The organism is Paenibacillus fonticola DSM 21315 (assembly GCF_000381905.1).
GTDB lineage: Bacteria > Bacillota > Bacilli > Paenibacillales > Paenibacillaceae > Fontibacillus > Fontibacillus fonticola.
In genome coordinates this window covers 1-57,671 of the sequence record NZ_KB907275.1, presented here as the reverse complement: position 1 = coordinate 57,671, position 57,671 = coordinate 1, and the positions used below count along the sequence as shown (strand labels likewise).

Sequence of the window (57,671 nt, the reverse complement as noted above, 5' to 3'; positions counted from 1 at the left end):
CAGGGCATCGTTAAAGAGGAGGATCTCGCGCCGCTGCTCTATTTATACACGCGTATTCACGAAATCGAGGGGAGGATGACTTTCGACCATGTCGTCATCGATGAAGCTCAGGATTTCTCTCCGTTTCAAATCACTGTATTGGACTACTTTGTCAAAGGGCATTCTTTTACGATATTGGGAGACTTATCGCAGGGCATTCATTTTTACAAAGGGGTCCGTGATTGGCACGAAATGCAAGAGCTGTTTCAAGCGGAGGATACGGCTTATTTTGCCCTGACGCGCAGCTACCGCTCAACCATGGAAATAATATCGTTTGGAAACGAAATATTGGCTAAGGGAGTAGGTACGGAGCTGCTGGCCGTTCCTGTGTTTCGGAGCGGGGAGCCAGTCAGGCTGTTATCCGCAGCGGGAGCGGAACGGAGCGGCGCCATCAAAGAGGCGCTGATGGCCGTGCTCAAGGGAAGCTACCGGACGACGGCACTGCTGACGCGGACGCTGAAGGATGCCCGGGAGCTTCATGAATTACTCGTTCAGGATGGGAGCGAAATCCATTTGATCGATGGCAGCACCGATCAGTATACTGGAGGCATATCCGTGCTGCCAGCTTATTTATCCAAAGGGCTTGAATTTGATGCCGTCATCGTTACGGATATCGACCGGGAGCATTACTCGCCGGAGGATGCTAAACTGCTCTACGTCGGCTGTACAAGGGCCCTGCACGAGCTCTGGCTGCTGCATGGAGAGGAGCTGCCCGATTATGTGTTCACGGAGAATTCAGAAATGGTCATGAACGTGGCACGTCCTCTCCTATAAATTCAGTTATAATCATTTTATTCCGGCCGAGAAAGCGGACAGTCCTGTTATCTAATGATGGTTAAAAATGAAATAAAGGAGCTGCTCACTAGGAAATTCTAATGGGCAGCTCCCGTGTCTATATGGACATTTATTAGTTAGCATGAGGGTGATGTTTCCTTCTGGGCGGTGCGCATCTTGGTCAGTATTTTGCGAATGCTCTCGTCTGAGAGAAAGTACATCTCGGCTAAATCTTTAACCGATAGGCCTGAACGATGCTTCCGGAATATTTCTTCATTCCGATTGGCAATCGATGTGCGGGAACCGCTAAGCTCTCCCCAGGAAGCACGGCTTTGCTCCGGTTTAGGGATATAGAGAAGCTCACCTTGAATATGGCGCTGCAATTCCTTCAGCAATCGGGGGGGAAGCACATCCTTCCCATTTTTGTAACTCACGGTCATGTTCCTCCTTGTTTCGATGTGCTCGATCTAGTTCAAGAACGAAATAAGTTTGCATGATCGTAATCCCCCTTTTCGCAATAATTGATTTAATCGTTATCGTCATTTATTAGTAACTGGCTATATCTTAACATATTTTCACAGCAACGAAAATAAGGGGGCTATACAGCCCCCTTTTGCTTGAGGTTTCCGCTTACGCGGAAACCACCTCACTCACTGAAATCACGTTGATCAGCCCCCTTTCCAGTGATTCGTCGGCCCGACATCTATATTAACTCATATTACACTTCTATAAGGAAGCGAAAGAATGATTTTAAATGTTTTGTACCCAATCATGTTTTATGTCCCCATATGGTAAAATGGTAAAATGGACATTAGGTTCATAGAGTAATATCATAGATAAGCTAACCAATGAAGATAAGCTAACAATGAAGATCGAATCATTATGAGTCGTAAGGAAGTGAACTCCATGGATTTGTTCTCTTACCAGCAAAGTTCAAGCCCTGCCGGCAGGCTGCTTGCAGACCGGATGAGGCCGACGACGCTGGATGAATATATCGGGCAGGAAGAGATCGTGGGGCCGGGCAAGCTGCTGCGCAGGGCGATTGAAGCGGACCAGGTCTCTTCGATTTTACTGTACGGCCCTCCCGGCTGCGGTAAGACGACGCTGGCCCATATTATTTCCAATCATACGCAAGGAGAGTTCGTCAGGCTGAATGCGGTGGATGCCTCTGTAAAGGACGTCCGGGAAGTGATCGAGAAGGCGCATAATGATAAATCCTTCTATGGGACCAAGACGATTCTCTTCTTGGATGAGGTGCACAGATTCAACAGCTCGCGGCAGGATGCCCTGCTGCCGGCCGTAGAGAAGGGCACGATTACATTTATCGGGGCAACGACGGAGAACCCGTTCCATTATGTGAACGGGGCCTTGATGAGCCGTTCGACCTTATTCCAGCTCCAGCCCTTGACGAAAGAGCACTCGCTTATGGCGATGAAGCGTGCTTTGACGGATAAGGAGAAAGGGCTGGGCTTTATGCATCTCGAGGTGGACGAAGAGGCGCTGCTCCATATCGCGGCGATGGCGAACGGAGATATCCGCCGGGCGCTGAACGCGCTGGAGCTGGCGGCGATGACGACGCCTCCGCGCCAGGACGGCAGCGTGCATATTACGTTGGATGTGGCGGAGGAATCGATCCGGCGCCCGCTTGTCAAAGCGGATGAATCCACGCAATACGACGTGCTGTCGGCGTTCCACAAAAGCATTCGCGGCTCCAGCGATGCAGCGTTGTTCTGGTTTCTGTACGCGGTGGAAAAGCTGGGGATGGACCCGATGACGTTCATCCGGCGGCTGATTGCCGCGAGCAGCGAGGACATCGGCCTGGCTAATCCCCAGGCGATGGTTCAAGCTGTTAGCGCGCTGGAAGCGTACCGGAACAACGGGTGGCCGGAGGCGAAGCTGAACATCGCCCAGGCGATTCTATTTGCGGTAGAGAGCCCGAAATCCAACGCTGTGACCACAGCGATCTCCAAAGCAATGACCGCCATCGAGGACGTAAAATCGGCGGAGGTGCCTTTGCATTTGCGGGATACCCATTACAAGGGGTCCGAAAAGCTTGGCCATGTCGGCTACAAATATCCCCATGATTATCCGGGGCACTATGTGAAGCAGGATTATTTGCCGCCGAATTTGGCGAAGCGGAAATTTTACGAGGCGACGGAGCAGGGGAACGAGAGCAAAATCCTCCACAACCAGCAAATCCGCCGCTCGAAGGATATGCAGTAGGGAACAATACGATAGAAGTGTACGAATCTTTTACTCAAAGTCGAAGCACCGTTTGGCACCTACCCGCCCAATAAGGCCGGCACTTCCGGCTTCGAAACGATGACTTCAAATAAAAACACGCCGAATATCGTTACCATTAGTACGAATACGATGGGTTCATTAATACGGAATCCTTTTTTCTACAGCAGCAATAAAAGCATCACATCAGGCGTTGATTAAATGTTTTTACTCGTCGCATATATCGTCATAACCAGCATGATTTAGGTTAATGGATTCGATTTGTGAATGAAGAGGAATTGGTGCAGAGAGGTACGATATAGTGAGAGCCGATTTAGAGAGATCTAATACAGGGGAATCCATTATAGAGAGATTTAACACAGAGAGATTCAATAGGGAGATTCAATAGGGAGATTCAATAGGGAGACATTCAAGAAGGAGAAATTCTACACAGGGAGATCCAGTACAAAAAGATTCGAAACATAGAAGTCCTACACAGAGAAATACCTAAACAGGGGAATTCCTAAGCAGAGAAATACCTAAGCAGAGAAATACCTAAACAGGGGTCCTACACAGGTTCAAAATTCCAAAAGGAGTGGAAATGCCATGTTCGTATCCGAAAAATATGCGGGAACTCGTGAAGAACAATATACTGTCGTAAAGTCGCAGCTGCGGACGCTGTTGGAAGGAGAGACTAACCAGGTAGCCAATCTCGCCAATGCGGCGGCGCTGCTGAATCAATTTCTGGAGCAAATCAACTGGGTTGGCTTTTACTTATATGAAGATGGCGAGCTCGTATTGGGCCCGTTTCAAGGATTGCCGGCCTGCATTCGTATTCCCATGGGCAGGGGCGTATGCGGAACAGCCGCGATGCAGCGCAATACTGTGCTCGTGGATGACGTCGAGCAGTTTCCCGGCCATATTGCCTGCGATGCCGCTTCCCGCTCGGAAATTGTTGTACCGTTGATCAAGGACGACGAATTGCTTGGCGTCCTGGATATCGACAGTCCGATCACCAGCCGGTTTGATGAGCTGGACCGCGAACAGCTGGAGCAATTTGTGGAAGAGCTTGTGCGCCATCTGTAATGGCGGCCGCCAGAGAAACGGAAGAAGGGACTGTCTCTAGGAGTGAACCTAGATGACTGAGGGGCTCCCATCTTAAGCACCTCTATACAAACTGTCGGACACGAAGCTAAACAGGGATGTAGACTAAATGGAAATCATGTATTTAATTATGCTCGAAACGAATAATTCGGGGAATTAGATGGATTTGATGCACCAAAAATCAAGAATCCGCCCAGGATGACCTTCTTCCCTCCCACTAACGACATGAAATCCAATTAAATCTACATTCCCTTCTTAGTCGTAGAAAATAACTACTATAAATCCATTAAACTAAGGGGGGCACGTCGAGGGCAATCGCTCATTCCGTAGCTTCTTCTTGCGAGGGCTGGGTTCACACCGAATTTGGGGTTTGTGGCTTTGGCCTACAATCTACTGAAGGTTGCCGGCATCCGCTTCACTACTATCGCTACTATCTGCAAAGCGACAGAGCAAAAAAAGTTGGACGGAAAACTTATGTTTTCTTGTCCAACTTTTTATTTTGGAGACTTATTAGACAGCCCCTTCTCTTTGTGCGCACGCTTCAGTTAGCTTAGGGACGCTCCTAACTCAGGAACGGGCATTTTTTCTGCTACCTCGATCGTGCCGCCGCCCAAGCATTCGTCGCCGTCGTAGAAGACGACTGCCTGGCCCGGGGTAATCGCTTTTTGCGGCTGATTGAAGGCAACGAACATCGTTCCGTCTTCCCTCGGGATCAGGGTAACCCCCTGGTCCTGCTGGCGGTACCGGAACTTGGCCGTGCATTTAAACGGCTTGTCCGGCAGCTCGTCCGCGCCTGCGATCCAGTTTACGCCGGAAGCGACCAAGCCGGTCGAATACAGGCTGGGATGCTTCTCGCCTTGTACTACATAAAGAATGTTCTGCTCCAGGTCCTTGTCGGCCACGAACCAGGGCTCCCCGCTGCCCGACCCGCCAATGCCAAGACCTTGACGCTGGCCCAGCGTGTAGTACATGAGGCCGTCATGCCTGCCTTTGACTTCGCCTGTCGCAATGTCGACCATGTCGCCGGACTGGGCCGGCAGGTACTGGCTTAGAAATTCGCGGAAATTGCGTTCGCCGATGAAACAGACACCTGTGCTGTCTTTTTTCTTCGCTGTATAAAGCCCAGCTTCTTCGGCTATCCGGCGTACCTCCGGCTTCGGCAGATGCCCGATCGGGAACATCGCTTTGGCCAGCTGTGCCTGATTCAATGCGTTCAGAAAATAAGTCTGATCCTTATTGCTGTCCACACCGCGCAGCAGTTTGTACATGCCATCATCGTCCTGCACTACGCGGGCATAGTGTCCTGTGGCTACGTACTCGGCGCCCAAATCCATGGCTTTATGCAGAAATTCACCGAATTTAATTTCACGATTGCACAAGACATCCGGATTTGGGGTGCGTCCCCGCTTATATTCTTCGAGAAAATAGGCAAATACTTTATCATAGTATTCCTTCTCGAAATTGACGGTATAGTAAGGGATACCGATTTGCTCGCATACGCGGCGCACATCCTCCGCGTCATCCTCGGCCGTGCAATGGCCGAATTCATCGGTATCATCCCAGTTTTTCATGAATATGCCGATAACATCATATCCTTGCTGTTTGAGCAACAGCGCCGTTACCGAGGAATCGACGCCTCCGGACATGCCGACGACAATTCTTGTTTCGCTGTTTACACCAGACATCTATATCACTCCTTTGGCGGTTTCCCTGTCAATATTTTATCATAAGCAGCGCGCTTTGGACGATATTGAAGCATTGTTAGAGCAGTGTAAATATTTTGCTCGAAGCACGGCTGTTTTATTTTCCAAAAGACACGGGATATGTTACGATAAACATAGGTTAATGATAGGAATAGGGAGTTATAAGCTGACGCGCCTTTCGAGTGCGGGTTCCCTCCTGTCATATCTTTATTGATCAAGGTTCAATTATATAAATATTACTCGAAAATTGAAAGAGGTGGCTTCTTTGAAGATTTCCACAAAAGGACGCTATGGCTTAACGATCATGATGGAACTCGCTGCGAAGTTTGGTGAAGGACCTACTTCCTTGAAGAGCATCGCTGAAAAAAATCAGTTGTCTGAACACTACTTGGAGCAATTAATCGCCCCGTTGCGAAACGCAGGGCTTGTCAAGAGCGTTCGCGGAGCCTATGGGGGTTACATATTGTCACGCGCCGCTGAAGAGATTACGGCGGGGGATATTATCCGCGTATTGGAAGGGCCGATCTCCCCGGTGGATTTCACGGAAGAGGACGATCCGGCGAAGCGTAATTTATGGCTGCGTATTCGCGACAGCATTGCTGAGGTTTTGGATTCGACAACGCTCGAGAATTTGATTAATTATGAAGAACACGGCGCAGATCAAAATTACATGTTTTACATCTAGTGCATTTTATGCGAGAAGACGAATGGCTTGTCACCATCTTAGAGGGTCTTCGGAGCGCAGAGAAACCCACGTTATTCAAACGTTGGGTTTCTCTTTTGTTTTTATGAGGAAGAGTATGCAATTACTATGGTATCTGAGCTAAATGACGAAACAATTACTTTTATAGACCTCGGGACAATTAGTGGATGACATAGAGAAGGTGTCATTAAATTTTAGCTTAAACTAATTCAGCTTAGACAATTAAATAAAACGCTAGGCGGTTTGAACAATTTTTTCTTTATGAAAGATTAAATCGGAAATGTCTTGTAAAGCTATTGTTGTCTTGTCATCATCATTAAGCTGTATTGATTTACTGGCATTGTTCAAATAAAGTCGGCAGATCCATTTTCGAATGTTGTTATCTAACAGAATATTTAAATAACTAAGGTTGTCACGATAGTTAACGCGATCAGGAGAAATGATATCTTTTAATAAGATCCGCACTGTAATGTAACCCTCAAGTTCTTCTTGCGTTGTAACAATTTCGGGTTTTTCCTCCGTTAACGTTTCAATTGTTGCGGCTACTTCTTTATTCACGATTTGCTCAGAATTTGTGTTGGCAAGTGCTGACTGGAGCTTGTCATTTAATATGTCATTGACAAACTCTTTAAGAGAACGTTTTACAATACCATTAAACTTTTCAATAACTTGTCTTGTTTTCTTACCTGGATAAACATCAGTTAAAATGACGGAAACGAACTCATCTGTAGGATTATCCCATTGTTCCTTTAGATAACGTTTAATCTCATTAGTATACTTTAATTCAGCGGCAGTCGTATTAATACTTTCAACATTAAAATTGTCTTTCTTAAATTTACTTAGCTCAGAAATTTGATGATCTCTTATGTCGAACAAGTTGAATTCAAAAAACGGTGTCGTATCCATCTTGTTTTGTTCTTCTAAGTCAGTATAAAACCTGTAGATTATCCCATTAGTAAGAATAGCAAATTTTGCATTGCTGGTTCCAAAGTATCTAAAGAGCTGAGAGTCGTGCTTAGTTAACTGTTCCTGAATGGATTTGGCTTCGATTAGTATAATTGGTTTTTTATCTTGTATAATTGCGTAGTCTACTTTTTCTCCCTTTTTTATGCCCACATCAGCAATAAATTCAGGCAGAAACTCTTCCGGATTAAATACATCGTAGTTTAGGGCTTGAAAGAAAGGCATGATAACAGAGGTTTTGGTTGCTTCTTCAGTTAAAATACTATCTTTCATTTTTTGCACTCTTTTAGCTAGTGCTCTGATTTGGTCAGTGAATTCCATAACAACATCTCCTAGAGGGTTCCCCATCGGTTGGAGTTTTTGCTTAACTCATCCGGTCCCATTTCAAACCACTCTAAAAAACATATTCCAGCAACTCAATATAGAAAGTACAATTCAATTCAGGTTATACCTTCATACAATATAAGTCATTCTACCTAAAATGCTTATTTCCTTCAAAAAAATAGTATTTCAGCACAGAAGAGTATGAAGGGGATTTTTTACGGAATAAATCGAAAGCGAGAACAAAGCGCAGTCTTGAAGCTGTTGTACATAAACACCACTTGTTCAACTTGTTGAACAGCATTCAAACCCGATAAGTACGATCTCGTTTCGCCTGTGTTTTTTTCTGGCGGGGCTTTTCTATTTTTTCAATAGGTATAATTCGAGTAACATGTGCAATTTCTTCTAATAAAAACCAGAAAGAGCCTTCAACGGTTCTAAGCTGCACTTTTTTGGGGTCTGCTCCCCATTTCGGCAAGCCCTTCATCGTATCTCCAGAATTCAAAATTATGACAACTTCCTGTTCAAGTGTGACTGCCATCTTCAATTCATGCATATTGTTCACGCTCCTTATTATTGTTTTCATCGGTAAATTGGTTGGAAAACTAAAGAGAAATTGAATAATAGCTGTACATTTGCTGGACACCTGCCGGGGGCGGCGTTATGATGGGAATGTTTCGGGGAATAATACCGTAATACGACTGATATTTTAGTGGAACGATACCTCTTTGAAGACAGGTGAAAATGATGAAACAAATATATTTGGACCACGCTGCCTCCACGCCTATCCGTGCAGAAGTTGCGGAAGCGATGATCTCTGTCATGACGGAAAAGTACGGAAATGCTTCAAGCGTGCATTCATTCGGAAGAGAGGCCAAGCGTATGGTCAATGGAGCAAGGGATCGGCTCGCTGCCGCCTTAGGCTGCAGACCGGATGAACTGGTGTTTACGGGAGGCGGCACAGAGAGCGATAATCTAGCGCTGTTCGGTACGATACAGGCTCAAAAATCACGCGGCAAGCACATTATTACGACAGCGATAGAGCACCATGCTGTGCTGCATTCCTGTCAGCAGCTGGAGCGGGAAGGGTTTGAGGTAACGTATCTTCCAGTTGACCGTACCGGGCGTGTTCACCCGGAGCAGGTTGCCGAGGCGTTGCGCCCTGATACCGTGCTTGTCAGTGTAATGTATGGCAACAATGAGGTGGGCACTTTGCAGCCGATTGAGGAAATCGGGCAAATGATCCGCAGCAGGTCCGACGGTACAGTGTTTCATGTCGATGCCGTTCAGGCTCTTGGTGCGGTGCCTATTTCCTGCAATGAACTTCCTGTTGACCTCATCAGTTTTTCCTCGCACAAAATCAATGGACCTCAAGGTGTAGGCGCCCTGTATATTCGTAAAAATTTAATGATTGAGCCGATGCTTTACGGCGGGCTGCAGGAGAAGAAAAGACGGGCCGGTACGGAAAATATGGCTGGAATCGCCGGCTTTGCTAAGGCCGCCGAGCTTGCCGCAGCCGGGCTGGCCGACAGACGGGCGCATGATTTGAATTTGCGTTCAATATTGCTGAGCGGTCTGGAACGTACTGTCGGTTTGGGCAACTTTCATTTAAACGGGAATAAGGATTACCATTTGCCACATATCGTAAATATCAGCTTTCCAGCAATGCAAACAGAGACGATGCTTATGAACCTGGATATGGAAGGAATCGCTGTCGCAAGCGGCTCCGCATGCACCTCCGGGTCGCTCGAACCCTCCCATGTACTCGAAGCCATGAATTTGCCGCAAAATCTTTTGCGCTCGGCGATTCGATTTAGCTTTGGTTTGGGTAATACTAGTGAAGAAATGGAGTATACTGCCGAAAAAGTTGGAACCATCCTGAATCGTCATCGTAAAAAAATATGATGGGCATTGCTTTGAGTTTGTAAAGAAAGGAGGATGCGTTCACTTTTTCATGTGATTTGGAAATGAACAGCAATGAACCCCATCGCAGCGAGGAGGACCTGTGTTCATGAGACTGCAGCAATTGATAGGCTTGGCCGTTTACAATGTGGAGAACGGAAAGCAGGTCGGGAAAGTCCTCGATGTTATATTGAATGAAGATTGGACTATTTCCGGGATTGAACTGGAGGGCAGGCAGATGTTTTCCTCCAGCGTTAAAGCGGTACCCTGGGAAGAGATCGTCGCTTACGGCGAGGATGCCGTCATGATTCGCAATCAACAGGCTGTCCGCAAATGGGAAGCCGAGAATATACAGCTTACCTTCACTTCGGGTAACGGCAAATTGAAGGAGCTTCCTGTTCTTACGAAGGATGGGACGATGATTGGATACGTTGCCGATGTTTATTTTGAACAAGAATTGGGAAATACAATTACTGGTATCGAAGTTAGTGACGGTTTTTTATCGGATCTAATGGAGGGGCGGAAATTGCTGCCGTATATACCGGGAATGATTAAAGGGGAAAATGCGATCATGGTCCCCCCGAACAGTGAGCAACGGCTGGAGAAGACCATGAATTCTGTCAACGGATAGGTGATAAATGAATGATGAAATGTCCAAACTGCAGCTCCAAGGATATTGGGAAGATCGGTTCCCATCAATTTTATTGCTGGGGATGCTTTATCGAACTGACGATAAACGGCGATAAAATGTCGGTGTACCAAGTAGAGGAAGACGGAACGCTCAGCTCTCTCGACGATTTGTTCTTCGGAGAGGAAATGTCCTCGGATTTCTCGCAAATACAGGCATCAACTTAATATTCCCGGCCTGCATTATTGAGGCCGCCAGCCCTTCTTCCTTCGCGGGAGAGGGGCTTTGCTTTAGCATTTCGCCCCGCAAAATGAGCTCTTTTGGCGGGAAAGCTGCACGATTATTTTTTAGCCGCCAGGCATATACTGACCTATAGCCAGTCCACCGCCAAGGAGGGATCGCGCGTGGAGCCGATCATAAAAAGTAAAGTGTTCCGCTATGGAATGTGGCTGCTGCTTGGCCTGGTCATTCTTTATTTTGTATGGCTGCTGCGGCCGATGTTTGCTCTGGTCTTTGGATTTTTAAAAGCCGTGCTTGCCCCTTTTCTCATAGCGGTGATTATTTCTTATATTTTGAACCCGGTGGTACGGATGCTGGGCGGGCGCAAAGTGCCGAGAACGATGGCGGTGCTGCTGATTTATGCGGTATTTCTGACCAGTCTGTCCGTCATATTGATTAACGTCACGCCGATGTTTATTAAACAGCTTGAGGAGTTAGGCGAGCACTTGCCCGAACTGACATTACATACCCAGCAAATGATCAACAGGTGGGACAACAGTCTGCTTCCCGGCAGCGTCCGGCTGGGGATGAACAATTGGTTTTTTCAATTTGAACAGCGGCTGGCCGATACGATTTCTAATTTTCTCAACAATATCGGAACTACGATCGGGGTTATTTTTAATGCGTTTATCGTTCCATTTCTTATTTTTTATATGCTTAAAGACTTTGAAGTGTTTGAACGGATGATCCTGCAGTTTTTGCCGCGAACACATCGCAAATCGCTTGTTTCTCTATTGAAGGAAATTGATGAAGCGCTAGGAAACTATGTACGGGGACAACTGCTCGTATGCGTCATCATCGGCGTACTCGCCTATTTCGGATATATGATCATCGGCATGCCCTTCGCCTTGCTGTTTGCGGGAGTCGTTGCGGTATGCAACATTATTCCTTACCTCGGCCCCTTTCTTGGGGCGGCCCCGGCGCTTGTTCTCGCTACGACCATTTCCTGGCGGATGGTGCTTATGGTGGTGCTGGTCAACACGGTATGCCAGATGATCGAGAGCAATATTATTTCTCCCCAAGTTGTCGGCCGTTCGTTGAATTTACACCCGATGCTCATCATCCTTGCTCTATTGATTGGCGGCGAAATCGCTGGCGTGCCGGGGCTTATTCTCGCGGTTCCCTTTTTTGCGGTACTCAAAGTGGTTATTCATCATTTCTATACGTATTATGTTCGCCGCAAAACAGCCTAGCCGCATTGACAGGCGGAAATTCGCCTTATATACTAATATTGATTTATTTCATGTTGTGTATAAATGTAAATCGTTGACGAAATGAAGTACGTCCCACGTTCATTGTTCAGAGAAGGCGTTCCTTCGCGAAAGATTGGCGGATATGCGATCCGACGGTATAACGCGCTGGCTGAGAGAACCCGATAATGACTGGACGGAAAGCTGATTTCGGAGAGCGAAGAAAATTCGCCGGGTGGTTACCGTTACAAGACCGTTCAAGGCGATCGCTTCATTTTGGCTCATGGGCCCAAGAAGCGATAACCAGGGTGGTACCGCGATTTAATCGTCCCTGAGTTTCAGGGGCGTTTTTTGTATTTTTAAGCCTATTTATGATCTTGTTAGGAGGAACCTGTAATGAAATCTAGTGAAATTCGTTCCAAGTGGCTGGAGTTTTTCGCCAGCAAAGGACATAAAATCGAACCGAGCGCTTCGCTCGTCCCTCATAACGATCCTTCTTTGTTATGGATTAATGCCGGGATGGCACCGCTTAAAGCGTATTTCGACGGCCGGGTAAAACCGGAAAATCCAAGAATCGCCAATTCGCAAAAATGCATCCGCACCAACGACATCGAAAATGTAGGCAAGACGCGGCGTCACCATACTTTTTTTGAGATGCTGGGCAATTTCTCGATCGGGGATTATTTTAAAGAAGAAGCGATTACGTGGGCCTGGGAGTTTTTGACGAAAAAAGAATGGATCGGATTCGATCCCGAGCGTCTGTCCGTTACTGTATATCCGGAGGATGAAGAAGCTTACAAGCTGTGGAATGAGAAAATTGGCATTCCGGCCGAGCGGATTGTAAAGCTGGAGGATAATTTTTGGGATATCGGCGAAGGGCCGTGCGGGCCGTGTACGGAAATTTTCTACGACCGCGGCGAGGCTTATGGCGATTTGTCTGACCCGGACTGCACGCCGGGCGGGGAGAACGAGCGTTTTCTGGAAGTATGGAACTTGGTGTTCTCGCAATTTAACCATAATAAAGACGGCAGCTACACGCCGCTGCCGAATAAAAATATTGATACCGGGGCTGGACTTGAACGATTTGCTTCTATTTTGCAGGAGGTAAACTCCAACTTCGATACGGATCTATTTATGCCGATTATCGGCAAAACCGCTGAAATTTCTGGTGTGAAATACGGTTCAGGCGAAGACAGCGATGTCGCGATGAAAGTTATTGCCGACCATATCCGTACCGTTGCTTTTGCTGTAGCGGACGGCGTACTGCCGTCCAATGAAGGCCGCGGTTACGTCATTCGCCGTTTGCTGCGCAGAGCCGTTCGTTATGGAAAGATGCTAGGGCTGGATAAGCCGTTTATGTATCATCTCGTTGCGACCGTTGGCGATATTATGGGCAGCTACTACAGCGATGTTGTGACGAAGCGTGAGTTTATCGAGAAGGTGATCCGCACCGAGGAAGAACGTTTCCATGAAACGTTGAGCGATGGCCTTGCGATTTTGTCGGAAATTAGTGCGCAGGCCAAGGCCGAGGGCCGTACTGTTATAAGTGGTGCAGATGCCTTTAAGCTGTATGATACGTATGGCTTCCCGCTTGATTTGACCGAGGATTTCGCGCAGGAACAAGGGTTGTCGGTTGACCGTGAGGGCTTCGAGTCGGAGATGGAGGGCCAGCGCGAACGCGCACGGGCGGCGAGTCATAAAGGCGGCAGTATGTCCGTACAGGGTGGGGCTTTGGCTGATTTTACGACTAAAACAGAATTCGTTGGATATAATGAGCTAGATGCCACCACTACCATTTTGGCTATCCTTGAGAACGACACATTTGTCGATGTGTTGTCTGCGGGCGCGAGCGGGCAAATCATTTTGGAGAAGACGCCTTTCTATGCGGAAAGCGGAGGCCAGGTGAGCGATAAAGGCGTTATTTTGAGTGAATCGGGAAGCGCGGACGTAGAAGGCTTGTTCAAAGCGCCGCACGGCCAGCACGTTCATCAAGTAACGGTGAAAACGGGCGAATTGCGCGTCGGGGCGTCGGTGAAGGCCGAAGTGGATCATACATTGCGCGGCGGGATTTTAAAAAATCATACAGCGACTCACCTGCTGCACAAAGCGCTTAAAGAAGTGCTCGGGGAGCATGTCAACCAGGCTGGTTCTTTAGTAGAGCCGCAGCGTCTGCGTTTTGACTTCTCGCATCTGGGCAGCATTTCCGCTGAGGAACTGGCCGAGGTTGAGCGCAAGGTGAACGAGCAGATCTGGAATGCGCTGGACGTCGTCATCGAATACAAGCCGATTGACGAAGCGAAGGCGATGGGCGCCATGGCGCTGTTTGGCGAAAAGTATGGCGATATCGTCCGCGTCGTGCAAGTTGACAACTACAGTTTGGAACTATGCGGAGGCTGCCATGTAAACAATACGGCCGAAATCGGCTTGTTCAAGCTGATCAGCGAGAGTGGCATCGGTTCGGGAGTGCGCCGGATCGAGGCGGTAACTGGCCGCGGGGCGTATTTGTACATGGATGGCCAGCTTGAGCTTTTGAAACAATCCGCAGCACTTCTTAAAGCGAACGTGAATGAGGTTCCGAAGCGTATCGATGCGCTGTATCATCAATTGAAGGAGCTTGGCCGCGAGAACGAGTCGCTGCAGAGCAAGCTAAGTGCAATCGAGGCTAGCGAGCTGACCAGCCGTATCGTCGAGGCAGGAGGAACCAAGCTGCTCGCTGCTCGGGTAGAAGCTGGCAATATGGACATGCTAAGAACTTTAGCTGACGAACTGAAAGTCAAAGTCCCGGATGCCGTCATCGTACTTGGCGCGGCGATGGACGATAAAGTCAACTTTGTCGTCGCCGTACCGCAAGAGCAGGTGAAGCGGGGGATTCACGCAGGCAAGCTGGTCAAAGAGGTTGCAGCCGTATGCGGCGGAGGCGGAGGCGGCCGTCCAGATATGGCTCAGGCCGGGGGCAAGGATGTCTCCAAGCTCGAAGACGCTTTGCAAGTCGCGGAAAAGTGGATTGCTGCCCAAGCATAATGACAGGATCCGATGCCGGATCATCATTCGAATAGCTTCGCGGTTGAAAGGGAACTTTTTGAAGCCGCTCTTTAGCCGAAAATTTCCTTAAAGAACGCACATTATGATATAGTAAGGGTAGACTAAGAAGGAATCAGACTGCGATCAAGAAGGCGTATGTCTTAAGAAGCGAGGTGTCATCATGGACTATATGGATAAAACCGTCAAGTTTAATGTCAAAGGTGATCAGCAGGAGGCGTCTGCGCAGGAAATTCTTCTTACGGTATATGAAGCATTGCAGGACAAAGAATATAATCCGATCAACCAGATTGTCGGCTATTTGCTATCAGGAGATCCGGCATATATACCGCGCCACAACAATGCGAGAAGTCTGGTGCGCAAAAAAGAACGTGACGAGTTGATTGAAGAACTGGTAAGATTCTATATGTCCAGTCACCGTTAGGAGCATGGCATGAAAATTATGGGTCTGGATTACGGGGACCGCAGAATCGGGGTAGCTGTTAGCGATGTTTTCGGATGGACCGCCCAAGGTGTAGAAGTCATAGAACGCCGGCGGGAAGGCGAGGAGTTCGATCGTATTGCGGAGCTGGCCAATCAGCATGAGGTCGAAGAGATCGTAGTCGGTCTGCCGAAAAATATGAATGGCACGGTTGGTCCCCGTGGCGAAATATGCAAGGCCTTTGCGGAGGAGCTTCAGGACAGAATCAAGCTGCCCGTTCATCTTTGGGATGAGAGGCTCTCGACAGTTTCCGCGCAGCGGACGCTCATTGAGGCGGATGTGAGCAGGAGACGACGCAAAGAAGTTGTGGATAAAATGGCCGCAGTTTTGATTCTACAAAATTATTTAGACTCTAAGAGTAAAAAGTGAGGGTGATCGCACATGTCTAAGGATCGTATCGGCAATGAAGAAGAACCGGAAATTATTTACATCCCTGACGATGAGGGCAATGAAGAAGAGTTCGAAGTCATCATGAAGTTTGAGGTTGACGGTTCAGATGCGAAGTATATGATGGTCGTTCCTCTTGATTCCAATGAAGAGGAAGAGGCCGAAGAGGTATACGCGTTCCGTTACGAGGAAGACGGCGATGATCTGAAGCTGTACACGATTGAGAGCGACGAGGAATGGGAAATCGTCGAGGAGACGTTCAATACGTTAATCGATGAGTTTGACGGGGAGGACCACGATTGATGACGGAGTATTCCGCCGCCACTGTAGTTTGGACTTCCCGGGTACAGGATGCGTTTGGTTCTGTCGTCGAGCTTGAGGATGAACAGGGACGAGTGGCTAATTATACAGTCGAGAAGGAATTTGACGTTGCAGGCAGCTCGTATGCCGTTCTCCGCACAGAAAATGGTGGAGCAGATGCCGAACCGGAAATATTCAAAATTATGATCGATCGGGAAGGGGCCTTGGAGCTCGTCACGATTGATGATGACGAAGAATGGGAGAACGTGTCGGAGCTGTATGACGAGCTGACTTTTCCAGAGTAGCCAGGAGGGGCTGGCGGCACGCATTAGAGCTATCAATACATGCTGTTGCATGTCCCTCTTGGAGATGTGGCAATGCGTGCATGTTCAAAAGGGGCAATCGTTGAACGAGATCTCTTATAGATAAGTCTGAGAAGGGCGGATACCGCCCTTTTTGGCTGTTAAGGAGCTGATTGGTTGAAGAAAGTATGGAAGTGGTTCATTTCCTTGCTGCTGCTAATGTTTGCAGGCACAGGCGCACTGGCAGCTTATGGCTATATGGAAATGCAGCCGGTTAAACCATCACAACAGGCTGTCCAAGTGACGATACAACCGGGGACAGGCACGACTGCGATTGCGGAAATACTGGAAAACCAAGGTCTGATCAAAAATTCTTTTCTGTTCAAATCGTATTTGAAGTGGAAGGCTGAAGGCAGCAAATTTCAGGCAGGGATATATGAAATGCAGCCCGGGATCACTTATGACGAAATTATTAGTAAATTGAACAGCGGCGATGTAGTGAAAGCGGAAATGATCCGCTTTACTATTCCTGAAGGCTACACAGTAAAACAGATGGCGGATAAGCTAGCTGAATCAGGCTTTGCCGATAAGGAGACCTTTCTTGGCCTGGCCAAAGAGGCGGCCGGAATCGACGAGGCATTGCTTGCTTTTCTTCCTGCACCATCCGGACTGACTTATCGCCTGGAAGGCTACTTGTTCCCGGAAACCTATGAGCTGGAGAAGGGAAGTACAGAAGCGGACATCATATCCAGAATGCTTCAGGAGACGAACAAACGCATTAAGCAAATTCCTGAATTTGATCAAAAATTGAAGGCCCGGGGGCTTGATTTTAACGAGCTGATGACCGTTGCTTCATTAGTAGAGCGCGAGGTAGTCGCCGATAGCGAGAGAAGCCTCGTTGCCGGAGTAATTTACAACCGCATTGCGCAGGACATGAAGCTGGAAATTGACGCCACTGTACAGTATTTGCTTGATAAGCCGAAGGAACGGCTGCTATATAAAGATCTGCAAAGTGTGGACAGTCCTTATAACACCTACATGTATAAAGGCTTGCCGCCCGGGCCGATCGCGGCGCCCAGCCTGAAGTCGATTGAAGCTGCTCTGGAGCCGAAGTCATCGGAGTATTTGTTCTACGTGACTAAAAAGGACGGCAGCGGCGAGCATTTATTCGCCAAAACCTATGCAGAACATTTACAGAACATTAAAAAAAGTAAGGAAACAGCTAATTAACCGAGGTGGATGAACATGGGAAAAAAACCGGAACTTCTTGTCCCTGCCGGTTCTCTAGCGGAATTGGAGAGCTATTTTGAGGCTGGTGCCGATGCGGCGCTGATCGGGGAAGAGAAATACGGGATGCGGCTGCCGGGCAGCTTCACGATCACTGAAATAGCGGATGCGGTGAAGCTGGCTCATGAGCGGAAGGCAAAAATTTACGTAAGCATGACCAACCTTATAAGCAATGAGCTGCTCGAGGAGCTTCCGCTTTACTTGCAGCAGTTGGAGCAGGCTGGGGTAGATGGCGTGCAATTCGGAGATCCGGCAGTGCTGCAGGCTGTAAGATCGCAAAACCTAACATTGAAATTGCACTGGAACGCCGAGATGACATCGACCAACTATGCAACAGCGAATTTTTGGGGGAGCAGAGGGGCGTCGCGGGTTGTGCTGGCCCGGGAGTTGAATATGGATGAAATTACGGAGATGCAGCCGCATCTCAAGCTGGAGTCAGAGGTGCAAATTCATGGCATGACGAACATTTATCATTCTAAACGGCGCCTTGTAGACAGCTATATTACTCATCAAGGCAAAGTTCTTCAACAGCCGGAGCGTGAATTCGGCAAGAGCCGCGGTCTGTACTTGATTGAGGCAGAGCGGCCTGAGGAGAAGTTTCCTATTTATGAGGACGGTAACGGCACGCATATTATGAGTTCAGATGATATTTGCATATTGGAGGATTTGCATCTTCTGATGGCTGCAGGTCTGGACAGCTTTAAAATTGAGACGCTGTTAAAGGACGTCAGCTACAATACGGTGGTCATTCGTGTATATCGGCGGGCGATCGACAGTTACTTTAACGATCCGGGTGAGTATGAATTTGATGAGAGCTGGCAGGATGAAATTCGGGAAGTACAGGACCCGGACCGTGAGCTGTCATTCGGATTTTTTTATAAAGAGCAAGTATATTAATTTGTTGCAAGAGGTGAACGAGGATGCAAACTAGAGAGAGACAGCGGCCAAAATACACAGGGAAACGCTATCGTTTAGACAAGCCTGAGCTGCTGGCACCAGCGGGGAATTTGGAGAAACTGAAATTTGCGATCCACTATGGGGCGGATGCCGTATATATTGGAGGGCAAAAATACGGCCTTCGTTCAAATGCGGACAATTTCAGTTTTGACGAGATGCGTGAGGGCGTACAATTCGCTAATCAATATGGCGCCAAAGTGTTTGTGGCGACGAATATTTATGCCCATAATGAAGATATCGAAGGAATCGAACAATATTTGCGGAACTTATACGATGTAGGAATTTCCGCGATCATTGCCGCAGATCCGATCATTATCGATACCGCCCGCCGTGTTGCTCCTGGACTTGAAGTACACCTGAGCACGCAGCAATCTACGCTTAACTGGCAGGCCGTGAAGTTCTGGAAGGACGAAGGGCTGCCCCGGGTCGTGCTTGGCCGTGAAACGAGCATGGAAGAAATTGAGGAGATCAAGAAGCAGGTCGATATTGAGATTGAAGCTTTTATTCACGGGGCGATGTGCTCTTCCTACTCCGGGCGATGTGTACTGTCCAATCATTTCACGGACCGTGACTCCAATCGCGGCGGCTGCTGCCAGTCCTGCCGCTGGAAGTATGACTTGTTTGAAGAAGGCCATCAAGAAGAGGTCTGGGTATCGGAAGAAGAGCTGGCGATGGAGCAAGGGCGCCAGGAGAATAAAACAGGAATTACCCCGCTCCCGCTCTTCCAGGAAGAAGACAACCCGTTTACGATGGGCTCTAAAGATTTGTGCATGATTAATCATATTCCTGATTTAATCGATGTCGGCATTGACAGCTTCAAAATTGAAGGCCGGATGAAATCGATACATTACGTGGCCACCGTTGTGAACGTCTACCGACAGGCGATTGATTCGTATATAGCTGATCCGGAAAATTATGTGCTTCGGCCCGAGTGGCTGGAGGAAATCAACAAAGCAGCGAATCGTCCGCTCAATACAGGGTTCTTCTATGATGCGCCGGATCATGAGGATCATATTTATGAGCCGGAGGAAAAGGCGGCGCCTTATGATTTCGCTGGGCTGGTCATGGAATACAATGAGGCGGACGGGACGGCGGTCATCCAGCAGCGGAATCATTTCAAGCCTGGGCAGCAGGTTGAATTTTTCGGGCCGAACGGCACTTTTTTCAAACAAACCGTTGGCGTTCTTTGGGATGAGGAAGGCAATGAGCTGGACGCCGCGCGTCATCCGCTGCAGCGAATCAAGATGAAAGTGGATCAGCCGGTTGCGTACTTTGATATGATGCGAAAAAGAAAATAAGCTGAAAATGACTTGAAGAGAGTCTTTTGTTATATAGGACAAAAGACTCTTTTTTGCTGTCTAGCTAACTTTTTTGGCTTAATGTTAAACTCAAAAGTAATATTTACCGATAATAAAAAGGAAAAGGTAGGTTTTTGTCGAATATAAAAGTATGAAATGCAGGAAGAATTTATGAGGTTAGAGGCAAGACCTCAATCCTATTTCTACGAGTTTTACTATTATGAGTGGTGGGTGATCAACATGAAATTGGTTCCTAAGAAGGAGAACCAAGCTAAAGACAACAAGAAAGAAATTAAGAAAAGTAAAGACGAAACGCAAGGCAAAGCAGGACTTAGCGTGTGGAGAAATAGAGCAATGGCTGCTTTAGACAATCTGCCAAAGGATATTAATCCTTCTAGGTCTGTAGGTATTCGTTTGTTTCTTATTTTCTTTGTTGCCATTATGTTTTTCGTTTTGGCGATAGGTATTTTGTCCTATCAAATGGCGAGAGGAACGATTGAGAAAAATGCTGAAACTGCGAGCCAGCAGACGATCGTGCAAACCTCCCAGAAGCTGGACATTATTTTCCAAAAATATGAAGAAACACTCCAGCAAGTATTTTTGGACGATGAAATGCAGAAGGCGATACGGGATGCTTCGCTTTCCACTACGTCCGACTATGACCGGTTTACGACTTCGAACCAAATGAGAAACCGGCTGAATTCGATGACATTCTCCAGTAAAGGTGTAGTTGCCGTTTATATGGTGCCTGGGGAAGAGGATCTCGTTGGCGCAGTAACATCAGGCAGTGCGGATAGCGCGTTTGTTAACAATATCCGCAATGAGCCTTGGTTTGATGACATGGCAGCAACCTCCCAAGTTAAATGGATTACAGCTTCAAGCGAAGGTTCAAGCGGAACGCAAATTTTCAGGCTTGTCAGATCGGTTCAGAGCGTCAGCAGCATGAAACGCTTCGTACTTGTCGCCGATATCAATCTGGATGTTTTGAATGGATATTTGCAGGAGCTTAACCTTGGCAGCGGCTCCAAGGTGCAAATGCTGACGCCTGACAATATCATTGTCGGCTCTTCAGTTGAAGGAGAGAACGGAAACCCGTCCGAGTTTAATTTCGAGAAGAAAGAAGATGAGAAAACGGGCAGCTCCCGCATTAAGGATAGCCAGGGCAAGACCGTGCTTTCCGTCTATAATACTCAGGAAAATTCAGGCTGGACCCTGATGGGGGTACTTCCTACAGATCAACTGACTAAGGATGCGAGAGGGATTTTGGTTACTACGTTCATTTCCTTGGGAGTTGTAGCTCTTATCGCTATTCTGATCGGTATTTGGATGGTTAGAATGATCGCTCGTCCGCTCGTTCAGCTTAAAAATCTGATGGAAGAAGGCTCGAAAGGGAATCTTAACGTTCGAATGGAGCCTAAGTCCAAGGACGAAATTGGCATGCTTACGAACAGCTTTAACGTGATGATGGAGCAAATTACACAGCTCGTGCAGCAAACGAACAGTTCGGCACAGGAAGTGCTGAATACGGCGGCGGAGTTGACCCAAGCCTCGAACAAAACGGCAATTTCCGCCAAGGAAATCGCTATTGCTACGGAAGAGATCGCTAACGGGGCAACAAGCCTTGCCAACGAAGCCGAGCGTGGGAACGAACTGACCGAAAATATTTCCCGGCAAATGGATCATGTAATTAATGCTAACAAAGAGATGGAAACATCGGCTCGCCAGGTTGAAAGATCCAGTCAGCAAGGTACGGAGTACTTGAATGATCTTCTGCAGAAAACAAGCGTAACTGGTGAAATGGTCAATGCGCTTACTGAAAAGGTGGACGCTTTGAAATCAAGCACCTCTTCGGTATTGAAAGTTCTTGATGTGATGCAGAACATTACGCAGCAAACGAATATTCTGTCGCTTAATGCGACGATTGAAGCCGCTCGTGCCGGGGCAGCCGGACGTGGATTCATGGTCGTTGCCGATGAAATTCGTCAGCTTGCCGATCAATCCCGTCAATCCATAACGATGGTAGGCGAAATCACTGACAATATTCAAAAAGAAATGAATGAAACGGTCCAGGCCCTGTCTGAAGCAAGCCCGCTGTTCCAGGAGCAGATGAGTGCCGTGAAAGAAACGAACCAAATTTTCGTTTCTGTACAGGAGCAAATGGAAGGGTTTGTCCATTACCTGGATTCCGTGACGGAATCCATCGACGAGCTGAATCAATCCCAGACTGTCCTGTCCGAAGCGATGAGTAATGTTAGCGCTGTAGCACAGCAATCGTCGGCTACTTCGGAAGAGGTTGCATCACTGAGCAGCGAGCAGGAAACGATCGGTGGCCAGTTGGTTGAGTTATCTAATAAACTAGAGAACGTGTCCACCGGATTGAAAGAATCCTTGTCCAAATTTACCGTTTAATTGAAATAAAAGCTGTTATATTATGGACAATGCAAGAGTATATGTTACTATAGTAGTAAAATCTTATTTGAGGTGATTTAGGATTGATAGGTCGTAGCGGCAACCCGACATTGAATGATGATACGTTCCAGCAGGTCGGATATCATTCCGGACAGGATGTAATGACGATTGAAGGCACTGTGAATAAAATTTTTATTACACTTGCCGTACTGCTTGGCGGTGCATTTGCTTCCTGGTCCATGTATTTCAGCGGGCAAAACGTAGTTCCTTACGCCATAGGCGGAGCAATAGGCGGTTTGGTGCTGGCTCTCATTATTACATTTAAGCCTACAACAGCTCCCTACCTTGTCCCGATCTATGGAGCGTTGGAAGGATTGTTTCTTGGCGCAATTTCTGCAAGCTTTGAAACATTTATCAACGGAATTACATTGCAAGCAGCGCTGCTGACGATGGGGGTATTCCTCGCATTGCTGTTAGCTTACAAGACAAGAATAATTAAAGCGACGGAAAACTTTAGGCTGGGAGTATTTGCTGCCACTGCCGGTATTGCGATCGTTTATCTGTTAAGTTTTATTCTTGGATTATTCGGCGTTACGGTTCCGTATTTACATGATAGCACTCCGCTCGGAATCGGTATTTCCGTCGTTATCGTTATCGTAGCAGCGTTAAATCTTGTGCTGGACTTTGACTTTATCGAGAACGGCGCTAAGCAAGGCGCTCCGAAGTACATGGAATGGTACGGAGCTTTTGGTTTAATGGTTACACTGGTATGGCTCTATATTGAAATGCTGCGTCTTCTGTCCAAAATTGCGAGCAGAGACTAGGAGCAAATTACAGGTTGACGAGGTGGAGAGACTTCCACCTCGTTTTTTATATTTGCAGTAACTGTAATTACCCGGGAGTGGATCAAAAGTCCTTATATTGCAGTTATCCTATAGTAGTATATATAGCCCGGTGTTATGTAGTCTTTAGAACTATAAAATTTAGGACGTTCGCTTTCGATAATAATAGATAAGGCTTACAGAAAATAGACTTTTTTTCCTGACTTTCGGGAGCGCTGCCACTTTACTGCCACTTACTAAATAAGAAGGGAGGGATGACTGTTTGAGAACCCATGTGATGGAGCTTAAGGTTGGAGACAGGCTAAAGGAAGATACGTTTAACCGTGTTGGGCTTCATATTTTGCCTAAGGGAACCGTGATTCAAACTGAGCAAATCGCTTTATTAATTCGGCAAAGCATCGATTATGTTGATATTGAACCGCACGATGGAAGCGAGACGGAACCTGCGGAGAACGTAAGCTTCAGTCAGAAATTGCAGGAAAACTTTGATAGAACTATTCAGGGTTATCAAGCTATATTCCTTGAAGCTTTGACGACAGGGAAATTTAATCAATCGATGGTTGACGAAAAGCTGCTGCCGACATTGGAAGCGCTGGATAAGCGTAAAAATGTATCTTCATTGCTTTACATGCTTAGTCATGATGATGTGAACATTTATAATCACTCCTTACAAGTTGGATTATTATCCTATTACATAGCTTCCTGGCTCGGCTACTCCAAGGAGGAGTGTCATGAGATCAGCAAAGCAGGTTATTTGCATGACATCGGTAAAAGCCGTGTGCGGCAATCTATAAAAAATAGAGGGAATGACCTGCAGGGCGAAGAACTGGAGGAAATGAAAAAGCATACGAATTACGGATATGACATTATTCGTGAATCGATGAAGGATGATGAAGGCATCGCCTTAGCTGCACTTCAGCATCACGAAAAAGAAGATGGAACTGGTTACCCTCTAGGAATCGGCAAAAAGGAGATCCATCCTTATTCACAAATCGTCGCCGTAGCCAATACTTATGTGAAGATGACTACCTCGACTAGACAAGACACCCAGGGAAGTCTATTAAATGTTCTGCGTAAAGTGTATGAGCTTGGCTTCAATAAGCTGAACGAGAGCGCAGTGCAAGCATTGACTAACAATTTGCTGCCGAGTTTTATTGGCAAGCGTGCACAGCTAAGTAATGGGGAAATAGCGACGATCGTGTATAATAATCCCACGGACATATTTAGGCCATTAGTGAAAGTGGATGATTTTTTCCGCGACTTGTCACGGGAACGCAATATTGAAATTGAAGAAATATTGTTATAAATAACGAGTTGTTTGAGCCCGACCGGAGCGATGCCGGCCGGGCTTTTTGTCGTTGGGGTGTGAAGAAGCTTTTCCCAGGAAATAATGAGAATAGCGAAAGGTGGATGACGATGACATTACTTCGGAAAAAACGCATATTTTATATTTTAATAGGGTTTTCATTTTTACTCTGCCTGTATGCAGTTAGAATAGCATGGATTCAATACAATTCTGCCACAAAAGCGTTAAGCGCTTCCGGTGTGACGATGAATGAAATGGCGGTGCGGCAGCGGGAAGAAGGAATCGAGCTCGATTCTGGCAGAGGGCAATTTCTGGATCGTTATGGTTATTCTTTAACTGGTTTGACCTTATGGGTCCCCGTTCTATTTCCAGTCAAGGATTTGCCGGACTTCAAGCAATTGACGGATTTAGCTAAGCTGCTTGGTGTTACCGCTACCGATTTGAAAGGGAAATGGTCCGATCTTCGAGCGCCATATATATGGCCCGTTGCTGAGAAGCAGACTCCGCTTGTCTTATCGAGAGAGGAGGCCGCGAAATGGACGCAGGTCAACGGCTTCAAAATACTTCCCTATATGCAGCGTTATGCAGATCAGGCTTCCGGTAAACAGTGGCTTGGCTATGTCTCTCAGCGGCCTGATGTCATTCATAGCTTGAATGAACAAAATAACAGCCGGTTTATTCCTTTAACGATGCAGGTAGGAGCAGCGGGTTTGGAGCGCACTTTCGATTCATTTCTGCGGGGAGTCGGATCAACTCGGGCAGCACTTGCCGTTGATGGGAAAAAACGGCCGCTCTTTGGACTCGGCATTCGCTTGAAGGCAGAAAATGACCGTTATTATCCGTTGTATGTTCGTACGACGATCGATGGCGCGCTGCAAACGCAAATAGAAAATTTAACCGAACAAATGGGCATCCGGGAAGGTGCGGTAGTTGTACTTGATGCGCAGCAAGGAGATGTCGTCAGTATGGTATCGCGTCCATTTTTTAATCCGCGGGATATTGATCTTAAGCAAGGCGGGTGGAGCAATCATGCGGTCAAAGCTGCCGTTCCCGGCTCCATCTTCAAAACGGTAATTGCCGCCGCCGCATTAGAGGAAAAGCTGACCTCACCGAATGAAGTATTTGTATGCTCCGGGCACTATGGGAAATATGGACTTTCCTGCTGGAAAGAAGGAGGGCACGGAAAAATTACGCTGAGGCAGGCGTTTGCCCAGTCCTGCAACACGGTTTTTGCTGCTTTGGGCGAGCGGCTTACAGCTTCCAGCATTCAAAATACAGCCGCCAAACTGGGGCTGGGACGCACGGTTGGATGGTATGATCCGTCATTCAGGGGAGGGATGCCATTAAGACAAATTGATCAGGAAGAGGCTGGAGCTGTTTTTGCGTCTGGGATCTATGCGGACGGCGGCGTAAGGGTACAGACAGCTCTCGGGCAGCGCGATGTGATGATTTCTCCGCTCCAGGCTGCCAACATGGTCGTAACATTACTGCATCGGGGGCAGGTAGCTGCACCTCGTCTTGTGCAGGATATTTACTTCAAGAATGGTGCCCGGATGCTTGAATTTGCACCGAGTTATTCCTCTTCTCAACTAGGCAGCATTTCGCAAGCGACTGCGGCGGTGCTGCTGGACTTGATGGGAAGTGTGGTAGAAAGCGGCACCGGACGGTCATTGCAAGCGGCCAAATGGAAATTGGCCGGTAAGTCAGGAACTTCCCAAGTTGTTTCCGCGGGGCGTCCTATGAATCACCAATGGTTTATCGGTTATGGCCCGGTGGAGCAGCCCCGCTATGCGGTCGCGGTGCTTGTGGAGAACAGGCAGCCAAATTCGCCTCATCAGGCAACTGCATTATTTCGGAGAGTAATGGACATCTTGGCAGGGAGAGAAGAGATATAGTAAAATAAGGACTCTAATTATGGATTTAATATGATAAAATAAGAGGGATGCTTTTAGAAGCCTTTGGGCCCGCCAAAGTCATTGAATGAGATAGAAAAGTGGGGAATAAAGACATGGAGACTTTGTTGCTGTGGTTATTTTATTTTTCAACTTTATATGCTTTTATACCCGGCTTAATCACGCGATTGTTCGGTTTTCGTGTATTTCGGCGCGGATCAGGTATGGATGAATTCGCTCTTACGTTTGATGATGGGCCGGACCCCATTTATACGGCGCAGCTGCTTGATTTGTTGAAGAAATATAAAGCGAAAGCTACCTTTTTTGTAGTCGGCTCCAATGCGGAGAAATATCCGCATTTAATTAAGCGGATGCACGAGGAAGGCCATTTGATCGGTATTCATAATTATGTGCACAAAACAAACTGGTTAATGGGTCCAGATGCTGTGAAGAAACAAATTCAACGTACCAACAATATCATATTTGACATCGTTGGCCACAAAACACAATACTACCGTCCTCCTTGGGGAATCGTTAATTTATTTGATTTCGCTAGAAGAAATGAAACACAAATCGTGTTGTGGTCGTCGATGTTTGGCGACTGGCGGCAGCGTCTAGGAGCTGACCGGCTGACGAAGCGTATGCTGAAAAAGTTAAAAGGCGGGGAAGTGTTTCTGCTTCATGATTGCGGGAAGACTCTCGGCGCCAATGCCGGAGCACCGATTGAAATGCTTATCGCTTTAGAACGGGTGCTGCAAGAAGCAGAGAACAAGGGGCTTGGAACGATACGGATTGACGATATGATCCACAAGAACGAGACGCTCAAAAAAAAGGCCAAAAGACAGACGGCCTTAGCTGCTCAATCAAAGGAGACGCCAATGGCAAACAATAAAAAGCTGAACCTGCCAAGGGGCAAGAGACTTCTTGTTTATCTATGGCTGTTGTGGGAAAAGGTGTTTCACTTATTATTCCAGCTAAGAACAACAAATAAGTCTGACCCTGTCTTTCATTTTCGCATACGACCGTATCGGGGCGAGCCCGTAATTATGCACGGCGGCATTGAACTGGTTAGCGGGGATCAGGTGTTGGAGCTACATTTTGATAACAAAAAATTGTTTGAAATCGGCTCGCGTTCGCGAACCTCTCTTCAGGTAGCTATACAGATGATCCGCGGGGTAGAGAAGACCCTTCCTGAACTGGCCCAATATGTTCATAGCCATCCCGAATTGCTGCAGGTTAAGGCGCTTTACGGTGTAACCATGATCAATCGTGGACCGGAGCAATTTGGCTTCACCGTCACGGATTTGCCAAATGGCTTGTTTGCCAGAACTACGCGCGTATATTTAAAGTTACTTATGGCGGTCATTCATCCTTCCGGCGGAGACCGGCTGAAGCAGCGCTCATCTCATGAACTTGTCCCTAAGCTTCTCCTAATGCCGATAGAGCTGCTGCTAGATAAATATTCTGAGGACGGTTCTCATCGGCAATATTCAAGCAAGGAACATGAAGGAGAAGCAGCTGATGAGAATGCGCCGGAAGATGCAGCGCTAAGTGCGACCCAGCCTTGCTAAGTGTAACCGAGCTGTGCTAAGCACAGCCAAGCTCAGCCCAGCCTTGCTAAGTGTGACAGAGCTGTGCTAAGCTCAGCCCAGCCTTGCTAAGTGTGACAGAGCTGTGCTAAGCGCAGACCAGCCTTGCTGAGTGTAACCAAGTCGTGCTAAACGCAACCCAGCCGTGCTAAAGAGGCGTTCGTCCTCTTCCTGCTATCAGAACAGGATCAGAAAAGGGGCAGCTCCACATTTTTGAATGTAGAGCTGCCCCTTGTTATGCCGTTATTTCTTTATAAATATAAGAATGAGTTAAATTTTCATTACCCCGCCGTTGCTCGCATTTGTAACCAGCTTGGAGTAACGGGCCAAATACCCTGTCTTCACCTTTGGCTCAAAGCCTTTCCAGTTTGCACGGCGGCGAGCCAGCTCTTCATCGGCAACATGCAGTTCAATTTTGCGGTTGTTCAAATCGAGCTCGATGATATCGCCGTCTTCTACAAAAGCAATCGGTCCGCCCTCAGCGGCTTCCGGTGAAATGTGGCCGATACTGATACCGCGTGAAGCTCCAGAGAAGCGTCCGTCTGTAATTAGACCGACTTTGGCTCCCAGTCCCATACCGGCAATTTGCGAAGTAGGCGCGAGCATCTCTGGCATACCCGGTCCGCCTTTCGGCCCTTCGTAACGGATAACGACGACATGGCCTTCTTTCACTTTGCCATTTGCGATGCCTTCCAGCGCTTGCTCCTGCGAGTCGAAGCAGATGGCAGGACCTTTATGGTATCCGCCAACCGAAGGGTCTACCGCACCAACCTTAATGACGGAGCCTTCTGGTGCGAGGTTTCCGTATAGGATGGCGAGGCCGCCTTTCTCGGAATGCGGGTTGTCGATGGCATGGATGACTTCGTGATCATGAATCTCGCATCCGGCAACGTTCTCGGCAAGCGTTTTGCCTGAAACGGTCATTTGATCACCATAGATTGCTCCAGGCTTCTTCAGCAGCTCATTGATCACGGCGCTTACGCCGCCAGCCCGGTGAACGTCTTCGATAAAATGATCGGATGCCGGAGCCAATTTCGAAATATGTGGCACGCGGTTCGCCACTTCATTAATACGCTCCAGTGGATAATCGATACCAGCTTCATGAGCCAATGCCAACGTATGAAGCACGGTATTAGTTGAACCGCCCATGGCCATATCGAGAGCGAAGGCGTTGTCGATTGATTCCTTGGTTACAATATCACGAGGTTTCAGATCTATCTTGATCAGCTCCATCAACTGGCGGGCGGATTGTCTTACGAAATCCTTCCGCGCCTCGTCGACCGCCAGAATCGTTCCGTTGCCCGGCAGGGCGAGCCCCAGCGCCTCGGCGAGGCAGTTCATAGAATTGGCTGTGAACATACCTGAGCAGGAACCACAGGTTGGGCATCCGTACTGCTCCAGCTCGAGCAGTTCAGCGTCGTCGATTTTACCAGCTTGGTGAGCTCCTACACCTTCAAAGACAGAAGTGAGAGACAATTTACGGCCTTTGCTGTCCACACCAGCTTTCATCGGACCACCACTGACGAACACAGTTGGGATATTGACGCGAAGCGCGCCCATCATCATCCCTGGAGTAATTTTGTCACAGTTTGGAATACATACCATCCCATCGAACCAGTGAGCCGATACTACTGTCTCCAAGGAGTCAGCGATAATTTCCCGGCTCGGCAAGGAATAGCGCATCCCAATGTGTCCCATCGCGATCCCGTCATCAACACCGATGGTGTTGAACTCGAACGGAACGCCACCGGCTTCACGAATCGCCTCTTTGACGATTTTTCCGAATTCCTGTAAATGGACATGGCCTGGCACGATATCGATGTAGGAGTTACAAACCGCAATAAACGGCTTGCCGAAATCCTCATCCTTCACACCTGCAGCCCGCAGCAAACTGCGGTGAGGAGCGCGGTCGAAGCCTTTTTTAATCATATCTGAACGCATTTTCTTGGCAGTCATGGTTGCCTATCCCCCCATAAATGTATATTGTGATTTTGGAACTTTACACCGCTAAAGGTTTTCTCTAAAGTCTATCATATGTATACGGCTTTTTCTAGCGGATGATAATCATTGGAAAGAAGGTTTTATATTTTTCGGAAGCATAAAAAAAGAAGCCCCAGTCTAATCTGGAAACTTCTTTGTCTAATGGATGAGATTTCATCCTTATTTATTGTTAGTGTTGCGAGCTTCTCCGCCCATGCGTCCGATTCTGCGGTAAAACTCCTTGTCATGCTTCTCGGAGGTGGCTTCCCCGCCTTTTTGGCCAATCTCTTGATAAAATTCTTTACTGTGAGATCTGGAGGTAGCCTCCCCGCCTTTTTGCCCAATTTCCTGATAAAACTCTTTGCCGTGGTTTTTGGAGGTGGCCTGTCCTCCCAAGCGTCCGGCTTCTTGACGGCTCATTTTGCCGTTACCGCGTGCCATTCATATCAACTCCTTCAGTTCATTGTTTTGCTTTGCGTATGATTTAATTACCACAGTAAGTTAGTTTGAAACGCGGGAATTGAAAAAAGGGCCATAAGGCCCTTGGAGAGTTCCGCAAAATCAAAAATCATTAATGCTTGCCTGCAGCTCCCATTTGCCGGAGGGCCCTGCGTTCTATGGCAAGCAGCCATTGTACGGACGGCTCAATGACCGGTGCTGTCCACTTCCGGACTAAGGAATGACTAAGAAGCAGGGTCAATAGAACAGCGCCGGCAATAACGATCAGCGCAGCTTCAGGACTCCCCACGTAATCATACAGCGGAGAGATTGCGGCGATCCGGATAATGAATCCATGCAGCAGGAAAACGTATAAGGTACGGCGTCCTAAATCAGTCATTCTGCTCTCCTGCAGCGGAACAAAAGATAGAAAAGCGAAGCCCGCAATGAATTGCAGCGCGTAGAGACCCAGACGAAGCAATCCGGCATGCCATTCGTAGTGGCCCATTTGTCCGTAAGTCATATTGCCATATAACCAGCCGGCCTCTAAATCATTGCCCCACAGGGCGGCTGCAGTAATGACGGCCCCTGCCAATGCGAGCAAATATAATCGGGTTGTACGGGTCAGTATTTTTTCTAAAAATGCGAAAGAAAAGTGGTAACCGCCGATAAAGAAAGGCAGGTATACAAATGTACGGGAAAGACTGAACCAAAGGCCGTCAATTTGCAGGTAGCCGACAAGTACGCCTAACAATATGGACAGGGCTAGCTGCTGCAGCGGCGTCCATTTATTCATCGCGAGGAGCAGCAGCCGCCAGCATAAATGGCTTGCCAAAAACCAAAGCAGCAAATAAGGAGCAAAGAAGGAGTGCCGTATGTGCTCTACCCGAAAGACAGTCATATCGAGCAAGGAATATAAGCTTTGGAATATGACGTATTGCAAACCGATTTGCAGCATCAATTTGCGTCCGGGCTGACCGAGCAGATTAGATTTGGCGAAGTATCCAGTGACAAAGACGAATAAGGGCATGTGAAAGGTGAAAATCCATACATATAAAGTATGCATACTGCTGATTTGTGCAATCAACGGCTCAATAGCATTGCCAACGAAGACGCAAACGATAAGTAAAAAGCGCAGGTTGAGAAAAAAAGTCTCCCCTCGCTGATTCGCTGTGTTTGTCATGACGCATCCTCCCTCAACCACGCATGTTCTGGAATGAAAAGTGACGAAATTAATTGATAGAATCGTAATTAAATCATTAGTAATCATTGGTAATCATCAGCTTCATTATCATTCAAAATTTTAAGTATTCCATCTATGTTTAAAGGTACTTCATTTTAATAGCAGCACATGTGATTTTTATCACGAGGGAAAACGCTATCAGTCTCCATATCTGTGGCAAACTGTTGAATAATCAAGTATAGGTCAGGTGCTGGTTTTGTAACCTCTCATCGTTTGGGGTTACAATAACAGTTAGAGAGATTTTAGACCGCAATATGAATGAACTATTCCAAACAGGGGCGGGGATTAGGAGTATGCCGGGTGTACAAGCAGGCAGGCACAAGGTGTCCTGCCGGGGAATATTGTTGGATAAGGATGGGACACTGCTCGACTTTATGGCTCTCTGGGGCGAATGGGCAGTAACGCTATTGGATTTGCTGGATAGTCATTTGGAACTGATCGGAGCCGAGCGTATTGGCAGCCGTTCTGCCTTACTGGGGCTAAAGCTTGATGAACAGCAGCAGCTTGCCGACTACGACAAGGCGGGCCCCCTTGCAATGGGGAGCGAGGAGGAAGTTACGGCACTGCTTGCCTGGCAGCTTTATGCGGCGGGAGTTCCCTGGAATGAAGCGCTGATGCAGGTCAGGCAGTTCAGCTCCTCAGCGATGATTGAACTGAAGCGGCGGCGAAATGCTAGGCCGATGCCGGGGCTTTCCAGCTTTTTAACGGCTTGCAAAGAGCAGGGAATCCAGCTTGCTGTCGTGACGTCAGATACGACGGCAGCAGCCCGGGAGCACTTGAGCTGGATGGGCATCGAGCATTATTTCGGTGCTGTCATCGGCAGAGATCGCGTGAGCATCGGCAAGCCTTTTCCCGACATGGCCTTACTTGCCTGTCAGGAGCTGGGCATCCTGCCGGAAGAGGCTGTCGTCGTCGGAGACAGCAACGGGGATATGCAGATGGGGAAGCAGGCAGGTGTCCAGTTGGCAATCGGGCTTGCCCCTGAAGGCGGCGGAGAAGCTTATTTGCTCGATGCGGATGTAATTATTCGTAGTTTTTCGGAAATACAAGTGGTTGAGGAGGCATGAATCGATTGAAAAATAGTAAAGTCGAGACGTTGGCAGCATGGGTGAACGAAAGCCGGAAAATTGTATTTTTCGGCGGGGCGGGCATTTCAACGGAAAGCGGCATTCCCGATTTTCGTTCAGCCGCAGGAATTTATCAGCAGGAGAAATCCTCCCCTTATTCGCCGGAGGAAATATTGAGCAGGCCGTTTTTTGACCGCCATCCGGAAGTATTTTACGACTTTTACAAGACGAAAATGATTCATCTTCATGCCGAGCCGAATCCGGCACATCGATTTTTGGCCTGGCTGGAGGCGGAGGGCAAGCTGGATGCCGTCATAACGCAAAATATCGACGGGCTCCACCAAAAGGCTGGAAGCCGCAAAGTGCTGGAACTGCACGGTTCCATCCACCGGAATTATTGCATGAGCTGCAGCCGTTTTCATAGCCTGGAGGACATTATGGTTATGACGGAGACGGTGCCAAGATGTAAAGCCTGCGGCGGGACCGTCAAGCCTGATGTCGTCTTGTATGGAGAAAATTTGGATAACGATGTTATTGAAAATACGGTGCAGGCGATCAGCGAGGCTGATTTGCTGCTCATCGGCGGCACATCTTTAACAGTTCAGCCTGCGGCTCATCTGGTTACATACTTTCGCGGCAAACAAACCGTGCTGTTAAATGCTTCGGCGACCGCGTACGATAGCCGGGCGGATTTAATTATTACGGAACCGATTGGCGCTGTGCTTGGCGAAGTAAAGTCGCTCCTGACAGAAGGCCCCTTTGAGGGGGAGTGACTAGAGAGGTAACCGTTTTCTTCTTTCTTGCCAAAGGGAATTGAACGAGATATGATATTTTGCGAAAGCTAATTTATTCCGGAAGGTAGGGGAACTAGATGGCATATATTGCTAATGAAGACCGCTACGAGTCAATGATATATAACCGTGTGGGCCGTTCCGGCCTTAAGCTTCCGGCCATATCGCTGGGGCTGTGGCATAATTTTGGCGGAGTGAACACGTTTGAAAATGGCCGGGAGATGATTCGCAGAGCTTTTGATCTTGGTATTACTCATTTCGATTTGGCAAACAATTACGGGCCGCCTCCAGGGTCTGCGGAAGAGATGTTCGGGGCAATTCTGAAAAAGGATCTGGCTTCCTATCGCGATGAATTGGTTATTTCCTCTAAAGCTGGCTACTATATGTGGCCGGGTCCTTACGGCGAATGGGGTTCGCGTAAATACTTAATTTCCAGTCTGGATCAAAGTCTTAAGCGCATGGGATTGGATTATGTAGATATTTTTTACTCGCATCGTTTTGATCCTGACACACCGCTTGAAGAAACGATGATGGCGCTGGACCAAATTGTCCGCTCCGGCAAGGCGCTGTATGTCGGGATTTCAAGCTATTCGGCTGAACAAACGAAGGAAGCGGTGGCGATTCTGAAGCAGCTCGGCACACCTCTGCTCATTCATCAGCCAAATTATTCGATGCTGGATCGTTGGATTGAGGATGGACTGCAGAATGTTCTGGAAGAGAACGGCGTAGGCAGCATCGCCTTCTGTCCGCTCGCGCAGGGGCTCTTAACGAACAAATATTTGAACGGAATCCCGGAGGATTCCCGGGCCAAAAATCCGACTGGCGCTTTGCAGGAAGCGCAGATTACGCCTGAAATGCTGCGCAAGGTGCGGGCGCTCAATCAGATGGCAGCTGCGCGGGGGCAGAGTCTGGCTCAATTCGCGCTAGCCTGGGTGCTGCGCGGAGGAAAAGTGACCTCCGCATTGATCGGCGCCAGCCGCGTCAGTCAAATCGAAGAAAACGTACAGGCATTAAACAAACTGGATTTCACCGAGGAGGAATTGAACCGGATCGAGACTATTTTGCATAGCCACGGTGATCATTAATTTGCAGCAAGGACCAGGCTGTCTCTGAGTAGCATTTCACTACTGGAGACAGCTTTTTATTTTTGCGGAGAGCCTTTTATTTTCCTGAGGCGCTTTTCCGGTATTCGCTTGGCGATTGCCCGTGAAAACGGCGGAACTGCCGCGAGAAATAAAGAGCGTCATTTAAACCGACAGAGGAAGAAATCTGTTCGATGGACAGTTCCGGCCGCTCGCGCAGCAATTGACGGGACTTGTCGATGCGCAGTTTCAGCAAATACGTCACAGGGGTTAGTCCGGTTTCTTTTTTAAATATGCGCGACAAATAAGCCCGGTTATATCCGAGACTTGCACACATCTCTTCAATCGATACATGATGGGCATATTGACTGGAAATATAATGGATCATCTGTTTGACGATTTTTTGGACCGCTGATTCGCCGGAAGGCAGCGTTGATTCCTTCAGGTGGGAATCTTCCGCTTCTGCCATAATGAGATGCAAGCAGCCAATAGAATATAGATGTGAACTCGGCTTCTTGCTTCTAAAGGATTGCAATACAGACAGAAGATGATGAGGGATGCCGCTGTCCGCAGGGGTGTGAATAACGGGGTGCTGCGGAGTCAGGCCGGCACGGGCGAGCAGCTCCGGGACCTTTTTTCCGGTAAATGCAATCCAGCGGTAACGCCACGGCGTATTTATGTCCGAAGCGTAACTGACCAGTTGATTCGGGTGGATGAGAAAGCCGTCTCCCGCCTGTAGTTCATATAATGCATACTCCGTCTGAAACCGGCCGGTTCCTGACTCGACATAGTGAAGTAAATAATAGTCGTATACTTTAGGGCCGACCCGGTGGTCGGAGCGGGTCTGGCTTTCGCCGGCAAACAAAATGTGCAGGTCGCTTTCATCAAACACTTCGGGGTTGGCAGCTGCGCTGTATGTTTCTTGTAACAAGATGTAAGCCTCCTTGAAGAGTGGGTCCGGTTAAGTCCGGCTAACTATATTTTACCTTGGAAGGTCATATTTATCCATACAAAACTCGCATACATACATTATCAAATTGAAGCGGAGTACTTATACTAAAAGCAAGAAAAGAATATGCCATGAAGATGGGGTGGACTTTGGATGAAGAAACAGGAAATAGAGCAGCTGTTCCAATCGCGTTATGGGGACAGTCAGGAGAACATTTTTATATTTAATGCACCAGGACGGGTTAATCTGATCGGGGAGCATATCGATTATAACGGAGGCTACGTCCTCCCGGCTGCGTTGGAATTCGGAACGACGCTTGCCGTACGCCGCCGGGGGGATCGGAAAGTAACATTTGCATCGGACAATTTTCCATACGTGGTTGAATATGATCTCGGCGAGCTGGGGCGTTCCAAAGGTGGGGAGTGGGTTGATTATCCGATCGGCGTCATCTCGGAGCTTGGCAAGCTTGACATCCCGCTGACAAGCGGCTATGACCTTCTGTATTACGGGGAAATTCCGAACGGAGCCGGACTTTCATCGTCCGCCTCGCTTGAAGTGGTCACTGCCTTTGCTCTGCTGGTGATGGAGGGAAAAGAGCAGGATAAGGTGGAAATTGCCAGATTGTCCCAAAGAGCCGAAAATCACTACGTAGGCGTGAACAGTGGAATTATGGATCAATTTGCTGTTGCAAACGGGGCGAAGGACCATGCGATATTGCTAATGTGCGACACGCTTGAATATGAGCTCGTGCCCTTCCGCACAGGATTGTATAAGCTGGTCATTGGCAATACGAACAAGCGGAGAGGGCTGGTCGATTCCAAATATAACGAGCGCCGTTCACAGTGTGATGAAGCGCTTAGCCTGCTGCAGGCTCACGAGCCGAAGCTGCAGTACTTGGCTCATCTGCAGCCCGAGCGCCTAAGGCAACTGGAGACGGTGTTTGACAATCGGGTGCTGCTGAACCGGGCCAAGCACGTGATCGAAGAAAACGCCAGAGTGTTGGCGTCCGTAGAGGCGTTGAAAGCAAATGATTTGCACCGCTTCGGCGAACTGATGAATGCATCGCATGATTCGCTCCGCGATTTGTATGAGGTGAGCTGCACAGAGTTGGATGTGATGGTGGAGGAAGCCCGGCAAATCGAGGGAACCCTTGGCTCGCGGATGACGGGAGCGGGATTTGGCGGCTGTACGGTTTCTCTAGTTCATGAGGATGCGGTAGCGTCATTCGTGGATCAAGTAGGCGACGCATATCGCCGGCGAACAGGCCTTGAAGCAGAGTTCTATGTATGCGGGGTAGGACATGGAGTGCATGAAATAAAGGAGGAGAATTAAAATGGCGATTTTGGTGACTGGCGGAGCCGGGTATATTGGATCCCATACGGTAGCGGAGCTGCTTGAACGGGGGAAAGAAGTTGTTGTAATTGACAACCTGCAGTCAGGACATCGTGAGGCACTGCTTGGCGGTAAATTGTATGAAGGCGACTTAAGGGATAAGGCGCTGTTGGCGAAACTGTTCGCGGAAAATGAGATTGAAGCGGTCATTCATTTCGCAGCGAACTCACTTGTTGGCGAGAGTATGCAGAACCCTGTCAAATATTATGATAACAACGTATACGGCACGCTCTGCCTGCTTGAAGCAATGGATGCTGCAAATGTCCGCCGCATTGTCTTCTCCTCTACGGCAGCTACTTACGGCGAACCTGAAAAAGTGCCGATTGAGGAAAGCGATCTGACCCGTCCGACGAACGTGTACGGCGAGACGAAGCTGACGATGGAGCGGATGATCAGCTGGTTCGATCAGGTGCTTGGGATTAAGTATGTTTCTTTGCGGTACTTTAATGCTGCCGGCGCACATGAGAGCGGGCGGATTGGCGAAGACCATCGTCCGGAAAGTCATCTTATTCCGCTTATATTACAGACGGCATTAGGACAGCGGCCTTCTATCTCCGTATTCGGCGACGATTACAATACGCCGGATGGCACATGTATTCGTGATTATATTCATGTCAGCGATCTGGCCGATGCCCATTTGCTGGCGGTCGAGCATCTGATCGGCGGCGGGGAGAGCAACGTGTTCAATTTGGGGAATGGACAAGGCTTCTCGGTCAAGGAGGTTATTGCGCAAGTACGTGAAGTGACGGGGCGTGATTTTCCGGTTGTTATTAGTCCAAGACGGGCCGGCGATCCAGGAGTGCTGATTGCTTCTTCGGATAAGGCCAGATCCATTCTTAAATGGCAGCCTTCCAGAAGCAGCCTGGATAACATTATCCGGAGCGCATGGGCATGGCATAGCGCAAACCCTGGCGGCTATGACGATTTCAAGTAAGGAGTGATTGCTGTGGCAGCTACAGAAAGAAGCAGGCAAGAAGCGCAGCAGGCGATAGAGCGATTGTTGCATTACGGTTTGGAGCATGGATTGTTTGATTACTGGGATATGGACTATACGCGCAATCGGCTGCTGGAGTTATTTGTACTGGATGAACCATGGACTGCGGATTTGGCTGATCTATCTCCTGGCGAGCTGCGCGAGCCGTTAGATGCTTTGATTGATTACGGCTTCGAAATCGGTCTGATTCCGGATAACTCCGATACGTATCGCGATTTGCTGGATGCGAAAATTATGGGCCAATTGATGCCCCGTCCTTCGGAGACAATCGCCGCTTTCAAGCAGACCGCAAACGAGCAGGGCATTGAAGCCGCGACTAAAGATTTTTATAAGCTGGCTGTGGACAGTAATTATATCCGTATGGACCGGGTCGCCAACAATATTTACTGGAATCAGGCGACACCCTACGGTGAGATGGAAATAACGATCAACCTGTCCAAACCGGAGAAGAGTCCAAAGGAGATTGCGATGGCGAAGCTGCTGCCTCCTCCGGTGTATCCGAAGTGCCAGCTATGCCGGGAAAATGTAGGCTACGCCGGGCGGGTCAACCATCCGGCAAGACAAAATTTGCGGGTAGTTCCGTTAGAGCTGAACAACGAGCCTTGGTTTTTCCAGTACTCGCCATATGTGTATTACAACGAGCACTGTATCGTTTTCCATCATGATCATGTGCCGATGAAGCTAACCCGGGACACCTTCCGGCGGCTGCTTGATTTTACGACGGAGTTTCCGCATTATTTCATTGGCTCCAACGCTGATCTACCGATCGTCGGGGGGTCCATACTGACCCATGATCATTTTCAAGGGGGCAAACATACTTTCCCGCTGGAAAAGGCGCCAGCCGAAGCGGTATTCCGGCATGAAGCGTTCCAGGGGATTACGGTCTCCATCGTGAAATGGCCGATGACCGTGCTGCGTTTGAACGGGCATGATCCTGCTGTGCTGCTTGACGCAGCCGACGATTTGTACGAGAAGTGGAAAAGCTATACCGACCCTGCAGCCGATGTGCTGGCGTTCACTGATGCGGACGCGGACGGCGAGGCTATTCCGCACAATACGGTAACGCCGATTGTACGCCGCGGAGCGGACGGCAGCTACGAGATGGACATCGTGCTGCGGAACAACCGGACCAATGAGGAGTACCCGGAGGGGATATTCCATCCGCACCGCGAAATGCACCACATTAAGAAGGAGAATATTGGCCTGATCGAAGTGATGGGCCTGGCGATTCTTCCTGGACGGCTGAAGGAGGAGCTTTCACAAATCGCTGGTATTCTAAGCGGAAATGCGGGGCTGTACGAGGAAGTGCTCGCCGATCCGGAATGCGGCCTGGCCGTTCATGCAGATTGGATTAAAGGGCTGGTGGCTCAGCATGGACACGGCCTAAGTCCAGAAGAAGCCGAGGCGCTGCTCCGCAATGAGGTCGGATTGAAATTTTCCGCGATTCTGGAGCATGCCGGCGTGTTCAAGGCAACAACTGCGGGCCGTGAGGCTTTCCGCAGATTCGTCAGCTCCGCAGGCTATCGCGAGTAAGTGACGCTTGGCTTGCGGGATGCAATTATTTTCCAGAGGTTTTTTAGCAAGAAGACTATTTCTCTATTCTATGTTGAATCTGAGGAGTAGTCTTTTTTTATTACTTATTCTATTACTTTTTCTATTATTTCTTCTATTACTTCTATTTCTTTTACCATTGAAATCTTATTTAACTGTATAGTTGGTATTTAAAATATGAAGTCTGATGCGACTTGCGCGTTTAGTTGGATTTCATGCTATTAAAATCAAGCTGATTGATTAGTTAGGCTAAACTACTTGTAATTAGTTACCTGAAAACCATCTGTTTCATAAAATCGGATATGATGAACTGAAATAAATACATCCAATGGTCTTATTTTGGTCATCCCGATGACTTACTTAGTTCATCCTGCCTTGCATCCCGCTTAGGTTATCTCGTCTGGGTTACCTCACTTGGTTGGATTAGCTCACTTGATTGGGTCACCTTACTTGGCTGGGTCACCTCACTTGGTTGGATCATCTCATTAACTTAGGTCGTCTCGACGATATGAGTTTGTGGAGAACCCTTATAATTGATCGATTGGCCGAGGTATCGCGAGATTGGCCGAAGTACCGGAAGCTTGGCCGAAGTATTGTCGGAAGTTTGTCGGAAAGTCTGCCCTTACTCGAAAAGTCTGCCCTTACTCGAAAAGTCTGCCCTTACTCGAAAAGTCTGCCCCTACTTGAAAAGTCTGCCCTTACTCGAAAAGTCTGTCTGAACACGGGAAGTCCACCCTGTCTCAGAAAGTCTAGCCTGACCAAATTCAGTTTTTAAAAGCGGTCGTACATAAAAACTTACTAAAGGTAAGCAGATTGTTTCTATTCAGTTTGAAGAGTATAATTTGAAGTGCAGTACATAATTTTAAGGGAAAAGCTGAATTAGGGTTTTAAGGGATAAACTAAATTAGGATACCTAAACAGGGAGGCATGCTTCATGAACTCTTTTCAATTCCATAATCCGACTAGACTTATTTTTGGCAAAGGACAATTAGCGGCTTTAAAAACGGAGGTTCCTAAATACGGCCGAAAAGTTTTGCTTGTATATGGTGGCGGAAGTATTAAGCGCAATGGTCTTTATGACGATGTAGTTGCACTCCTAAAGCAAATTGGAGCAGAGGTGACTGAACTGGCTGGCGTGGAGCCGAATCCTCGCTTATCGACGGTTCACCGCGGCGTAGAGCTATGCAAAACCGAAGGCATTGAGCTCGTTCTCGCAGTCGGCGGCGGCAGCGTTTTGGACTGCGCCAAGGCGATCGCTGCTGGAGCCAAGTATGATGGGGATATGTGGGACTTCGCCGAGCAAAAGGCGGTTCCTCAGGCTGCGTTACCGCTGGGGACCGTACTGACAATGGCAGCTACCGGATCGGAAATGAACGGCAACTCGGTTATTTCCAATGAGGAGACGGAGGAGAAGCTAGGCTGGGGCAGCCCGCTTGTATATCCGGTGTTCTCGATTTTAGATCCGGAAAACACGTTTACTTTGCCTAAAGATCAGACGGTGTACGGAATTGTCGATATTATGTCGCATGTGTTCGAGCATTATTTTCATAAGGAAACCAACACGCTGCTGCAGGACGAATTTTGTGAGGCTTTGCTGCGTACCGTTATTGAAACGGCGCCAAAATTGGTTGAGGATTTGGAGAGCTTCGATCACCGTGAGACCATTTTGCTTTCCGGAACGATGGCTCTAAATGGAGTGCTTAATATGGGACTTTCCGGGGACTGGGCCACTCACAACATTGAGCATGCCGTCTCTGCTGTATATGACATCCCGCATGGGGGAGGTCTGGCTATTCTGTTCCCGAATTGGATGAGCTACAATTTGCATCATGACGTAGCCCGCTTTAAACGATTGGCAGTAAAGGTGTTCGCTGTTGATCCAAGCGGAAAAACCGATGAGCAGGCAGCCGAGGAGGGAATCGCGGCACTTCGCGCCTTCTGGAGCTCTATTGGTGCGCCGAGCCGGCTTGCCGATTACGATATCGATGACAGCAAATTGGAGCTAATGGCGGATAAGGCCGTACGATTCGGGCCGTTTGGCAACTTCGCGAAGTTGAACAAAGAGGACGTATTGGAAATTTACCGTCGTTCATTGTAATTGCAGAATTACCAGATGAATACCAAATACCAGATGAATACCATATGATGAAAACTATATAAGGTGTACTAATTCAACTATCCGACCTATATAAATCTTGAAGAATAAAGAGCTGACCGATCAGTAGAACTACTGCTATTGGGCAGCTCTTTATGTTTTGATCGGAAGGTATGACTGCAATATAATGAAACGAATCCGTTTATTGCCGCGTATTACTAAATATAGGCACCCCATGGAAGGAGGAACGGTATGGAGGTCATGTTCTGGAGCTGTTTAGCTGGTGGAGTAATATTTACGCTAATCAGCGTCATTCTCGGCGACATTATCGGCAGCTGGCTGGACGGTATTTTTGATGCAATTTCTCTCGATTTTTTGAAGCCCATCATTCTAGCGTCCGCAGTAACAACGTTTGGAGGGGCTGGCATACTGCTGCTGCGCTATACAGGGCTGGGCCCGGTGCCCGTCGTTGTATTGTCCATTCTAATCGCTCTGTTTATGTCAATCGCCATTTACTTTGTTTATGTTAAACCGATGGAGAACAGCGAGAACTCGACAGGTTACTCCACCGCCGAACTTCCGGGCAAGCTGGGTGAAGTGACTGTGCCGATACCGGCTGAAGGATTTGGGGAGGTTATGGTCAATTTTGTTGCTGGCAACACGCTGCATATCGCATCCAGTTGGGATCACCAGGAGATTCCGGCAGGGACGCTGGTTGTCGTAGTGGATTCCAGTGACGGAGTAGTTCAAGTATCAAGGCTTTATGAGAATGAACAGGAAAGGGAGCTGGTGTAGCGTGATCGAAGGTATTCCTGATTTTTTGTTAATTCCGCTTATTGTCATTGCTGTTATTATTGTACTTGGTTTGGCATTTTGGGCCCGTTATAAAACGGTAAGCCCGGATGAAGCAATGATTGTAACAGGCTCGTTTCTCGGAAACAAAAACATTTCAGACGATGATACAGGCCGTAAAATTAAAATCGTACGCGGTGGCGGCGCATTTATTTGGCCTATTTTTCAAAAGGCGGAGTTTATGTCTCTTCTGTCGCATAAACTGGATGTCATGACTCCCGAAGTATATACCGAGCAGGGTGTTCCGGTATCTGCCGACGGCGTTGCGATCATTAAGGTTGGCAGCTCTGTTGAAGACGTGGCAACTGCGGCCGAGCAGTTTATGGGGAAGCCAATCGAATCTTTAAAAGGGGAAGCGCAGGAAGTGCTGGAAGGTCATCTTCGTTCGATTCTCGGCTCGATGACTGTTGAGGAAGTATATCGCAACCGGGATAAATTCGCGCAGGAGGTTCAAGGCGTCGCTGCCCGGGATTTGAAAAAAATGGGCTTGCAAATTGTGTCCTTTACAATTAAGGACGTACGCGACAAGCACGGTTATTTGGAGGCGCTTGGTAAGCCGCGTATAGCGGCGGTGAAGCGTGACGCTGAAATTGCTGAAGCGGAAGCGGTAAGGGATTCACGAATCCAGAAGGCGCTGGCTGAAGAATCCGGACAGAAGGCCGAACTGCTGCGCGACACGAACATTGCCGAAGCATCGAAAGAGAAGGAGCTTAAGGTCGCTTCCTTTAAGAAAGAACAGGATACTGCAAAAGCGGAAGCCGACCAGGCTTATCATATCCAGGAAGCGCGCGCGAAGCAGACGATGGTGGAAGAGCAGATGAAGGTTGAGCTCGTGCGCAAAGAGCGGGAAATTGACTTGCAGGATAAAGAAATTTTGGTGCGCCAGAAGCAGTATGACGCCGAAGTGAAGAAGAAGGCCGACGCCGATCGTTATGCGGTGGAGATTGCAGCTGAAGCGGATAAGGCTCGCAAAATACTGGAAGCTGATGCATTGCAGTATTCTATCGAGACGCAGGCCAAGGCATCAGCGGAGCAGAAGCGGCTGGAGGGTATTGCCATCGCCGATGCCGAGCGGGCTAAAGGTACAGCCGATGCAGAAATTATCCGGCTCAAAGGGCTAGCTGAAGCCGAAGCGAAAGAAAAGCTGGCCGATGCGTTCCAGAAATTTGGCGAGGCCGCGATTTTGGACATCGTCGTGCGGATGCTGCCGGAGCTAGCCGAGAAAATTGCCGAACCGTTGTCATCGATCGACAAATTGACCGTCGTAGACACCGGGAAGGGAGAAGGAGCGGCGCGGGTCAGCAATTATGTGACCGAGCTGATGGCTACGGCGCCGGAAATGCTGAAGAGCGTGTCTGGCATAGAGCTGGATAGCCTGATCAAAGGATTGACGAAAGGAAAATCGCTGCCGTCAGCACCTGCACATGCTCCTGCTATCGTCCCGGCATCGGCCGGTACGCCTTCGACGGTTGTTCCGTCTTCTCCAGCTACATCCGCAGGCACGGCCGGCCCTTCTGTAATCCAGGAGAGCGCCGCCTCTTCGGAGCAAAACTCTTAATCCGGCATGGAGTAAATCTGAATCAGGTGTTGGATTAATTTCGCAAATAAAGGAACATCTGTTGATCTTTCGTTGAAGAGTGTAATATAGCGTCCCGCCGTCAAGGCGTGACGCTTTTATATTGTGCTTTACTATGGTAGAATTTATAATTCATAGGGTAGGATTTTGTAAGCAAGAGAGGTGCAATTGTGAGCACGCTGCATGTAGCCAAAGTGTTGAATAACAATGTCATCATCGCGAATCACCCGGAACATGGCGAAGTTGTGGTCATCGAGAAGGGCATCGGATTTAATCGGAAGCAGGGCGCATCCATCCCGCTTGATGCGGTAGAGAAGATGTTCATTTTGACAAATCAGCAGGAGCAGGAGCAGTATAAACAGCTTGTTCCTCAAGTGGATGAAAATTTAATCGAAGTGATTGGAGAAATTATTAAGTATATATCCCAGAAAACGAATACAGTGCTGAATGAACATATTCATATTGCATTAACGGATCATATTTCGTTTGCCATAAAACGGCTCGAACAAGATATTGCCATTCATAATCCATTTTTGTTCGAGACGAAAGAAATATATCCTCTGGAATACGAACTGGCCGAGTATGCTATCCATCTAATTCACGAGAAATTGGGAGTCGATCTAGGAGAAGATGAGATCGGTTTTGTCGCTCTTCACATCAACAGTGCAATGACGAACCGGCATGTCAGCGAGGTGCGGGAGCATACGCAATTGATCACCGACCTTGTTAATATGGTGGAAGAGGAATTGAAGCTGAGAATTTTACGGCATTCACTGGATTATTCCCGTCTGCTGACTCATTTAAGGTTCGCAATTGAACGGATAAGGCGCGGGGAGAAAGTCGCTGTCGTGGAGAAGTTGGAAGCGCTGCTAAGTCAGGAATATCCAGACCTGTATGAACTGGCTTACAGACTGACAAAAGTTATGGAGCAGAGGCTGAACAAGCCGGTATACCAGGCAGAAATCAGTTATTTGACAATGCATTTGCACCGGCTGACGGTTCATCATAAATGATAAGTTGCCGGAAGCTTGACACATTCTTTATCTTCCTGATATACTCGAGTCGTTAAGCAACAAAAGAATATAACAATGTGTAACTGATTCGATCAGGCATGAGTTGATTTAAAGTACGTTGATTGCATCGCGTCCATGCGGGGTATTATATCCGTAGGAGATATGTATGCAAGCGGGGTACTTTTTAATAGCTCATGCTTTTTTGTTGTTTACGCTTAGAGAGAAAGTATGTAGGAGGATGGATATGTTTAAACGCTTTTTTGGCGTGCTGCAACGGGTGGGCAAGGCGCTGATGCTGCCTGTGGCGTTGCTGCCAGCGGCTGGATTGCTGCTTGGACTTGGAAACATGCTTGTTAGCCCGGATTTTCTGGAGATGGTTCCAGCTCTGGATAACAATATAGTACATGCGATTGCCACAGTTATGATGAATGCGGGGCAAATCGTATTTACTAACCTGGCGCTGCTGTTCGCGGTCGGGGTTGCAGTAGGGCTTGCAGGCGGAGATGGCGTTGCAGGGCTTGCGGCTATTATCGGCTACCTCGTCATGAATGTGACGATGGGAACAGTCATCGGGGTAACACCGTCTATGGTAGGAAGCGATCCGGCTTACGCCGACGTTCTTGGTATTCCAACTTTGGCGACGGGCGTATTTGGAGGCGTTATTGTAGGTATTCTTGCAGCTTCGATGTATAAACGCTTTTTCAAAATCGAGCTGCCTTCATATCTTGGATTTTTTGCGGGTAAACGGTTTGTACCGATTATGACCGCAGGGACATCTGTGCTACTCGGTTTGCTTATGGTTATTGTTTGGCCGCCGATCCAGACAGGATTGAATACGGTGTCGCACTTTATGCTTGAGCAGAACAGGACGTTATCTGCATTCGTATTTGGAATTATTGAACGCGGGCTCATTCCATTTGGTCTTCATCATATTTTTTATTCACCGTTCTGGTTTGAATTTGGAGAGTACGTGAACAAGGCAGGCCAACTAGTTCGCGGGGATCAGCAAATTTTCATGCAGCAACTTCGGGACGGGGTCGCCTTTACTGCCGGCACATTCACAACGGGAAAATACCCATTTATGATGTTCGGGTTGCCGGCTGCTGCGCTGGCGATTTATCATGAAGCTAAGCCCGCTCATAAAAAATATGTCGCCGGGATTATGGGATCGGCTGCGCTCACATCATTATTGACAGGAATTACGGAGCCGCTGGAGTTTTCATTCTTATTCGTAGCTCCCCTTCTGTTTGTAGTACACTGCTTGTTTGCCGGATTGTCCTTTATGACAATGCATTTGCTTGATGTTAAAATCGGAATGACCTTCTCCGGCGGATTGATCGACTTCCTCATTTTCGGGGTAATTCCAGGACGTACGGCTTGGTGGAACGTCATTATCGTAGGTTTGATCCTTGCCGTTATTTACTACTTCGGGTTCCGTTTTGTCATTCGCAAGTTCAATCTGAAGACGCCTGGGCGTGAGGATGAATCGGCCGGAGAGGACAGCGGCGAACAAGGGGCTAAGGTGAAGCAGGATGAACTTCCATACAATATTCTCGCGGCGCTGGGCGGGAAGGACAACATTGTTCATCTCGATGCTTGCATTACCCGTCTTCGCGTTGAAGTGAAGGAAAAATCGGAAGTGAACAAGGACCGCCTCAAAAATTTGGGCGCCTCTGGAGTTCTTGAAGTTGGCAACAACGTTCAAGCCATTTTTGGCACAAGATCCGATACGATTAAAACTCAAATCGGCGATATAATGAGTGGTAAGACCCCGGCAACTTTGCCTGCTGTTACAGCGGAGAAGCCAGCCGAGGTGGAACAGCAAGCTGCGGAAGAAGGAAAGGCCATTATCGATGAGGATATTGTAATGCCGGCCAGCGGTGAACTGATGAATATTACCGAGGTGCCTGATCCTGTATTTTCCGAGAAAATGACGGGCGACGGCTTTGCCGTTCTGCCGCATGAGGGAACGATTTGTTCCCCGGTATATGGTAAAGTTTTCAATGTGTTCCCTAGTAAGCATGCGATTGGTATTTTGTCTGATGGGGGCAAGGAAGTTCTCGTGCATATCGGAGTGAATACGGTGAAGCTGAAAGGGCAAGGATTTAAAGTGCTTGTCGAAGAAGGGGATCTCGTTGCGGCGGGACAGCCCATTTTGGAAGTAGATATCGCTTATGTGAAAGAAAATGCGAAATCCTTGATTTCACCGGTCATTTTCTCTAATCTTCCGGAAGGTTCCGTCGTCGAGTTGAACAAGACCGGAACGGTGAAAGCCGGGACAGGAAAGATCATTACCATTAAATAAGTACACTCAAGGGTATAAAATCCCTTATCATTAAGATGAGGGATTTCCAAATAAACTATAACATAACAGAAAGCGAGATGTAGCAACGATGGAAAGAGTATTTAAAATTACGGATGAAGACGGTATTCATGCACGCCCAGCCACTGCGCTGGTAAATACAGCAAACAAGTTTGGCGGCGCTGAGGTTTTTGCGGAGGCAAATGGCAAAAAGGTAACATTGAAGTCCATTCTTGGCGTTTTGTCCCTCGGTCTCGAGCAAGGGGATTTGATTACTTTGTCTGTTGAAGGAGACAATGCCGCAGATGCTCTTCAAGCGCTCACTGATGTAATGGTCAATGAAGGGTTAGGCGAAGTGAATGCTTAACATCAACGGTATTGCCGCATCGGCAGGTGTGGCGATCGCCCCGGTATTTAAATTAGAGCATCCCGATTATACGGTAAAGCGCCGGGAGATCGAAGACCCTGCGGCTGAAAATGTTCGCCTGGATGAAGCTTTATCGAAATCACAGCAGGAGCTAGAGGCAATTAAGGAAGGAACGCTTCAAGAGCTGGGGGAGAAGAAAGCGGAGATCTTTGAATCTCATTTGCTTATTCTGAACGATCCTGAGCTGCTGACGCCAGTCCGGGACAAAATTACATCGGAGAAAGTCAGTGCGGAATATGCATTGAATGAAACTGCGCAGCAGTTCATCGCGATGTTCGAAAATATGAAGAGCGCTTATCTCCGCGAACGGGCAGCCGATATGAAAGACGTAACTAAGCGTGTGCTCACTCATCTGCTTGGACTCAGTTATGTGAATCCCGCAGAGATTAGCCAGGAAGTTATCGTTGTTGCCGAAGACCTCACCCCTTCGGACACCGCTCAGCTTAACCGGAAATATGTTAAGGGATTTACGACGAATATCGGGGGACGCACCTCCCACTCGGCCATCATGGCCCGTTCCCTGGAAATTCCGGCTGTCGTTGGGACGAAGGATATTTTAAGCCAGGTCAATAACGGTGATCTGCTTATCGTTGATGGCTTGGATGGCACAGTGATTGTAAACCCTTCTTCAGAGGTTGTAGAGCAATATACCGCTAAGCGGGATAAGTATCTGCAGCAGATTGAGGAATGGAAAAAGCTGCGCGAGGTTCCAACCGTGTCCAAAGACGGGATTCATGTGGAACTGGCTGCCAATATCGGAACGCCAAACGATGTCGAAGGTGTGCTTGATAACGGCGGCGAAGGCGTAGGGCTGTACCGTACCGAGTTCCTATATATGGGACGAACCGAGCTTCCTTCGGAGGAAGTACAGTTCAACGCTTATAAGACGGTGCTTGAGCGTATGGAAGGCAAGCCTGTTGTCGTAAGAACTCTCGATATCGGCGGGGATAAAGAGCTGCCTTATTTGGAGTTGCCGAAAGAGATGAATCCATTCCTGGGCTTCAGAGCTGTACGTCTTTGTTTGGAGCGGACGGACATTTTCCGTACCCAGCTCCGCGCATTGCTTCGGGCCAGCACTTATGGCAATTTGCGTATTATGTTCCCGATGATTGCCACGCTGGATGAGTTCCGGCAGGCCAAAGCTTTATTGCTTGAAGAAAAGGAAAAACTGGCAGCAGAAGGTGTGGCCGTCTCCGAAGAAATTCAGATCGGCATCATGGTGGAAATTCCATCTACCGCTGTATTGGCTGATCAGTTTGCCAAGGAAGTAGACTTCTTCAGCATCGGTACGAATGATTTGATTCAATACACGATGGCTGCTGACCGGATGAACGAGCGCGTCTCGTACTTGTACCAGCCATACAATCCAGCGATTTTGCGCTTGGTGAAAATGGTCATTGATGCGGCTCATAAGGAAGGGCGCTGGGCAGGAATGTGCGGGGAAATGGCAGGAGATGCGACTGCGATTCCACTGCTGCTAGGACTTGGCCTCGATGAATTCAGCATGAGCGCAACATCCATCCTTCCAGCCCGCTCGCAAATTGCCAAGCTTTCCAAAGGCGAAATGCAGGAATTAGCGGCTAAGGCGCTGCAAATGAGCACTGCCGAAGAAGTGGTTGAGCTCGTGCGCGGGATCAATCTGTCCTAAAAGGTTATTCGTTTTTCCAACTTTTCCAACAATAATGGGTTTCCTTACAGCCGGTGCGTATGCACCGGTTTTTTTCGTGTCGCGAGCCTAGCATCTGCTGATACAGCAAGTACGTTAGGATAACAGCGGTTTTGGGTAAAATAACAATATGGCTTTGCCATGGCATATATTGAGGAGGGTGTTCCATTATGACTACGAGTAAGGACCAGCACACGCTGCACGTAGATGTCTCAAAGCGAACGGAATTTAGCCGTTCATCGCTGAACCGCTTAAGGGGGAGCGGGCGGATTCCCGCCGTTGTTTATGGTGGAGGCTCAGACGGGATATCCATCCATGTGGAGGAGAAGCAGCTTGCCAAAGTGGCACGCACGGGGCGCTCGGAGTTGTTTGACCTGCATATTGAAGGAGGCGGCAGCTTTCCGGTATTGATAAAGGAAATGCAACGCCGCAATGGCAAGGTCACTCATGTTGATTTTCAAAAAGTATCCAAAAATAAACCGATCCGCGTCAGGGTACCGCTTGTTTATACGGGTACGGCTGAAGGGACAAAGATCGGCGGCATATTGCAGGTTCAAGCGACAGAGCTTGAGGTTGAAGGGCTGCCGGATGCATTGCCTGCCGGGCTGGAAGTTGATGTAACATCCCTAAATACGGGCGATAAACTGATTGCAGCAAATGTAACCTTGCCGGGAGGGATAACATTAGTCGGCGGAGAGGATGAGTTGCTGGCCTCTGTCGTATTGCCGCGTTTGGCGGAAGCAGAGGGCGAAGCGGAGAATGATTCCACCGAGGCCGGAGCTGCTGATGCTGCAGGAGATACGGGGGATAAATAATAACAGTTAGGTCAAGACGGTCTATAGGGCCGTCTTGTTGCCATTTTCGAGGCAAATGAACAGAGCCAATTTATGCTAAATGGGGTAGTTTTCGAACATTCCTTTGTAACTAGGTTAGTTACTACTGTATAATGTGGTTATGCAAATTTTAAGAAAGAGGGGATAGCATGCCACCTAAGAAAAAGAGCAGTACGCTGGCGCAGCGTAAGACAGAACAAAAGAAGCAGGAACAGCAGCAGAGGAAAAGACGGATCATTTGGTTTTCCACTGTAGGGGTACTGTTGGCCTTATGCATTATAGTGTTATCGATTCAGCCAAAACCCAAAGAAGAAGCCTTTGCCTATGCTAGCCTACCCGTGCTCGGCAATCCGGATGCTCCGGTGAAAATCGTTGAATTTGGTGATTATAAATGCCCGGCATGCAGTAATTTCAATGAGCTGATCAAGCCGCAAATCCAAAGCGATTATATAGAGCAGGGCAAGGTCGCCTTCTACTTTATGAATTATCCGTTTCTTGATCGGGATTCCGATACGGCTGCTCTCGCCGCGCAGGCTGTCTACCATCAAAATAAGGAAGCCTTTTGGGACTATTTTGACGCCTTGTACAAAAATCAGGGCGATGAAAATGAGGAATGGGCAACCGTTGATTTTCTAGTCGAGCTTGCTGAGAAGGAGAGCATCGCAATTGATTATGACCTGCTTCGTAAAGATATAGAAGAACGGACGTATTTGAAAGATGTGGAAGAGCATAGAAACAAAGCAAGCGAGCTAAGAGTTAGTGGAACGCCAACGCTCTTTATTAATGGCAAGGAGTTTTATGGCGGCTACTCAGATTACCCTGGAATTCAGAAGGCGATCGAAAATGAGCTGAAGGGGAGTTAGTGATGGCGCGAGGATCGGTGCGTGCTTTTTTTAGAGAATACGGCATTTATTTCGCCTGGCTTGTGTCGATGGTCGCTACTGCTGGGAGTTTGTATTTAAGTGAAGTGCTGTATTATGAGCCCTGCAAGCTGTGCTGGTTCCAGCGCATTTTCATGTATCCGTTAGTCATATTACTCGGAATGGCGGCGTTTCGCAACGATCGGAAGATTCTAGTTTATGCCATTCCGCTTAGCATCATCGGAGGGTCTATTTCTACCTATCATTACGCTCAGCAAAAAATTCCCGGCCTGGCGCAGTTATTGCCGTGTAAAGTAGGGATACCATGCAACGTCGATTATTTGAATTGGTGGGGATTTGTGACGATTCCTTTGATGGCTTTAGTTGCCTTTATACTGATTACTTTATGTCTTTTTATTGCTAGAGATTCGTCAATTGAGGAATAATTCAGAAATAGTTTGAAGGATGCCCCTTCGGCCATTTGAATGGCCAATGGGGCTTTTTTGCATAGTGTTGGGACCTCACTGCAGCGGCTAGTCATATTTGGGTTCGTTCCAAAAAATGCAAGTGCAACATTTCGGCAGCCTGGATCGTTATTGTTAATGGAGGTGCATAATGAATAAGAGCAGAGTAATGACGCTATTTGCAGCAGTACTGCTGACATTGTCTTTGTCGCTAACCGCCTGCAGTAAAACGGATCAACCAGAAACACCAGCAAATTCGAATGCCGGGAATAGCCAAATTCGGGATGAAGCAAATCCTTCTGATGAGGCGCAGGACGAGGAAGTCAAGCAGGGGAAAGGTCATTTCACCGGTATGATCGATAATCACTCTGTAGAAATAGAAGTTAATGGACAACCGATGGCATTCCAGATGGATGCTTCTATATCGGCTATAGCTGAGGAATTGGCTCCGAATGAACCGGTTGAGTTTGCATATGTAGAGAAGGCCGTCGAAGGAGATGATACGTTAAAACAGCTGATGCTGACCCAGTTGGGAAAAGCTTCGCAACCGGAACCAGCAGCAGGGTTGCCTGCGACCAAACAGCTGGAAGTAGAACTGGAAGGGATGAAGGAAGAACGGAGCGCCAATTTGACTGAGGGCAAGGGGTATGCGCTTTATGTGTTTGATATTTTTACCTTCGATTCCGAGACGGATACTTTGAGTATGAATTATGATCCAAATTACAAGGTGAAGATTGTTAAGCTGCCTTCTGATTACAATACGGAACAGCTGGTGTTGGAGGCTAAAGAAAAGCTGGCGGACACAGGTAAGGCAGAGGAAGTAAACAGCGGGATCATGCACAAGTTCATGCCCGGTACTTCGGTTTTTCTGGAGGCGACTGGAAAAGAACTGACCCAGCAGTATATCGTCAAAGAGATTGATGGGCAAGGATATTGTTTCGAGCTGAACATTCCGCATGGGGAGCCTTCGGAAGGCTTCGTGCCATTAGCCTATGCCTCCTTGAATTCCATTGTAACGAAATGACTGAACAATGAATATAACCTTAGCGAGAGCGATCTTGCTAAGGTTATTTCATTTTAAACCGGACATAACATCTGGTTCGGCGGATTAGAGAAGCTGTTGTGACAAGTGCCTAGCCGTTCGCATATGATGCCAAAGACATTAATTACTGGGCAAAGGAGAGAACGGCTTGAAGAAGAACAGAACCCCGAGAACCGGTAGAACAAAAAAGTCACTCTACTATGTGGATAATCCGGATATTGATGAGCTTAAGCTGCTGGAGGATGACAGGATTGAACGACGAGCCGGTCCGAAGGAAATCAAAATCCACCAATCTGCAGCGCTCGTAATGTCTCCTCATGGGGAGGATTTGGAGACCATATCGGATGCCTCTTCGGAGGAGTCGGCAAGCGCCAAGCGTGAGGAGCAGGGAGCAACGAAGGAAACCAGCTTTGTGGAAGAGGATGAACAACCGCTTCCAGCGGTGAATTTGGAGGCGCACTTGGCGGAGAAGAAAACACCGCTTGCAAGCGAAGGGATTATTTATACGAGCGATTTGACAGATGCCGCCGTTACGGGGGCGAAGATCGCCCCTTATACGATCGATGCTTCGCGAATCAAGTATGGGACGATTGGTACCGCCTGGTTAGCAGATTACGCTGTACAAGGCATCAAGATTGCCGATGGTGCCGTAACCTCTTCTAAAATCGCGGCTGAGTCGATTACGGGCGAACATTTGGTAGATGGCTCCATTGAGGGAAGAGCAATCAGAAATCGTTCGATTAGCGGTGAGAAGCTTCAGAATGGAAGCATTACCTCGGATAAGCTGGCGGACGGAATTATCGGAGCCGATAAGCTGGCAAATCATTCGATTCAGAGCCGTCACTTGAGCGATTGGATCGTGACTACGGATTTGCTGCAGGATCAGGCGGTGACTTCGGATAAAATAATAAGCGGAGGCATTCAAACGATTAATTTGGCGAACGGAGTCATCGATAACTCCAAACTTGCTGAGCAAGCGGTCACTTCGTCGAAGCTGCGTGACGGATGCGTGACGGCGTCAAAAATCCAGGATGGCATCATTGAAGGCCGGCATTTAGGTGAGAATGCAATTACTGCACGGAACCTGACTCCCGGATTAATCGGCAAAGAACAGTTGGCGAGCCCTAGTGTAGGAGCGAACCACTTGGAAAAAAATATTATCGCTTCGCAGCATATTGAGGAGAATGCTATATATTCCAAGCACATTTCCCCCGAAGCGGTTGACCGAATCCATATACGGGCAAGCAGCATTGGGGAAGAGCATATCCGGTCAGGCGAAATAAAGGGAAGACATCTTGCCGATCGCAGCATCCTTTCGACGAAGCTGGCCGATCAATCTGTAGGCACAACGCAAATCGTTGAGCAAGCAGTCACCTCCTCAAAAATTGCCGATCAAAGTATTTTACCGCAGAAATTAGCGGATGAATCCGTACTCACAAGACATCTTACCCCGGGCTCGGTTCAAAAAGGGCAGCTTGCCTTCGGCGCGGTTACGTCCCGGCATATTGCGGTCGATTCCGTGCAGGGAGAGCATATAGCTACCCATGCGATCGATGAATGGCATATTGCGGAAGAAGCCGTAACCGGAGCAAAAATTGGCGATGGAGAAATATCAGAACGGCATTTGGCTGAGGATTCGATTTCAACCCTGCAGCTTCAGGACGGTTCAGTGACAAGTGAGAAGCTGATGGATGGGAGTGTGACCGGAAATAAAATCGCGGACGGAGCAGTAAGCAGCTTGGCGATAGGTACTGAAGCAATCCACTCCCGCCATCTTGTTCCCGGCTTAATTCATACACTTCATTTAACTCCGGGTAGTGTGGGTGGAGAGCAACTGCAAGCTGGTGCTGTAGGGGAGGAGCAAATTAATCAAGGAGCTGTGTTCTCCCATCATTTACAGGATCATGTCGTTACTTCGCTGAAATTGTCGCCTGAAAGCGTCACAAGCGATAAAATAAATGATTTGGCTGTAACATCATCCAAGCTTGCAGAAGGAAGTGTAGTTTCCTCCAAAATAGCCGATGCAGCGATCCAGAGCCAGCATTTATCTAAGGGTGTTGTCCAAAGCGAGTTGTTGGCGGATGAAGCGATATTATCCGGACATTTAGCCCCCGAATCCGTCACAGCCAGGCATGTGGGAGCAGGTGTATTGAAATCCCATCATTTATCAGACGGCTCTGTATCGGAACGGGCGCTGGAGGACGGCGCGGTTTCAGCGGCAAAGCTAAGAGAGGGTGCGGTTCAGCCCACTCATTTAACAAAAGGGATCATTAGCAGCCAGCATATTGGTGATGAGTCTGTGGAGTCGCAGCATATAAAACCTCAAAATATTACAGCCTCCCATTTGGCGCCGGAATTGTATCGTGACGGATTGCTTCCGGCAGGCGGGATAAGCGGAAATAGTTTGCAGTCCGGGTCTATCAATCGAAAGCATCTGCAGCCCGGATCAGTTGATGAGGTTGTGCTGCAGCCCGGCGTCGTTGGCTCCCTCCATTTACAGCTCCGGTCCGTGCAGAATCATCATATAACCGCCGAATCAGTCGCGAGTGAACATTTGGCCGACCGTCTTGTGGAGTCCCGCCATTTATCCGAAGGCGCTGTGGGTGGGCAGCATATTGCTGACGAAGCGCTCGACTCCCGCCATATTCGGCCGCAGGCAGTGCAGATAGGGCATTTGTCCACTGACTTGCAGCGGGATGGGCTGCTGCCGGAGAGAGGGATTGACGGCAGTGATATCGTACTGGGCTCCATCAGCCGGGGGCATCTTCAAACCGGGGTGATCAACGGAGAATTACTGCAGGGAGGATCCGTTGACTCATCCCACTTGCAGTCGGGTTCTGTACAAAGCCATCACTTAGCGAAAGAAAGCATTCAGAGCGATCATTTGGCAAACGGAGCAGTTGGCGGCCAACATTTGTCCGAGGGAGGCGTTAACGGAAATCATCTCGCAGAAGCGTCTATTGCTGCCCGCCATGTGCAGGCCCAGGCGGTGCAAGCAAAGCATTTATCAGCCGAGCTGCAGAGGGAAGGGCTGCTGCCGGAGAGAGGAATTGTAGGCAGTGACATCGTACCGGACTCCATCAGCAGGGTACATCTAAAGGATGGGGCGGTAGACAGCGATGTGCTGCAGCGGGAATCCGTCGGCTCGACTAAATTGCAGCCGCGCTCGGTACAGCGCCATCATTTGAGCGATGAGTCGGTCATCAGTCAGCATCTGACAGAGGCTGCTGTTCAATCGCACCATCTGTCCAAGGGCAGTGTAGCTGGGGAGCATATTGCCGAGGCCGCTCTTGATTCCCATCATATTCGGCCTCATGCAGTTCAGATGGAGCACTTGTCAGTTGATTTACAGCGGGACGGACTGCTTCCGGAGAGAGGGATTGTGGGGAGCGACCTGGTGGAGGGTTCGATCGGCCGTACTCATTTGCAGGCAGGCATCGTAGATGGTGTCGTATTGCAGGCAGAATCCGTCGGCTCATCGCACATCGAAGCTGGAGCGGTGCAGAGCTATCATTTGGCGGACGAATCGATTCAAAGCGATCATATGACGGCTGGCTTAGTGGAATCCCGTCATTTGTCTGGGGGGAGTGTAGCTGGAAGCCACATCGCCGATGCTGCGATAGAATCACGGCATATCCAGCCCCAGGCCGTACATGTAGAGCAATTATCGGCCAAACTGCGCGCAGAAGGTCTCCTGCCCGAGAAAGGGATTCAGGGAAGTGATCTGATCGCCGGCTCGATCAGCCGTACTCATTTGCAGGCGGGCATCGTGGATGGCGCCGTCTTGCAGGGGGAATCCGTCGGTTCATCGCATATCGAGGCCGGAGCGGTGCAGAGCTATCATTTGGCGGACGAATTGATTCAAAGCCACCATATGACGGCCGGTCTTGTGGAATCCCGCCATCTGTCCGAGGGAAGCGTAGCTGGAAACCACATTGCCAAGGCAGCGATTGAATCGCGGCATATCCAGCCCGATGCCGTACATGTGGAGCAATTATCGGCCGAACTGCGCGCAAAAGGTCTCCTGCCCGAGAAAGGGATTCAGGGAAGTGATCTGATCGCTGGCTCGATCAGCCGTACTCATTTGCAGGCGGGGGCTGTAGATGGGGGAGTGCTCCAGAAGGAATCGATTGGATCACTGCATTTACAGGCAGGATCAATACAAAGCTCCCATTTGGCGGATGAATTGATCCAGAGCCGGCACTTGTCATCAGGCATAGTGGCATCTGAGCATTTATCCGAGGGGAGTGTAGACGGAAAGCATATTGCCGAGGCTGCGCTTGATTCATGCCATATTCGGGCTCAAGCGATACAGGTGAAGCATTTAGCGATCGATTTGCAGCGTAACGGACTACTCCCGGAGAGAGGGATTATAGGAAGCGATCTGGTGGCGGGCTCGATCGGGCGTACTCATTTGCAGGCGGGTATCGTGGATGGCGCCGTAATGCAGGAGGAATCGGTCGGTTCATCCCATATCGAAGCCGGAGCGGTTCAGAGCTATCATTTGGCTAATGAGTCGATACAAAGCCACCATCTTACGGCGGGCCTTGTGGAATCCCGTCATCTGTCCGAGGACAGCGTGGCTGGAGAACATATCGCTGAAGCAGCGGTAGAATCGCAGCATCTTCAGTCTGAAGCTGTACAATTGGATCATTTATCGGGTGAACTGCGCCGGGATGGACTGCTGCCCGAAGGCGGAGTGAGCGGAAGCGATCTGGCGGCGGGCTCGATCGGGCGCACTCATTTGCAGGCGGGCATCGTGGATGGCGCCGTATTGCAGGAGGAATCGGTCGGTTCATCCCATATCGAAGCTGGAGCGGTTCAAAGCTATCATTTGGCGGATGAATCGATACAAAGCCACCATCTTACGGCGGGGCTTGTGGAATCCCGTCATCTGTCCGAGAACAGCGTGGCTGGAGAACATATCGCTGAAGCAGCGGTAGAATCGCGGCATCTCCAGTCTGAAGCTGTACAATTGGATCATTTATCGGGTGAACTGCGCCGGAACGGACTGCTGCCCGAAGGCGGAGTGAGCGGAAGCGACCTGGCGGCGGGCTCGATCGGGCGCACTCATTTGCAGGCGGGTATCGTGGATGGCGCCGTATTGCAGAGTGAATCGGTCGGTTCATCCCATATCGA

47 protein-coding genes (1 of these 47 running past the window's edge) are annotated in these 57,671 nt (G+C 48.5%); 39 read left to right on the top strand and 8 right to left on the bottom strand.

The annotated features are described in order from the left end of the window. Window positions 1-813 carry the final stretch of a HelD family protein gene (locus tag G358_RS0124485; protein ID WP_019639905.1) on the top strand. It extends 1,341 nt beyond the left edge of the window, so the window shows 813 of its 2,154 coding nt (coding positions 1,342-2,154); its start codon lies beyond the left edge, outside the window; it ends in the stop codon at window positions 811-813. Window positions 814-950: 137 nt separating this feature from the next. Here the strand turns inward: G358_RS0124485 and G358_RS0124480 are convergent, their stop codons facing one another. Continuing rightward, a complete protein-coding gene (locus G358_RS0124480) occupies window positions 951-1,247 on the bottom strand; it encodes a CD3324 family protein (protein WP_019639904.1) in 297 nt (98 codons plus the stop codon). A 472-nt stretch (window positions 1,248-1,719) separates the two neighbouring features. Between G358_RS0124480 and G358_RS0124475 the strand changes: the two genes are divergently transcribed. Continuing rightward, window positions 1,720-3,036 carry a replication-associated recombination protein A gene (locus tag G358_RS0124475; RefSeq protein ID WP_019639903.1) on the top strand — a complete coding sequence of 439 codons (1,317 nt, stop codon included), beginning with the start codon at window positions 1,720-1,722 and terminating at the stop codon, window positions 3,034-3,036. 603 nt (window positions 3,037-3,639) lie between these two features. Next, complete coding sequence (locus tag G358_RS0124470; protein ID WP_019639902.1) at window positions 3,640-4,119, top strand: GAF domain-containing protein; 480 nt, start codon at window positions 3,640-3,642, stop codon at window positions 4,117-4,119. A 563-nt stretch (window positions 4,120-4,682) separates the two neighbouring features. Here G358_RS0124470 and mnmA read toward each other — a convergent pair. Continuing rightward, entirely contained in the window at window positions 4,683-5,822 is a 1,140-nt protein-coding gene (gene mnmA / locus G358_RS0124465) for a tRNA 2-thiouridine(34) synthase MnmA (protein ID WP_019639901.1), read from the bottom strand. 283 nt (window positions 5,823-6,105) lie between these two features. On the opposite strand from mnmA, the gene cymR reads away from it, so the two are divergent. Further along, window positions 6,106-6,525 (top strand): cysteine metabolism transcriptional regulator CymR, encoded by a 420-nt coding sequence (gene cymR / locus G358_RS0124460; protein WP_019639900.1) that lies wholly within the window; start codon window positions 6,106-6,108, stop codon window positions 6,523-6,525. 252 nt (window positions 6,526-6,777) lie between these two features. Here the strand turns inward: cymR and G358_RS0124455 are convergent, their stop codons facing one another. Continuing rightward, window positions 6,778-7,827 (bottom strand): type I restriction endonuclease, encoded by a 1,050-nt coding sequence (locus G358_RS0124455; protein WP_019639899.1) that lies wholly within the window; start codon window positions 7,825-7,827, stop codon window positions 6,778-6,780. Window positions 7,828-8,131: 304 nt separating this feature from the next. Continuing rightward, window positions 8,132-8,383 (bottom strand): hypothetical protein, encoded by a 252-nt coding sequence (locus G358_RS0124450; protein ID WP_019639898.1) that lies wholly within the window; start codon window positions 8,381-8,383, stop codon window positions 8,132-8,134. A 191-nt stretch (window positions 8,384-8,574) separates the two neighbouring features. Between G358_RS0124450 and G358_RS0124445 the strand changes: the two genes are divergently transcribed. The 17 genes from G358_RS0124445 to G358_RS0124365 all read left to right on the top strand — a co-directional run bounded on the left by G358_RS0124445 (window position 8,575) and on the right by G358_RS0124365 (window position 27,897). Further along, complete coding sequence (locus G358_RS0124445; protein WP_019639897.1) at window positions 8,575-9,732, top strand: cysteine desulfurase family protein; 1,158 nt, start codon at window positions 8,575-8,577, stop codon at window positions 9,730-9,732. 106 nt (window positions 9,733-9,838) lie between these two features. Next, the gene (locus G358_RS0124440) at window positions 9,839-10,360 is read left to right on the top strand and encodes a PRC-barrel domain-containing protein (protein WP_019639896.1); all 522 of its coding nucleotides are present in this window, start codon (window positions 9,839-9,841) and stop codon (window positions 10,358-10,360) included. A gap of 14 nt (window positions 10,361-10,374) precedes the next feature. Beyond that, the gene (locus G358_RS0124435) at window positions 10,375-10,584 is read left to right on the top strand and encodes a hypothetical protein (RefSeq protein ID WP_026342448.1); all 210 of its coding nucleotides are present in this window, start codon (window positions 10,375-10,377) and stop codon (window positions 10,582-10,584) included. 216 nt (window positions 10,585-10,800) lie between these two features. Continuing rightward, the gene (locus G358_RS0124430; RefSeq protein WP_420836072.1) at window positions 10,801-11,829 is read left to right on the top strand and encodes an AI-2E family transporter; all 1,029 of its coding nucleotides are present in this window, start codon (window positions 10,801-10,803) and stop codon (window positions 11,827-11,829) included. A gap of 393 nt (window positions 11,830-12,222) precedes the next feature. Further along, window positions 12,223-14,847 (top strand): alanine--tRNA ligase, encoded by a 2,625-nt coding sequence (gene alaS / locus G358_RS0124425; RefSeq protein WP_019639893.1) that lies wholly within the window; start codon window positions 12,223-12,225, stop codon window positions 14,845-14,847. A 181-nt stretch (window positions 14,848-15,028) separates the two neighbouring features. Then, the gene (locus G358_RS0124420) at window positions 15,029-15,289 is read left to right on the top strand and encodes an IreB family regulatory phosphoprotein (protein ID WP_019639892.1); all 261 of its coding nucleotides are present in this window, start codon (window positions 15,029-15,031) and stop codon (window positions 15,287-15,289) included. 9 nt (window positions 15,290-15,298) lie between these two features. Then, complete coding sequence (gene ruvX / locus G358_RS0124415; RefSeq protein WP_019639891.1) at window positions 15,299-15,715, top strand: Holliday junction resolvase RuvX; 417 nt, start codon at window positions 15,299-15,301, stop codon at window positions 15,713-15,715. 12 nt (window positions 15,716-15,727) lie between these two features. Then, a complete protein-coding gene (locus tag G358_RS0124410) occupies window positions 15,728-16,036 on the top strand; it encodes a DUF1292 domain-containing protein (protein WP_019639890.1) in 309 nt (102 codons plus the stop codon). Next, window positions 16,036-16,338: a DUF1292 domain-containing protein gene (locus G358_RS0124405; RefSeq protein WP_019639889.1), complete on the top strand. Its 303-nt coding sequence runs from the start codon at window positions 16,036-16,038 to the stop codon at window positions 16,336-16,338. Before G358_RS0124410 ends, G358_RS0124405 begins: the two co-directional genes overlap by 1 nt. Before the next feature lie 174 nt (window positions 16,339-16,512). Then, a complete protein-coding gene (gene mltG, locus G358_RS0124400) occupies window positions 16,513-17,565 on the top strand; it encodes an endolytic transglycosylase MltG (RefSeq protein ID WP_019639888.1) in 1,053 nt (350 codons plus the stop codon). A gap of 15 nt (window positions 17,566-17,580) precedes the next feature. Further along, entirely contained in the window at window positions 17,581-18,519 is a 939-nt protein-coding gene (locus G358_RS0124395; RefSeq protein ID WP_019639887.1) for a peptidase U32 family protein, read from the top strand. Between the two features lie 23 nt (window positions 18,520-18,542). Continuing rightward, window positions 18,543-19,877: a peptidase U32 family protein gene (locus G358_RS0124390; protein WP_019639886.1), complete on the top strand. Its 1,335-nt coding sequence runs from the start codon at window positions 18,543-18,545 to the stop codon at window positions 19,875-19,877. Between the two features lie 240 nt (window positions 19,878-20,117). Continuing rightward, window positions 20,118-22,286 (top strand): methyl-accepting chemotaxis protein, encoded by a 2,169-nt coding sequence (locus tag G358_RS0124385; protein WP_019639885.1) that lies wholly within the window; start codon window positions 20,118-20,120, stop codon window positions 22,284-22,286. Window positions 22,287-22,369: 83 nt separating this feature from the next. Continuing rightward, window positions 22,370-23,110 carry a Bax inhibitor-1/YccA family protein gene (locus tag G358_RS0124380; RefSeq protein ID WP_019639884.1) on the top strand — a complete coding sequence of 247 codons (741 nt, stop codon included), beginning with the start codon at window positions 22,370-22,372 and terminating at the stop codon, window positions 23,108-23,110. A gap of 280 nt (window positions 23,111-23,390) precedes the next feature. Next, entirely contained in the window at window positions 23,391-24,434 is a 1,044-nt protein-coding gene (locus tag G358_RS0124375; RefSeq protein ID WP_019639883.1) for an HD-GYP domain-containing protein, read from the top strand. A gap of 110 nt (window positions 24,435-24,544) precedes the next feature. Further along, window positions 24,545-26,329 carry a peptidoglycan D,D-transpeptidase FtsI family protein gene (locus G358_RS0124370; RefSeq protein ID WP_019639882.1) on the top strand — a complete coding sequence of 595 codons (1,785 nt, stop codon included), beginning with the start codon at window positions 24,545-24,547 and terminating at the stop codon, window positions 26,327-26,329. A 113-nt stretch (window positions 26,330-26,442) separates the two neighbouring features. Further along, complete coding sequence (locus tag G358_RS0124365) at window positions 26,443-27,897, top strand: polysaccharide deacetylase family protein (protein ID WP_019639881.1); 1,455 nt, start codon at window positions 26,443-26,445, stop codon at window positions 27,895-27,897. A 288-nt stretch (window positions 27,898-28,185) separates the two neighbouring features. Here G358_RS0124365 and ilvD read toward each other — a convergent pair whose 3' ends face one another. From ilvD to G358_RS0124350, 3 genes are all read right to left on the bottom strand, one after another. Then, window positions 28,186-29,871 (bottom strand): dihydroxy-acid dehydratase, encoded by a 1,686-nt coding sequence (ilvD, locus tag G358_RS0124360; RefSeq protein WP_019639880.1) that lies wholly within the window; start codon window positions 29,869-29,871, stop codon window positions 28,186-28,188. A gap of 204 nt (window positions 29,872-30,075) precedes the next feature. After that, on the bottom strand, window positions 30,076-30,336 hold the full coding sequence (locus G358_RS0124355) for a KGG domain-containing protein (RefSeq protein ID WP_019639879.1): 261 nt from the start codon (window positions 30,334-30,336) through the stop codon (window positions 30,076-30,078). Window positions 30,337-30,466: 130 nt separating this feature from the next. Next, on the bottom strand, window positions 30,467-31,516 hold the full coding sequence (locus G358_RS0124350; RefSeq protein ID WP_019639878.1) for an acyltransferase family protein: 1,050 nt from the start codon (window positions 31,514-31,516) through the stop codon (window positions 30,467-30,469). A 353-nt stretch (window positions 31,517-31,869) separates the two neighbouring features. On the opposite strand from G358_RS0124350, the gene G358_RS0124345 reads away from it, so the two are divergent. The 3 genes from G358_RS0124345 (at window position 31,870) to mgrA (ending at window position 34,519) form a co-directional block, all read left to right on the top strand. Then, window positions 31,870-32,643 carry an HAD family hydrolase gene (locus G358_RS0124345; protein ID WP_019639877.1) on the top strand — a complete coding sequence of 258 codons (774 nt, stop codon included), beginning with the start codon at window positions 31,870-31,872 and terminating at the stop codon, window positions 32,641-32,643. A gap of 5 nt (window positions 32,644-32,648) precedes the next feature. After that, a complete protein-coding gene (locus G358_RS0124340) occupies window positions 32,649-33,416 on the top strand; it encodes an NAD-dependent protein deacylase (RefSeq protein WP_019639876.1) in 768 nt (255 codons plus the stop codon). A gap of 98 nt (window positions 33,417-33,514) precedes the next feature. Next, window positions 33,515-34,519: an L-glyceraldehyde 3-phosphate reductase gene (gene mgrA / locus G358_RS0124335; protein WP_019639875.1), complete on the top strand. Its 1,005-nt coding sequence runs from the start codon at window positions 33,515-33,517 to the stop codon at window positions 34,517-34,519. Between the two features lie 76 nt (window positions 34,520-34,595). Here mgrA and G358_RS0124330 read toward each other — a convergent pair whose 3' ends face one another. Further along, complete coding sequence (locus G358_RS0124330; protein ID WP_019639874.1) at window positions 34,596-35,447, bottom strand: AraC family transcriptional regulator; 852 nt, start codon at window positions 35,445-35,447, stop codon at window positions 34,596-34,598. A gap of 171 nt (window positions 35,448-35,618) precedes the next feature. Here G358_RS0124330 and G358_RS0124325 point away from each other — a divergent pair, with 171 nt between their 5' ends. The 15 genes from G358_RS0124325 to G358_RS31915 form a co-directional block, all read left to right on the top strand. Next, complete coding sequence (locus G358_RS0124325; RefSeq protein ID WP_019639873.1) at window positions 35,619-36,797, top strand: galactokinase; 1,179 nt, start codon at window positions 35,619-35,621, stop codon at window positions 36,795-36,797. Between the two features lies 1 nt (window position 36,798). Beyond that, the gene (gene galE, locus G358_RS0124320; RefSeq protein WP_019639872.1) at window positions 36,799-37,791 is read left to right on the top strand and encodes a UDP-glucose 4-epimerase GalE; all 993 of its coding nucleotides are present in this window, start codon (window positions 36,799-36,801) and stop codon (window positions 37,789-37,791) included. A 12-nt stretch (window positions 37,792-37,803) separates the two neighbouring features. After that, complete coding sequence (locus tag G358_RS0124315; protein WP_019639871.1) at window positions 37,804-39,384, top strand: UDP-glucose--hexose-1-phosphate uridylyltransferase; 1,581 nt, start codon at window positions 37,804-37,806, stop codon at window positions 39,382-39,384. A gap of 952 nt (window positions 39,385-40,336) precedes the next feature. Then, complete coding sequence (locus G358_RS0124310; protein ID WP_019639870.1) at window positions 40,337-41,500, top strand: iron-containing alcohol dehydrogenase; 1,164 nt, start codon at window positions 40,337-40,339, stop codon at window positions 41,498-41,500. A gap of 249 nt (window positions 41,501-41,749) precedes the next feature. Then, entirely contained in the window at window positions 41,750-42,292 is a 543-nt protein-coding gene (locus G358_RS0124305; protein ID WP_019639869.1) for an NfeD family membrane protein, read from the top strand. 1 nt (window position 42,293) lies between these two features. Next, window positions 42,294-43,907, top strand: a complete 1,614-nt coding sequence (locus G358_RS0124300; RefSeq protein WP_019639868.1) for a flotillin family protein — start codon at window positions 42,294-42,296, stop codon at window positions 43,905-43,907. A 188-nt stretch (window positions 43,908-44,095) separates the two neighbouring features. Continuing rightward, the gene (gene glcT / locus G358_RS0124295) at window positions 44,096-44,938 is read left to right on the top strand and encodes a glucose PTS transporter transcription antiterminator GlcT (protein ID WP_019639867.1); all 843 of its coding nucleotides are present in this window, start codon (window positions 44,096-44,098) and stop codon (window positions 44,936-44,938) included. A 244-nt stretch (window positions 44,939-45,182) separates the two neighbouring features. Beyond that, window positions 45,183-47,243, top strand: coding sequence for a glucose-specific PTS transporter subunit IIBC (gene ptsG / locus G358_RS0124290; protein WP_019639866.1), 2,061 nt, complete (start codon window positions 45,183-45,185; stop codon window positions 47,241-47,243). 88 nt (window positions 47,244-47,331) lie between these two features. Then, the gene (locus G358_RS0124285) at window positions 47,332-47,607 is read left to right on the top strand and encodes an HPr family phosphocarrier protein (protein WP_019639865.1); all 276 of its coding nucleotides are present in this window, start codon (window positions 47,332-47,334) and stop codon (window positions 47,605-47,607) included. Beyond that, the gene (gene ptsP, locus G358_RS0124280) at window positions 47,600-49,315 is read left to right on the top strand and encodes a phosphoenolpyruvate--protein phosphotransferase (RefSeq protein ID WP_019639864.1); all 1,716 of its coding nucleotides are present in this window, start codon (window positions 47,600-47,602) and stop codon (window positions 49,313-49,315) included. Before G358_RS0124285 ends, ptsP begins: the two co-directional genes overlap by 8 nt. Window positions 49,316-49,503: 188 nt before the next feature. Next, window positions 49,504-50,148 (top strand): 50S ribosomal protein L25, encoded by a 645-nt coding sequence (locus G358_RS0124275; RefSeq protein ID WP_019639863.1) that lies wholly within the window; start codon window positions 49,504-49,506, stop codon window positions 50,146-50,148. Window positions 50,149-50,315: 167 nt separating this feature from the next. Beyond that, window positions 50,316-51,029, top strand: a complete 714-nt coding sequence (locus G358_RS0124270; protein ID WP_019639862.1) for a DsbA family protein — start codon at window positions 50,316-50,318, stop codon at window positions 51,027-51,029. A gap of 2 nt (window positions 51,030-51,031) precedes the next feature. Then, the gene (locus G358_RS0124265; RefSeq protein ID WP_019639861.1) at window positions 51,032-51,472 is read left to right on the top strand and encodes a disulfide oxidoreductase; all 441 of its coding nucleotides are present in this window, start codon (window positions 51,032-51,034) and stop codon (window positions 51,470-51,472) included. A 169-nt stretch (window positions 51,473-51,641) separates the two neighbouring features. Then, on the top strand, window positions 51,642-52,514 hold the full coding sequence (locus tag G358_RS0124260; RefSeq protein WP_019639860.1) for a hypothetical protein: 873 nt from the start codon (window positions 51,642-51,644) through the stop codon (window positions 52,512-52,514). A 166-nt stretch (window positions 52,515-52,680) separates the two neighbouring features. Continuing rightward, a partial coding sequence (locus G358_RS31915) for a hypothetical protein (protein WP_019639859.1) occupies window positions 52,681-57,671 on the top strand: 4,991 nt, incomplete at its 3' end.

Bases quoted from the DNA above. Each gene is read 5' to 3' on its own strand.
- G358_RS0124305 (WP_019639869.1), top strand. From the start codon at position 41,750: ATGGAGGTCATGTTCTGGAGCTGTTTAGCTGGTGGAGTAATATTTACG.
- G358_RS0124445 (WP_019639897.1), top strand. From the start codon at position 8,575: ATGAAACAAATATATTTGGACCACGCTGCCTCCACGCCTATCCGTGCA.
- G358_RS0124390 (WP_019639886.1), top strand. From the start codon at position 18,543: ATGCAAACTAGAGAGAGACAGCGGCCAAAATACACAGGGAAACGCTAT.
- alaS (WP_019639893.1), top strand. From the start codon at position 12,223: ATGAAATCTAGTGAAATTCGTTCCAAGTGGCTGGAGTTTTTCGCCAGC.
- G358_RS0124450 (WP_019639898.1), bottom strand. From the start codon at position 8,383: ATGCATGAATTGAAGATGGCAGTCACACTTGAACAGGAAGTTGTCATA.
- G358_RS0124275 (WP_019639863.1), top strand. From the start codon at position 49,504: ATGACTACGAGTAAGGACCAGCACACGCTGCACGTAGATGTCTCAAAG.
- G358_RS0124440 (WP_019639896.1), top strand. From the start codon at position 9,839: ATGAGACTGCAGCAATTGATAGGCTTGGCCGTTTACAATGTGGAGAAC.
- G358_RS0124430 (WP_420836072.1), top strand. From the start codon at position 10,801: ATGTGGCTGCTGCTTGGCCTGGTCATTCTTTATTTTGTATGGCTGCTG.
- G358_RS0124385 (WP_019639885.1), top strand. From the start codon at position 20,118: ATGAAATTGGTTCCTAAGAAGGAGAACCAAGCTAAAGACAACAAGAAA.
- G358_RS0124355 (WP_019639879.1), bottom strand. From the start codon at position 30,336: ATGGCACGCGGTAACGGCAAAATGAGCCGTCAAGAAGCCGGACGCTTG.
- G358_RS0124260 (WP_019639860.1), top strand. From the start codon at position 51,642: ATGAATAAGAGCAGAGTAATGACGCTATTTGCAGCAGTACTGCTGACA.
- G358_RS0124365 (WP_019639881.1), top strand. From the start codon at position 26,443: ATGGAGACTTTGTTGCTGTGGTTATTTTATTTTTCAACTTTATATGCT.
- G358_RS0124435 (WP_026342448.1), top strand. From the start codon at position 10,375: ATGAAATGTCCAAACTGCAGCTCCAAGGATATTGGGAAGATCGGTTCC.
- ptsP (WP_019639864.1), top strand. From the start codon at position 47,600: ATGCTTAACATCAACGGTATTGCCGCATCGGCAGGTGTGGCGATCGCC.
- galE (WP_019639872.1), top strand. From the start codon at position 36,799: ATGGCGATTTTGGTGACTGGCGGAGCCGGGTATATTGGATCCCATACG.
- G358_RS0124405 (WP_019639889.1), top strand. From the start codon at position 16,036: ATGACGGAGTATTCCGCCGCCACTGTAGTTTGGACTTCCCGGGTACAG.
- G358_RS0124455 (WP_019639899.1), bottom strand. From the start codon at position 7,827: ATGGAATTCACTGACCAAATCAGAGCACTAGCTAAAAGAGTGCAAAAA.
- G358_RS0124325 (WP_019639873.1), top strand. From the start codon at position 35,619: ATGAAGAAACAGGAAATAGAGCAGCTGTTCCAATCGCGTTATGGGGAC.
- ilvD (WP_019639880.1), bottom strand. From the start codon at position 29,871: ATGACTGCCAAGAAAATGCGTTCAGATATGATTAAAAAAGGCTTCGAC.
- ptsG (WP_019639866.1), top strand. From the start codon at position 45,183: ATGTTTAAACGCTTTTTTGGCGTGCTGCAACGGGTGGGCAAGGCGCTG.
- G358_RS0124310 (WP_019639870.1), top strand. From the start codon at position 40,337: ATGAACTCTTTTCAATTCCATAATCCGACTAGACTTATTTTTGGCAAA.
- G358_RS0124410 (WP_019639890.1), top strand. From the start codon at position 15,728: ATGTCTAAGGATCGTATCGGCAATGAAGAAGAACCGGAAATTATTTAC.
- G358_RS0124350 (WP_019639878.1), bottom strand. From the start codon at position 31,516: ATGACAAACACAGCGAATCAGCGAGGGGAGACTTTTTTTCTCAACCTG.
- G358_RS0124470 (WP_019639902.1), top strand. From the start codon at position 3,640: ATGTTCGTATCCGAAAAATATGCGGGAACTCGTGAAGAACAATATACT.
- ruvX (WP_019639891.1), top strand. From the start codon at position 15,299: ATGAAAATTATGGGTCTGGATTACGGGGACCGCAGAATCGGGGTAGCT.
- G358_RS0124420 (WP_019639892.1), top strand. From the start codon at position 15,029: ATGGACTATATGGATAAAACCGTCAAGTTTAATGTCAAAGGTGATCAG.
- G358_RS0124270 (WP_019639862.1), top strand. From the start codon at position 50,316: ATGCCACCTAAGAAAAAGAGCAGTACGCTGGCGCAGCGTAAGACAGAA.
- G358_RS0124475 (WP_019639903.1), top strand. From the start codon at position 1,720: ATGGATTTGTTCTCTTACCAGCAAAGTTCAAGCCCTGCCGGCAGGCTG.
- G358_RS0124285 (WP_019639865.1), top strand. From the start codon at position 47,332: ATGGAAAGAGTATTTAAAATTACGGATGAAGACGGTATTCATGCACGC.
- G358_RS0124265 (WP_019639861.1), top strand. From the start codon at position 51,032: ATGGCGCGAGGATCGGTGCGTGCTTTTTTTAGAGAATACGGCATTTAT.
- mnmA (WP_019639901.1), bottom strand. From the start codon at position 5,822: ATGTCTGGTGTAAACAGCGAAACAAGAATTGTCGTCGGCATGTCCGGA.
- G358_RS0124345 (WP_019639877.1), top strand. From the start codon at position 31,870: ATGCCGGGTGTACAAGCAGGCAGGCACAAGGTGTCCTGCCGGGGAATA.
- G358_RS0124395 (WP_019639887.1), top strand. From the start codon at position 17,581: ATGGGAAAAAAACCGGAACTTCTTGTCCCTGCCGGTTCTCTAGCGGAA.
- G358_RS0124370 (WP_019639882.1), top strand. From the start codon at position 24,545: ATGACATTACTTCGGAAAAAACGCATATTTTATATTTTAATAGGGTTT.
- mgrA (WP_019639875.1), top strand. From the start codon at position 33,515: ATGGCATATATTGCTAATGAAGACCGCTACGAGTCAATGATATATAAC.